Raw genomic sequence first — 56,856 nt, 5'->3', positions numbered from 1 at the left:
TCACCGCGCCGGGGCCCGTGCTGCCGATCGCGCAGGCACTGGTGGTGGAGATGGGCGGGGAGCCGGTGGTGATCCGCGAGGCCGACCGGCTGACCTATCACGCGGCGCTGGCGCACGCCTCGAACCACCTGAACACGATCACCGGGCAGTCAGCCGAGATGCTGCACCGGATCGGGGTGGAGCGCGCCGAGACCGTGCTGCGCCCGCTGATGCAGGCCTCGTTGGACAACGCGTTGGCCTCGGGGGAGGGCGCGCTGACCGGGCCGGTGGCTCGCGGAGATGTCGGCACGCTCCGGCATCACGTGCAGCTGCTGGCGACCTCGGAGCTGCCCGCCGACATCCGCACCGCGTATATGGCCATGGCGCGCGCGACCACCCAGCGTGCCCTGGATCGCAGCATGATCACCGCCGCGAAGGCCGCCGAGCTGCTCGACGTCCTCGACGCCTGACCCGCGCTTCTCGCAGCCTCCGCCCCGCCCCGCTGCCCCTGACCGACGCGACGGGCGACAGGCGAGCGCCGCGCGCGGTCCTAGACTGTCCCGGTGACTCCACCGCAGGTACTGACCACTGTCTCCAGCTTCCGCGCCGCGCTCGCCGAGGCCGTCGCCGCGCACGTCCGCGAACGCGGGGCCGCCCCCGCGGTGGGGCTGGTCCCCACGATGGGGGCGCTGCACTCCGGACACGCCGCTCTGGTCGACGCCGCCCGGGCTGCCTCAGACATCGTGATCGCCTCGATCTTCGTGAACCCGCTGCAGTTCGACGACGACGCCGACTACCTCCACTATCCGCGCACGCCAGAGCGCGACGTCGCCCTGCTGGGTGCCCACGGGGTCGATCTGATCTTCACCCCGGACCTCGCGCAGATGTACCCCGGCGACTCGCACGCCCCGCTGGTCCGGGTCAGCGCCGGGCAGCTCGGAACCCGCTGGGAGGGGGCCGCGCGCCCAGGACACTTCGACGGGGTGGTCACCGTGGTCGCGAAGCTCTTCAACATCATGAGTCCCCCGGCGCCCGCGAGGCTCGAGGCCTGGTTCGGCGCCAAGGACGCCGAGCAGGTCGCGATCATCACCCGGATGACGGCAGACCTGAACATCGACGTGGACATCCGCACCGTTCCGATCGTGCGGGATGAGCACGGCTTGGCCCTCTCCAGCAGGAACCAGCGCCTGGATGAGACCGACTACTCCGCGGCGCTGGCCATTCCCGCCGCGCTCTTCGCGCTGAGCGAGGACGCCGCCTCCGAGCGCCGGCTGGGAGTGGCCGATCAGGTGGAGGAGCTGAGATCTGCCGAGGGTGTGGAGCTGGACTACCTGGTCGTCGTCGACCCGGACTCCCTGGAGGAGCTCCAGCCCGGCGACGCGCTGCTCGACGAGCACGGGGTGCTGCGCGGGCGTGCGCTGGCGCTGATCGCCGCCCGGGTCGGACCGGTGCGGCTGATCGACAACGTGATCCTGAGTCCGGGCAGGTCACAGCCCCGGGAGTAGGCTGGAACCATGACCGATACCGCGAGCAGCAGCCCGAACGCACCCGCCTCCTTCCCGTACATCGATCATGACGTGCGCCCGCAGGACGACCTGCAGCGCCACGTCAACGGTGAATGGCTCAAGACCGCCGAGATCCCCGCGGACATGGACGCCTACGGGTCCTTCCATGAGCTGCGCGACAAGGCCGAGGCTGATGTCCGGGAGATCCTGGAGCAGGCCGCGGCCGGAGAGATCAAGGCGGAGCAGCTCGACGCCGCCGCGGAGGCCATCCCGGCCCGGATCGGTGCCTTCTACACCTCCTTCATGGATGTCGAGGCCGCTCAGCGGCGCGGGCTGAGTCCGATCGAGCCGATGCTGGAGCAGCTGGAGTCCGTGCGGAGCGTGGAGGATCTGGTTCGGCTCTCCGCCGCCTGGCAGCGCCAGGGCGTGGACGGGCTCCTCGTCGCCGGGTCCATGCGCGACGCCGGAGATCCCACCCGGATGCTCTGGCACGTCATGCAGTCCGGACTCGGTCTGCCCGATGAGTCCTACTACCGCGACGAGAAGCTGGCCGAGATCCTCGCCGCGTACCAGGACCACCTGGTCCGGGTGCTTGAGCTCAGCGGAGTCGACGACGCCGCGGACGCCGCCGCCGCCGTCGTCGAACTCGAAGGTGTTATCGCCGCCGAGCACTGGGACAAGGTGACCCTGCGTGATGCGCAGAAGCGCTACAACCTGGTGACCGACGACGAGGCCGAGACCTTCATGCCGCTGCTGCGCGAGGCGTTCGCCGGCTGGGGGCTGCAGCCGCGGCACACCGAGCAGCTCGTGCTCGCCCAGCCCGACGTGCTCCCCGGGATGCAGGCGGCGCTGACTCAGCAGCCGCTGCGCACCTGGAAGCTCTGGCTGCGAGTCCAGCTGCTGCGCTGGGCGGCCCCGCTGCTCCACGAAGAGCTGGTGAACGAGAACTTCGACTTCTACTCCAAGCGGCTCTCCGGAGCCCAGCAGCTCAAGGAGCGCTGGAAGCGCGGGGTCGCCCTGACCAACGCCCACCTGGGTGAGGACGTGGCGCAGATCTACGTGGCCCGGCACTATCCGCCTCAGGCGCGGGCCGCGATGGACGAGCTGATCAACGCGCTGATCGAGGCCTACCGCCAGTCCATCAGCGAGTTGAGCTGGATGGGGGAGGAGACCAAGGGCCGCGCGCTGGAGAAGCTCGACGCGTTCAAGCCGATGGTCGGCTTCCCTGAGCGCTGGATCGACTATTCCCGCGTCGACGTGGACCCGACCGATGTGGTGGCAAACGTCCGCCGTGCCGCGGCGTTCGAATGGGAGCGCGACATCACCAAGCTCGACGAGGGACCGGACCCCGACGAGTGGCACATGCACCCCCAGACGGTCAATGCCTACTACTCGCCGCTGGAGAACGTGATCTGCTTCCCGGCCGCGATCCTGCAGCTCCCGTTCTTCTCCGCCGAGCGGGACATGGCGCAGAACTTCGGCGCCATCGGGGCCGTCATCGGCCATGAGCTCGGACACGGCTTCGACGACCAGGGGTCCCGCTACGGCGCCGACGGCTCGCTGAGCAACTGGTGGACCGAGGCTGACCGCAGCGCCTTCGAGGAGCGCACCACGAAGCTGGTGGAGCAGTACAGCGCACTCACCCCCTCCCAGGCGCCGGAGCACAAGGTCAACGGCGAGCTGACCCTGGGTGAGAACATCGGTGATCTCGGCGGGCTCGGCATCGCGCACAAGGCCTACCGGGTGTGGCTGCAGGCACAGGGCGCTGAGGCCGCCGACGTCGAGGGCTACAGTGCTGACCAGCGGTTCTTCTTCGCCTGGGCGCAGGCCTGGCGGAACCTCACCCGCCCCGAGCGGGCGGTCACGCTGATCAGCATCGATCCGCACGCACCGGCCGAGTTCCGCGCCACCCAGGTGGTCAAGAACCTCGACGCCTTCCACTCCGCCTTCGAGACCCAGCCCGGGGACGGGATGTACCTGTCGCCGCGGGAGCGCGTCACCATCTGGTGACTGCGGGGCCCAGGCTGCCTGAGGGCTGCCTCGGCCCGGTCGGAGCGACGGGGCGACGGGACTGCCGCCGCGATTCAGGCAGGGCGCACGGCACGTAGAATGGCCGACTGTGACTGCCCAGAATTCCGCCGCCTCCGGCGCCAATGACCTTGACACCCACGACCAGCGCGCCGTGCGCCTGGACAAGCGTGAGCGCCTGCTCGCCGCCGGGGTCCAGCCCTATCCGGTGAACGTCGAGCGCTCCGCCTCGCTGAGCGAGGTCCGGGAGCGCTTCCCGGACCTGGAGCCCGGGGCCTCCACCGGCGAGACGGTGGCGGTGACCGGTCGCGTGATGTTCGTGCGCAACACCGGCAAGCTGTGCTTCGCCACGCTGCAGGAGGGCGGCCCCGACGGCAGCGGAGTCCGGCTGCAGGCGATGATCTCCCTGGCCGAGGTGGGGGAGGCCGCGCTCGCCGACTGGAAGTCGCTCGTGGATCTCGGTGACCATGTCCGGGTCAGCGGTGAAGTCATCGCTTCGCGCCGCGGGGAGCTCTCCATCATGGCGAGCTCCTTCGAGATCGCCTCCAAGGCCGTGCGGCCGCTGCCGGTGCTCCACGCGGAGCTCAACGAGGAGACCCGGGTGCGTCAGCGCTACGCGGATCTGATCGTGCGGGACGAGGCGCGGCAGATGGTCTTCCGTCGTGCCGCGATCACCCGCTCCCTCCGCGAGACCCTGCACGGACGCGGCTACGTGGAGGTGGAGACCCCCATGTTGCAGCTGATCCACGGCGGCGCCCAGGCGCGGCCTTTCCAGACCCATCTCAACGCCTTTGATCAGGGCATGACGCTGCGCATCGCCACCGAGCTCTACCTCAAGCGCGCCGTGGTGGGCGGCATCGATCGGGTCTTCGAGATCGGCCGGGTCTTCCGCAATGAAGGTGTGGACTCCACGCATTCCCCGGAGTTCACCACGCTGGAGTCCTATGAGGCATGGGCGGACATGTACGTCATGGCCGAGCGGATGCGCGAGATGATTCTGAATGCAGCAGATGCCGCCGGGGCGAGCCGTCAGATCCCGACGGATCAGGGCGTCATCGACCTCGACGGCGAGTGGGCCTGGGTCTCGGTCTACCCGGGCCTCTCCGAGGCCGTGGGGCAGGAGATCACTCCTGAGACTCCCGCCGAGACGCTGCGCGCCGTCGCGGCCGCACGCGAGGTCTCCGTGGACCCGGCCTGGGACGCGCAGAAGCTGGTGATCGAGCTCTTCGCCGAGATCGTCGAGCCCACGCTGATCCAGCCCACCTTCGTCTGTGACTACCCGCCTGCGGCACAGCCGCTGGCCCGCGCCCACCGAGACAAGCCCGGCGTCATCGAGGCCTGGGACCTGATCATCGGGGGCATGGAGCGCGGGACCGCCTTCTCCGAGCTGGTGGACCCCGTGCTGCAGCGGGAACGCCTGGTGGAACAGGCCCGGATGGCGGCCGCCGGTGACGACGAGGCCATGCAGCACGACGAGGACTTCCTGCGGGCCCTGGAATATGGTGCACCACCGATGGGGGGCATCGGTCTGGGCGTCGACCGCCTGGTGATGCTCTTCACCGGCACCGGTATTCGCGAGACGATCCTCTTCCCGCTGCTGAAACCTGAAGCGCAGGCGTGAACGTCATGCCGCGCAAAGACGTAGCATGATTAGCAATGGCAGCGACAGTTTTTTAACCTGAATGTAAGCAAGGAATTCCATGGAAAATTTCTGGACGTACTTCGAAGTTCTTGCCCCCTCCATCGGCGTCGGGCTGGTCTTCTGGCTGGCTATCCGCGCCATCTTCCGGGCTGATCGGAATGAGCGCGCCGCCGAGATTCAGGTGCGCGAAGAGGCCTCTCAGCAGGGAGTTCAGCGCGATGAGCCGACTTCTGGCCCGCACAGCTGAACACCTGATCTGCTGCCGGATCCATGATTCTCATGGCGCCGTCATGGCCGTCTCCAGCCGAGAAACTGGTTCCATATGAGAATCATCTTCCGGCTCCGAAAAAGTAACAATCTCTCCAGCTTGACCGTGAATTGTATTTCTTGAAATACTTGGCTTCACATAGATCGTTCTTGATCTATCGCAGCGAGAAATGCGCCGAGCGAGATGAGACCCATTGCGTCTCGGCGTGTGAGTGAGCAGTGAGGTGTATGAGATGGCCCAGAAGGTAGAAGTGGTTCTCGTCGATGATCTTGACGGCAGCGAAGCAAAGGAGACGGTCACATTTGGGCTGGACTCCCGCTTTTATGAGATTGACCTCAGCGAAGAGCACGCCAAGGAGCTTCGCGAGACGCTGAAGAAGTACATCCGCAAGGGTCGGGCCATCGCCCCGCCCTCGCCGCAGAATGAAGCCCGTCAGATTCGTGACTGGGCCGTGAAGAACGGATATCAGGTCTCCAGCCGAGGTCGCTTGCACCGCGACATCGTAGAGGCCTACCGAAACGCCAAGAAGCGCTGATTCTGCGCACCCGTTGCGGTGCTGCGAAGACGACCGACCGAGGTTGGCCTCAAGCCCGGACGCAGCATGATGCTGCGGCCGGGCTTCGCTCGTGCCCGGCGCAGCGACCCTTCCGGGGAGCCGTCGGAGCAGGCAGAACTTTTCCCTATGGCGAACAGCGGCGACTAGACCGCGCGATGCCCGTAGCCTTGAGGCAGAGCACCAACGCTAGGAGTGTCTGTGGCTATGTTCGAGAGATTTACTGATCGCGCCAGGCGCGTGGTTGTGCTTGCCCAAGAAGAGGCACGCATGCTGAACCACAACTACATCGGCACCGAGCACATTCTGCTCGGCCTGATCCACGAAGGTGAGGGTGTCGCGGCCAAGGCCCTTGAGTCGCTGGACATCTCACTGACCGGCGTGCGCGAAAAGGTGCAGGAGAAGATCGGACCCGGCCAGAACGCGCCGAGCGGTCACATCCCCTTCACCCCGCGCGCCAAGAAGGTCCTGGAGCTCTCGCTGCGCGAGGCGCTCCAGCTGGGCCACAACTACATCGGCACCGAGCACATCCTGCTGGGCCTGATCCGTGAGGGCGAGGGTGTCGCAGCCCAGGTGCTCGTGGAGCTGAACGCCGACCTGAACAAGGTCCGCCAGCAGGTCATCCAGCTGCTCTCCGGCTACTCCGGGGGCAACCAGGAGAAGGCAGGCGCCGGCGTCGGACAGGGCGGCGCCAACGAGGGCACCCCGGCCGGATCCGTGGTGCTCGACCAGTTCGGTCGCAACCTCACAGCCGCCGCCCGCGAAGCGCAGCTGGACCCGGTGGTCGGCCGTGACTACGAGCGTGAGCGCGTGATGCAGGTGCTCTCCCGCCGCACCAAGAACAACCCGGTGCTGATCGGTGAGCCCGGCGTCGGCAAGACCGCCGTCGTCGAAGGCCTGGCCCAGGCCATCGTCAACGGCGATGTGCCGGAGCTGCTGAAGGACAAGCAGCTCTACACCCTGGACCTCGGGTCCCTGGTGGCCGGCTCGCGCTACCGAGGCGACTTCGAGGAGCGCCTGAAGAAGGTGCTCAAGGAGATCCGCACCCGCGGTGACATCATCTTGTTCATCGACGAGATCCACACTCTGGTCGGTGCAGGCGCCGCCGAAGGTGCGATCGACGCCGCGAACATCCTGAAGCCGCTTCTCGCCCGCGGTGAGCTGCAGACCATCGGCGCGACCACGCTCGATGAGTACCGCAAGCACATCGAGAAGGACGCCGCGCTGGAACGGCGCTTCCAGCCGATCCAGGTCGAGGAGCCCTCCGTGGAGGTCACCGTGCAGATCCTGCGCGGACTGCGCGACCGCTACGAGGCCCACCACAAGGTCTCCATCACCGAGGAGGCGCTTGAAGCCGCCGCCTCGCTGGCGAACCGGTACATCAACGACCGCTTCCTCCCGGACAAGGCCATCGACCTGATCGATGAGGCCGGCGCCCGGCTGCGGATCCAGAAGATGACCGCGCCGCCGGAGCTCAAGGAGTTCGACGGCAAGATCGAAGACGTCCGGCGGGAGAAGGAATCCGCCATCGACGCCCAGGACTTCGAGGGTGCTGCCAGCCTGCGTGACAAGGAGCAGAAGCTCGTCGAAGAGCGCCAGGCCAAGGAAGACGCCTGGAAGTCGGGCCAGATCGACGAGATCGCAGAGGTCGACGCCGATCTGATCGCCGAGGTCCTCGCGTTCTCAACCGGCATCCCGGTCTTCAAGCTCACCGAGCAGGAGTCCGATCGCCTCCGCCGCATGGAGGAGGAGCTGCACAAGCGGGTCATCGGTCAGGACGAGGCGGTGAAGTCGCTCTCCCGGGCGATCCGCCGCACCCGCGCCGGGCTCAAGGACCCCAACCGGCCCTCGGGCTCGTTCATCTTCGCCGGGCCCACCGGCGTCGGCAAGACCGAGCTGGCCAAGTCCCTGGCCGAGTTCCTCTTCGGCGACGAAGACGCCCTCATCACCTTGGACATGTCCGAGTTCTCCGAGAAGCACACGGTCTCCCGGCTCTTCGGCGCCCCTCCAGGCTATGTGGGCTACGAGGAGGGCGGTCAGCTCACCGAGAAGGTGCGTCGCCGTCCGTTCTCCGTGGTCCTCTTCGATGAGGTCGAGAAGGCCCACGCGGACCTGTTCAACTCGTTGCTGCAGATCCTCGAGGACGGTCGACTGACCGACTCCCAGGGCCGCGCCGTGGACTTCAAGAACACGGTGATCATCATGACCACCAACCTCGGCACCCGGGACATCTCCAAGAACGTGATGACCGGCTTCACCTCCAGTGGGGACACCTCGACCAACTACGAGCGGATGAAGGCCACGGTCAGCCAGGAGCTGCGCCAGCACTTCCGGCCCGAGTTCCTCAACCGTGTCGATGACACGATCGTGTTCCCGCAGCTCAAGCAGGAGGAGATCGTCCAGATCGTGGACCTCTTCGTGAACAGGCTGCGCTCACGGCTCGCCGAGCAGGCCATGACCCTTGAGGTCACCCAGCCCGCTCGGGTGTTCCTCGCCGAGACCGGCTACGATCCGGCGATGGGTGCCCGGCCGCTGCGCCGCACCATCCAGACCCTGATCGAGGACGAGCTCTCCGAGCGGATCCTCTACGGCGAGATCCCCCACGGCGCCGGCATCGAGATCGGCGTCGAGGGTGAAGGCAAGGAGCGCAAGCTCACCTTCGAGTGGCACGAGCCGCAGGATCAGATCGAGGCGTCAGAAGAGCCCGCCGCCATCGAGAGCTGATCCCTCGGGTCGGCCAGCGCTGACCCAGACATGAGTGAAGCGCCGTCGGAATCATCCGGCGGCGCTTCACTCATGTCTGGGTCCCTGCAACGCTGAAGCTCTCGGGCCTTCCGGGGCTGTCAGCCCCCGGGCGGGCCGATGATCAGCAGCACCACGAAGAGCATGACGACCCCGGCGCTCAGCACCCCGCCGACGAGTCCGGGCCGGTTCAGCAGCACCCGCAGTGCGCGGTCATGCCGGCTTCTGTCCCGCGGATCTTCGGTGAGCGCCGTGCGCCAGGGCCCCTCGAGCCGGCCGCTGCGCTTGAGCCAGAGATCCACCGGAATCGTCGCATAGGGGATCACCGCGCTGATCACCGCCACCGAGGTGGGGCCGGCGCTCCAGCGCTGATTCTTCGCCACAATCACTGCGGTCGCGGCATAGGCCAGGAACACGAAGCCGTGGATGCCGCCGCCGATGCTCACCGCGATGTCCAGGCCGTTGGTCGCGCGCAGGATCATCCCGCCGATCAGCAGGGTCCAGGAGACGGCTTCGGCGAAGGCCAGCACGCGGAAGAACATCTTGGGGGAGCGGAACACAGGTCTCCTGAGTCGAAAGGGGGATGGGGGCTCCGAGCATCGTACGGGTTGTGACCGGGGTGCGCCGAAATGTGTCTGTGCCCGGCGGTAACGTAGGGACCATGGCAACTCGCACCGCGTCACGGAGTACGGGGAAGTCCCGGTCCAAGGGATCCCCGGCGTTTGAATGCACTGGATGTGGCTGGCAGACCGTCAAGTGGGTCGGCCGCTGCCCGGAGTGCCAGGCCTGGGGCTCGGTGGAGGAGAAGGGCCAGGTCACTGCCAGAACGACGGCGGCGAGCCAGCTTGCTCAGCCGGCCCGGGTGATCCACGAGGTGGATGCCTCCGAGGCGGAGTTCCGTCCCACCTCCATCGGGGAGCTGGACCGGGTGCTCGGCGGAGGGCTCGTCCCGGGCGCGGTGATCCTGATGGCCGGCGAGCCCGGCGTCGGCAAGTCCACGCTGCTGCTGCAGGTGGCCTCCGCGGTGGCCCGCGCCCACCCCGATTCCCCGGTGCTCTACCTGACCGGTGAGGAATCCGCAGCCCAGGTGAAGAAGCGCGCCGAACGCATCGACGCGATCTCCGACGGCCTCTACCTCGCCGCCGAATCCGATCTGGGCCAGGCGCTGGGCCAGGTGGAGAAGCTCTCACCCCAGCTGACGATCATGGACTCGGTGCAGACCTTCTCCTCGGCCGAGGTCGACGGCGCCCCCGGCGGCGTCACCCAGATCCGCGAGGTCACCGCCTCGATGATCGAGTCGGCCAAGCGCAAGAACATGACCACCATCCTGGTGGGGCATGTGACCAAGGACGGAAGCATCGCCGGGCCGCGGATGCTCGAGCACCTGGTGGATGTGGTCTGTCAGTTCGAAGGGGAGCGACATTCCCGGCTGCGGCTGCTGCGCGCGGTGAAGAACCGCTACGGTCCCACCGATGATGTGGGCTGTTTCGATCTCAATGAGGACGGCCTGACCTCGCTGGCTGACCCCAGCGGGCTCTTCGTCTCAGCGATGACCGAACGCGTCCCCGGCACCTGCATCACCATCACCCTGGAAGGTCGCAGGCCGCTCACCGCAGAGGTCCAGGCCCTGGTGGCCGAGTCTCAGGCGGCCCAGCCCCGCCGTGCGGTCTCCGGCCTGGACTCTCCCCGGGTCTCGATGCTGCTCGCAGTGCTCCAGCGTCGCGCCAAGCTCACCGCGCTGATGAAGTCCGAGGCGTATGTGGCCACAGTGGGCGGGGTCAGGATCACTGAACCCGCGGCTGATCTCTCCATCGCTCTGGCGGTGGCCTCCGCGGCGCTGGAGAAGCCGCTGCCGAACCGGTTCGTGGCCTTCGGGGAGGTGGGCCTGGCTGGGGAGGTGCGCCCGGTGCCGGGTCTGCGTCAGCGACTGGAGGAGGCCCAGCGGCTGGGCTTCACCCATGCGATCGTCCCGCGCAGATCCACCGGCACGGAGAAGGACGCCACCCCGGAGGGGATGCGGGTCCGCGAGGTCGGCTCACTGGCCGAGGCGCTGAACCTGGTGCTCGACGGCGGCCAGTCAGGCTGAGCCTGCAGAATCTCTGGCGGCAGTTCCGGCAAGGACAGGCGCGGAGGCGCCCAGCCCACCGGGAAGGCTGATCTGCCCTTCATCGGCGGCGGCGAGCCCGTCGCGCAGCAGCGAGTCCAGGCACCGGCTCCGCTGTTCCTCCGCGGCCTCGGGCAGCGCCAGTCCGGCGAGAAGCTCCGTGCGCTCCACGGTCTGGCCCGTGCGCAGCACAGCCATGATCGCGCCACGCACCTGACGGTCTGTGCCCGCCCAGGCCTGGCCGCGGGTCTGCTGCTCCGCGGTGGGCGGTGGCGATCCTGCGGCACGCCAGGCACACAGGTCAGCCACCGGGCAGGACTGGCACTGTGGCGCGCGTGCGGTGCAGATCAGCGCCCCGAGCTCCATGGCCGAGGCGTTCCAGGCGCAGGCGGTGGCGCCGCCGTCGTGCTCGGTGGTGGGCATCAGCTCCTGGGCGAGCCGGCGCTGCGCGGAGGTGTAGGTCTTGCCCGGCAGGGCGTGTCCGGTGAAGGCTCGGGCGTGGACTCGTCGGATATTGGTGTCCACCACAACTTCGGGCTCCTGAAAGGCGAAGCAGGCCACGGCGGCGGCGGTGTACTCGCCCACTCCCGGCAGTGCGCGCAGCTCCGTCGCAGCGCTGGGCACCTTCCCGCCGTGGCGTTCGACCATGGCCGCCGCGGCGGCCTGCAGTCGCAGTGCGCGGCGTGGGTAGCCGAGCCGGTCCCAGGCGGTGAGGATCTCCGCGGTCGGCGCCGCAGCGAGGTCAGCCGGGCGAGGCCAGCGCTTCATCCAGAGCTCCCAGCGAGGGAGCACCCGGACCACCGGGGTCTGCTGCAGCATGATCTCGCTGACCAGCACGCCCCAGGGGGTGCAGCCGGGCTCACGCCAGGGAAGCGGGCGGGCTTTGTCCTCGAACCACTCGATCACACGGTCATGGACCAGCGTGGGCTCGGGCGTGAAGCCCACGTCGGGACGGACGGAGCCGTCCCGAGCGGCAGCAGGCGGGCTCGCGGGAGTGGCGCTGGCGGGAGACTCGGCGGCGGGTGTCATCGCCATGAGTCTAGAGAATCTCGGCCTCCGCCGTGCTCAGCTGGTGGAACCGGCCGAGCTCAGCCCTTCACGTTCAGGCTGCCGAGAAGCTGGCGCACGCGGGTGCGGATGTCATCGCGGATCACCCGGACCTTCTCGAGGCTCTGCCCTGCCGGGTCATCGAGCTTCCAGTCCTCGTAGCGCTTGCCCGGGTAGAACGGGCACTCGTCCCCGCAGCCCATGGTGATGACCACGTCGGACTGCTTCACCGAATCATCGGTGAGCTTCTCAGGTGTGTTCTCCGAGATGTCGATCCCGAGCTCCGCCATGGCTTCCACCGCGATGGGGTTCAGCGACTCCTTCGGCGCCGTGCCGCCGGAGAATACCTCTACGGCATCACCGGCGATCTCGCGAAGGAATCCGGCGGCCATCTGCGAGCGCCCAGCGTTGTGGACGCAGACGAAGAGGACGGTGGGCCTGGGGGTGCTCATGGTGTTCCTTCCGAGAAGCTGTGAGAACAGTGGGGGTCAGAGACTGTGTGGGGCAGCTGCAGCGATCGGGCTCTCCTGCTTGGCGGGGATGTTCGATCCGATGAAGAACCGGCGCGCCCACAGCGCCACGTAGACCAGCGCGACCAGCACCGGGACCTCGATCAGCGGGCCGACGACTCCTGCCAGGGCCTGACCGCTGGTGGCGCCGAAGGTGGCGATGGAGACCGCGATGGCGAGTTCGAAGTTGTTGCCGGCCGCGGTGAAGGACAGCGTGGTGGTGCGCTCGTAGCCCATCCGCAGCATCCAACCGATGACCATCGAGGCGGCGAAGATGACCACGAAGTAGACCAGCAGCGGGACGGCGATCCGGACCACGTCCATCGGACTGCTGAGCACCTGTTCGCCCTGCAGCGCGAAGAGCACCACGATCGTGAAGAGCAGGCCGTAGAGCGCCCAAGGGCCGATCCTCGGCAGGACCTTGGCCTCGTACCATTCGCGACCCCGGGCTCGTTCGCCCAGGGTGCGGGTGAGGTACCCGGCGAGCAGCGGGATGCCCAGGAAGACCAGCACCGAGACCGTGATCGCAACGATGGAGAACTCGGCCGAGGTGGTCTCCAACCCGAGCCAGCCCGGCAGGACCTGCAGGTAGAACCAGCCCAGCACGCCGAACATGAAGACCTGGAACACAGAGTTGATGGCCACCAGCACCGCAGCAGCCTCACGATCACCGCAGGCCAGATCGTTCCAGATCAGCACCATGGCGATGCAGCGGGCGAGACCGACGATGATCAGCCCGGTGCGGTACTCCGGCAGATCGGCGAGGAAGACCCAGGCCAGGACGAACATGAAGGCCGGTGCGAGGATCCAGTTGATCAGCAGCGAAGTGACGACCAGCTTCTTGTCCGAGAGCACCCGGCCGGTCTCGTTGTAGCGGACCTTCGCCAGCACCGGGTACATCATGATCAGGAGTCCGATGGCTATCGGCAGCGAGACGCCTGCCACCTCCATGGACTCCATCGCCACACCCACCTGGGGGACGACGGCGCCCAGCGCCAGTCCCAGCCCCATGGCCGCGATGATCCACACGGGGAGGAAGCGATCGAGCACCGAGAGCTTGGCCACCACGGCCGAGGGGTCCGGGACGGGTGGGGCAGACTGGCTCACAAACACTCCTGGGAAGATCGACAAACTTCGATGCCCCGAGTATCGTCAGAAACATCGATGCATGTCAATCCATGTGACGTTCGCCATGGGGGCAGGCTGGGACGATAGAGCTCGGAGCACTGCTCCCAAGACCGATGACGAACCCTCGAGGAGAAGCGATGATCACTCAGATCGACTGCACGCCCCCGCAGGCGCCCCTGGCGGAGAGCGTCACGCTGGACCCAGAGGGCGCCGCCGAGCTCGCCGTCGGATTCAAGGCGCTCGCGGACCCGAATCGCATCACGCTGCTCACCCTGATCGCCGCCGAGGAGACCGGGGAGGCCTGCGTCTGCGACCTCACCGAGCCGCTCGGCCTCGGCCAGCCCACCGTCTCCCACCACCTGAAGGTGCTGGTCGATGCCGGATTGCTCATTCGTGAGAAGCGCGGCACCTGGTCCTACTACTCGGTGGTGCCCGGCGCCCTGCAGGACCTCTTCAACTCCATGACCGAAAGGACCGCACACTGATGCGCGAGACGACCACCCCGGAGAACTCCACGAGACCCTCGGATCAGCCGGTGCGCGGCGCAGAGGAGGAGGTCGCCCCGGTGGCGCACTCCACTGAGCGCGCCGAGAAGCCAGCGGTGCTCTTCGTGTGCGTGAAGAACGGCGGCAAATCTCAGATGGCCGCCGGGCTGATGCGCCAGGACCTCGCTGCGGCGGGACTCGAGGGCGCCGTCGTCGTCTCCTCGGCCGGCACGCGGCCGGGTTCGAAGGTCAATGCGCTCTCGACAGAGGTGCTTGCGGAGATCGGGGCCGACATCGCCGGAGAGACTCCCACCCAGCTGACCCCGGAGGCGATGCGTGAGGCTGGGCACGTCGTGATCATCGGTGCCGAAGCTGAAGTGGAGCCATTGGAGGGTGTTGAGATCGAACGCTGGGAGGTCGATGAGCCCAGCAGCCGCGGGATCGAAGGGCGGGAGCGCATGGAGCTGGTCCGCGATGACATCCACCTGCGCGTGCGCGAGCTCAGGGAACGCCTGCTCGGCTGAGAAACAGCGCCAGTCTCCTCCGCTAACCTGGGGCCATGGGTTCCCAGCGAAGGCGGCAGTCTGCCGAGGTGTACAGGCGCCGACGCATCCTGGTCGGGGTGCTCGCCGTGGTGCTGCTGGTCCTTGCAGGATGGCTCACCGGCCTCGCCATGGGCGGGGGCCAGGACACGGATGAGGCCGATCCGCAGGAGGCCGCTGAGGGTGCCGCTGCGCAGGACGAGGCAGGTTCAGATCCAGGGTCCCAGAATGACTCGCCGCCAGGGTCCGAGGACTCCGCCGACGCCGACGGCCAGGACCCCGAGGCGGAGGCGCCTCAGGACCAGCCTCCCGAGGATGGCAGCTGCCGCACCGGCGATCTCGAGGTTCGGGCATCCACCGGTTCAGAGTCCTACGGACCTGGCTACGCCCCCAGGCTGGTCATGGAGGTGGAGAACACCGCCGACTACGCCTGTGAGGCTGACCTGGGTACGGCGGAGCAGGAGTTCCTGGTCGAGCACGCCGGAGCCACCGTCTTCTCCACCGCCGAATGCTCCGTCTCCCGAGAGTCGCTTCCGGTGCAGCTGAAGCCGGGCCAGGTGGAGCAGGCGCATTTCACGTGGCCACGCTCAGACTCAGCCGAGGACTGCGCAGAGCCGATCGCGCTGAATCCCGGCAGCTATCAGCTGACCGTGAGCCTCAGCGGCATCCGTTCGGAGCCGCATGACTTCACCCTGAACGAGGGCTGATCGACTCAAGTGCAGTCCGCGATGCGCAGCCCGCCTGGCTCTGCGTCCGCGCTTAGACTGTGCCGATGGGTTCCTTCATCATCAGGCCGGCGCGCACCGCCGATGTCGCCGCGATCATGGGCATGGCGGAGCCCCTGGTGGATCAGCGCGTGCTGGTGCACAAGGAGGCCGTCGCCTACTACGAGGCGATCCAGGAGTTCGTCGTCGCCGAAGCCCAGGACGGTGCCCTGATCGGGTTCGGCGCCCTGCACGTGATGTGGAAGGACCTCGCCGAAGTGCGCACCCTGGCCACCGATTCCCGCTGTCGGGGTCACGGAGTGGGTTCAGGACTGCTGAAAGAGCTCACGGCTCGTGCCCACGCCCTCGGTGTCAGCAGGGTGTTCTGCCTGACCTTCGAGGTGGAGTTCTTCACCCGGCATGGCTTCGGGATCATGGATGACCAGGCGGCGGTGGATCCGGAGGTCTACACCGAGCTGCTGCGTTCACCTGATGAAGGTGTCGCGGAGTTCCTGGACCTCGCCCGGGTCAAGCCCAACACCTTGGGCAACACCAGGATGATCCTGCAGCTCTAGATGTATTGAGTCACGACGTCGATGACACCTGGTTGGCAGGACTCGTTCCGATGTTGGCGCGGATGCGATCAGCGCTGCGACCGGGTCAGGATCTCCACGAGAAGGTCTCGCTCGCCAGGGGCCGCGCCGAGGGGGCCCACGTTGACGAAGGTCATGGCTCCGACTGTGGACGAGAAGGGTTGCAGCCGCTTCACCTGCCATGAACGTCGCATCAACCGCCGCCGTACCGGGTCTGGGAGACGCAGACCCTCTCGCCACTGATCCACCGTCGGTTAGGGTGCTTGTGACGAAGGCGGCACATCATGGACCGAGCATGGGTGACATGGACGGCAGCTGCGGTGCTGCTCCTGGGGGCAGGCTCTGTCGGCTGCGGGCGGCCGTACCTGCACGCGGTGGATGACGGGGTGTACGGCGCGCTGCTCCCTACGACGGAGCAGTGGGCCGAGGAGGGGTCTGAGGGGATCCCGGGAGGCTACGCCGCTCTCAGCGCCGACGGCGCGGAGCGTGTCGTGCTGCGGATCGAGGACGACACTGTCACGTTCGAGCTGGACGGGGAGAGCGCGGTGACCCGACAGGTGGTGCAACGCCGCGACATCCAGGACAGCGAGGGATCGGGCCCGTTCAAGGCCGACTCCCAGGCCCTGGCCCTGGGGGATGAGCCTCTGGTCCTGGGCTCGCTGACGATCAGCGACCCGGTGATCTGGTACGCCGGAGGCTACGACAGCACCGAGGTGGTCGCGATCAAGTCGTGGGACCCCGAAGAGCGGGGGCCGATCGTGCAGTGCGCGGCCGCGGACGAGCAGTGCCTGGCGCTTCCGGTCGGCGAGAGCCTGGTCGGAGATCCGATCGGTGACTACACGGACATGACCCGGCCCGGCGCTGCGGAGAACCCGGTGACCGGCATTCGGGTGACCGCCACGGACATCGTGTACACGCTCGACACCGGACAGGAGGTGCGCAGCAGCCGTGCGGAGGAGACCCTCATCCAGGCATGTGCTCTCTGGAAGTCGGCGGTGTGGCCAGTCCCAGCCGAGATCGGTCTCTCCTTCGACGAACCTGTGCTCGTGGAGACCAGCTGCCCCTTGCCCTCCGGGGAGGCGCCCAGACTCACCGTGATGGAACGCGCCTCGCTCCCCGTGCTCGCGCCGTTGGAGCCTCATCGGGCCGGGCAGTGGTGCCAGCCGGGGCCAGACTGCCTGTGGTTCGTCGACGAGGAAGGCGGCCCTGGCTGAGCGCGACAGCCTCACCCCGGCGACCAGGCCATGTCTGAGCGTGCACATTCATCCGCGTGTGGCACTAGCCGGCCTGAGTCACGACGTAGGTGACACCTGGTTGGCGGGGCCTCAAAGCTCGGGCAGCTGCTCGGTGGCGTCTTCGTGGCTGGCCCCTGTCGCCTGAAGCATGTCCACCACCAGCGTGCGCAGCAGCAGCACCACCGTCTCACCCTCGAGCGTCCCGATGCCCAGCGATTTCGGGTGCAGCCGCTGGGCCAGAGCGGACAGTGCCTCCTGGGCGGTGTTCATCCGGCGCGTGTAGGCCGAGCCAGGTTCAGACACTGCCTGGGAGAGCAGCAGCGAGCCGTCGGCGAACTCGTCCAGCACCGCCGAGAGGTTCGCCACCGCTTCGTCACTGAGTGTGGCGTGGTCCACGGTGCTGATGATCCGGCGTGCCACCACCCGCATGCTGCGCACCGAGAGGTCCACGTGGTCCGCGACCTCGGCCATGTGTCGGACGTAGTGGCGGTGCTTGCGGTAGGCGGGGGAGAAGACCGTCAGCTCCTTGGCTGAACGCACCGCATCGCGCAGCTCATCGATCTGCGGCTGCAGGCCGCGGCAGCGGATCAGCGAGTGCCAGGCCTGGCGCGAGTCTGAGTTCCGCACCGCCTCGGCGACGTCGCGCAGCGAGGCGGTCATCGCGTCCACCACGCTCTTGAGCTCAGCGATCGGCTCGCGGCGCGGATCCTTCGGGGTCAGCAGCGTGATCGCCAGCGCCACCGCACCGCCGACGATGGCGTCCAGGCTGCGCGTGAACGGGCCGAGTGCGGCTGCCTCGGGGGGCGGGATCAGCACCACCAGGAGGGCCTGGAGGCCCATCTGCATGGCCAGCACCGGTCCTGAGTCGAGGAATCGGGCCAACATGATGGAGAGGAAGAGGACCAGCGTGGCGGTGCCCAGGTTCGAGCCGAGCTGGTGCAGCAGCAGATCACCGATGAGGATGCCCAAGGTGCAGCCCACGCTGACCTCGAGGACCTTGCGCATCCGTGGTTCTTTGGTGAAGCCCAGCGCGATCATCGCAGCGATGGCCGCGAAGAGCGGATCGTCGTGGCCCAGGACCCGTTCAGCAATCGTGTAGGCACCCACGCCGGCCACGGTCATCTGCAGCGCAGGAATCACCGAGCGTCGCATCCTGCGGGCACCGACCTTGACTCGGCGCTGCGTGAAGCGGCGCGCACGGGCCAGCAGTGGGGGAGTAGAGCGCTCGGTCGTCACCTCATGAGTGTAGGCCGCGACCAGTCCCGGGGATACGAGGGGCCTCACATCCGCCAGGCCTCCGGTGTGGTGCACGACACACCGGTGAGGCGCGCCAGTTCACCGAGCGTTCATCTTAAGTGGGCACCTTGGCCACCTGTTGAGCGGCCCACTGTCACTTGCCCCTCCTAATGTGATTCGAGGTTCGCCGGAGGCATCCGCGGAGAACCTCATAAGGCTTGAAAAACGGCGCTTCCTCGCGCTTGATGAATCACTCAGAGAGGCATACCCGTGAAGATGAGAACTTTTGGTCGTTCAACGGCCATCCTGTCCATTGCAACCCTGGCACTGGTCGGATGTGGCGACGGCGGAGAAGAGGGCGAAGCTGAGACTGGCACCGAAGAGGGCGGCAACGGGGCCTCAGGCCAGGTCACCATCGACGGCTCGTCGACCGTGGCGCCGCTCGGTGAGGCTGCAGCTGAGATGTTCATGGAGGAGAACCCCGACGTCCAGGTGACGGTCGGCACCTCCGGCACCGGTGGCGGCTTCGAGAGCTTCTGCCGCGGCGAGACCGACATCTCCGAGGCCTCCCGCTCGATCTCCGATGAAGAGATCGCGGCATGTGATGAAGCGGGAATCGCGTACGAGGAGATCGGTGTCGCGAACGATGCGATCTCGCTCATCGTCAACGAGGAGAACGACTTCCTGCAGTGTGCCTCTGTTGAGGAGCTCTCCGAGGTCTGGAACCAGGACTCGGAAGCGACCAACTGGTCTGACATCGATCCTTCCTACCCGGATGAGCCTATCGAGCTCTACGGCCCCGGCACCGACTCCGGCACCTTCGACTACTTCACCGAGGCGATCAACGGTGAAGAGGGCAACATCCGCGCCGACTACAACGACATCGGTGAGGACGACTTCGCCGCCATCACCGGCACCTCCGGCAACGAGTTCGCCATGGCCTTCGTCCCGCTCTCCTACACGATCGAGGCCGAGGCAGAGCCGATCCGCACCCTCGAGATCGAGAATGAAGACGGCGACTGCGTCGAGCCGGCCACCGAGACCGTCCAGGACGGCAGCTACAACCCACTGGGTCGCCAGCTGTTCATGTACCCATCGGACCTCGCCCTCGAGCGCACCGAGGTGCAGGACTTCCTGGCTTTCACGCTGGAGAACAACGAGGCCCTCGCCGAGGCTGCGAACTTCATCCCGCTGACCGAGGACCAGGCCACCGAGGCACAGGCAACTGTGGACGAGCTCGCCGGGAACTGATCTACCCCACAGCGGAGGCTCGGTGCCCTCTCCAGGGCGCCGAGCCTTCGTTCTTCACGTTTTTCACAGCAGAAGGAGCAAGGTGAGCACTACGACGCGAACCGACCGGCCCAGTGTGGTCCTGGTCGCGCAGTCCTCTCGCTGGGGCGAGAAGCTGATCCAATTCTGGCTTGGTTTCTGCGCGATCGCCTCGGTCATCATCACGGTCGGCATCGTTCTGGCCCTGTTCTCGCCGCTGCCTGAATTCTTCAGCCGGGTCGATTTCCGGGAGTTCTTCTCCACCGACACCTGGGCGCCGGCGCTGGCCACCCCCAGCTTCGGTGTCTGGAACATCGTCGTCGGCACCCTGAACGTCACCATGTACGCGCTCATCGTCGCGCTCCCGGCAGGGCTGGGCGCCGCGATCTACCTCAGCGAGTTCGCCGGTCGGCGTGCCCGGAAGGTATTGAAGCCGATCCTCGAGGTGCTCGAAGGCGTCCCCACCGTCGCCTACGGCATCTTCGCCTTCACCTTCGTCACGCCGCTGCTGCGTGACAACTGGCCCACCTGGCTGCCCGGCGATCTCGGAGATCCCCCAGGGATCTTCTCGGCCGGCGCCGCAGGCATCGTGCTGGGCATCATGATCATCCCGACCGTCGCTTCCATTGCAGAAGATTCAATGTCTGCAGTGCCGCGCTCGCTGCGCGAAGGCGCCTATGGACTTGGCAGTACACGCATGCAGGTCGCGACCAAGGTCGTCGTCCCGGCAGCCCTCTCCGGCATCGTCGCCGGGTTCGTCCTCGGTGTGTCTCGCGCCATCGGCGAGACGATGGTCGTGCTCCTGGCCGCAGGTGCCAGCCCCAACATGACTCTGATGCCCAACGAATCGGTCCTGCCGATGACAGCGTTCATCGGACGCACCGCCACGGGCGACATCTCCGCCGGCACCGATGTCTACTTCACGATCTTCGCAGTGGGTGCCCTGCTGTTCACCATGACCTTCGTGATGAACATGATCTCCATCGCCCTCGTCCGCCGATTCCGGGAGAAGTACGAATGATGAGCACGCGCGCCGAGAAGGCGTCAACTGCCGCCCGCGACACCACCCGCCGCATCGCGATGGGCAAGCGCAGTGGCATCTGGAAGGAAGAGCTGTTCAAGTACGTCCTGATCCTGTGCATCGTGATCGCCTTCGTCACTCTGCTGGCGCTCATCATCCATTCGGCATGGCTGGGTCGTTCACGTCTGGACCTCAACCTCATCACGCAGATGCCCTCCACTCTGGATCCAGAGACCTCCGGAATGCAGTCTGCGATCTGGGGCACCGTGATCCTCATGGTCGGTGTGCTGGTGACGGTGGTCCCGTTGGGCATCTCCGCAGCGGTCTACCTGGAGGAGTACGCGGACACCGAACGCTGGTGGAATCGGTTCATCGAGCTGAACATCCAGAACCTCGCTGCGGTCCCGTCCATCGTCTTCGGCATCCTGGGGCTGGCCTACGTGGTCCGTGAGGGCTTCGCCTTCGGGCCGGTGGCCTACGCCGGCTCACTCACTCTGGCGATGCTGGTCCTGCCCACGGTGATCCTCGCATCCCGCGAAGCGCTCAAGGCCGTGCCGGACTCGATCCGACAGGCGTCATACGGCATGGGCGCCACCAGATGGCAGACGGTCTGGCACCAGGTGCTGCCCGTCGCCGTCCCCGGCATGATCACCGGCACGATCCTTGCCATGTCTCGGGCCATCGGTGAGACGGCTCCGCTGCTGCTCGTCGGTGCCACGACCTTCGTGACCTTCAACCCAGACAGCGCCTTCAGCGGCGCGTACACCGCGATCCCGGTGCAGATCTTCCAGTGGGCCTCACGTCCGCAGCCGGAGTTCCGCGAACTCGCGGCCGCTGGTGTGATCCTGCTGATAGCCGTGCTGCTGATCATGAACTCCGCGGCGATCTGGCTGCGCAACCGCTACTCTCGCTACGACCTGTGAGTCACGCGCGCTCCTCCATCTTCACGACTTGCTCTGCACCACTGATCGACAAGGACCCATGACTATGACTTCACAGACCAGCACAGATGCTTTCAACGACACCCGCGGTCACGTTCCTCCGGTGATGGCGACCAGGGGGCTCAATGTCTACTACGGGGATTTCCACGCCGTGGACGACGTGAACCTCGACTTCAACCGCCGTGAGGTCACCGCGCTCATCGGTCCCTCGGGCTGCGGCAAGTCAACGGTGCTGCGCAGCCTGAACCGGATGAACGACCTGATTCCCTCGGCGCGGATCGAGGGTGAGGTCACCTATCACGGCCAGAACATCTACCAGCCGAAGATCGACCCGATCGAAGTGCGGCGCCGCATCGGCATGGTCTTCCAGAAGCCCAACCCCTTCCCGAAGTCCATCTTCGACAACGTCGCATACGGACCGCGGGTGACCAAGATGAAGGTCGATTCGATGAGTGACCTGGTGGAGCAGTCGCTTCGCCGCGCGGCTCTCTGGGATGAGGTCAAGGACAACCTGAAGGGCTCGGCATTCGGGCTCTCCGGCGGCCAGCAGCAGCGACTGTGCATCGCTCGTGCGATCGCCACGTCTCCCGACGTGATCCTGCTCGACGAGCCGTGCTCCGCACTCGATCCGATCGCCACCGCCGCGATCGAGGATCTGATGACAGACCTCAAACAGGAGTACACCCAGATCATCGTCACGCACAACATGCAACAGGCCGCCCGGATCTCTGACACGACCGCGTTCTTCACCGCTGGCCTCGATCAGGACAACGGAAAGCGTATCGGGCGCCTGGTGGAGTACAACGACACCTCCACCATCTTCAACAACCCGGCCGAGAAGTCCACCGAGGACTACGTCTCCGGACGCTTCGGCTGACCATTCTGCTGCTGGCTGGGCGCGTCCGATCAGGACGCGTCTAACCGAGCAGCAGACTCATCACCGTGGTGAGCAGCGCCGTCACTGTGGCGGCGACCAGTGGGGTCAGTACCCAGTAGAGGCAGATCCGGCGGAACTGACGCCAATGGACTGTGGCGAAGCGCTGATTCGATCCAGCCCCGATCACCGATGAAGCCGCGGTCAGTGACGTGGACAGCGGCAGCGCGAACCCCAGTGAACCGACGAAGAGCAGTCCCGAAGTGGTGGTTGTGGCCACCATGCCGCGCAGCGGGTCGATGTCCACCAGACGATGGCCCAGCGTGTGAGCGATTCGCCACCCTCCGGTCAGGCAGCCAGCACCGATCAGCAGCGCGAACGCGACATACGCGTAGGGCAACCAGGCCTCAGCCGCTTCGATCTGCGCTGCCGTTGAGGCGGTGATCAGCACGAAGGAGAACCGTTGACCCTGCTGCAGCCCGGTGCCCAGGGATGTGACGCCGACGCTCACCGACTGCGCCATGCGGGAGGTGGAGTTGACGGCGTCGGGATCACCACCGCGAGCGAAGCGCACAGCCGCGAAGACCAGCAGGTAGGCCAGCCCGAACGCGACCAGCGGAGACAGCAGGAGCGTGAGCACGACCCCGACCCACGGCATGGCAAGAACTTCCGCGAAGTCGAGATCCGCGACGACCGCGGCAGCCAGGGTGCCCCCGAGGAATGCCGCCAGCAGAGCATGGGTGATTGATGTCGGCATTCCCCTGAGGTAGGTGAAGATATTCCACCCAAGCAGGGTCGACGCCGCGCAGAGCGTCACCGTCAGCAGCAGTACTGGATCCATCTCCGGGAATTCGAACCAGGTGAAGAGGTAGATCCCCAGCGGGAGAGTGAGCAGAACCCCCAGGGCGTTGAAACCCGCCGCCACACGTGTCGCCACCCGAGGTGTGAGCGCCCTGGTGCGCACCGGAATGGCGATGGCATTGGGAACATCATGGAGCCCGGCCACGTAGGCGTTGGGAACCAGCACCAGACAGATGAGTCCGAGCAGGATCATCTCCACGCGGGCGCCTCAGGACTCGCGCACGATGATGGAACCGGCAGTGACCGCCACCATCCGCTGGTCGTCTATCGCGGCCAGCAGCGCATCTGCGATCTGCGCCTGCTGCAGCGCGATGTTCGGTTGGAAGGCATTGTCGGTGCTGGTCATCCACACCCGGTGGGTCCGGTTTGCCTGCTTGGTCAGGCGCTGCATCTGAATCCAGTACTCCTCCAGCAGATCGAAGTCCTCCAACCGGGACATCGCGGCCACCGTGAGGTCCAGCTGGCGGCTCAGCGTCTCCAGCTGGTCGGCGCTCTGGCTGGGCAGGCTCAGATGTGGGCGGGCGAGGATCAGGTCACCTGCCGCGACCACGTGCTCCATGGTGCGGTTGAGCTGCTGGGAGAGGGCATAGATGTCATGACGCGGCAGAGGGGTCAGGAAGACGCTGCGGATATGAGTCATCAGATTGAAGTGCAGGTCCACCGCCCGACCCTCCAGGCCGAGCAGCTGGTCCCGCAGTGCGGCCCGGTCCTCGTTCGGACTGCCGAGCAGCTGCGAGATCAGCTGCACACCGGAGCGCACTTCCCGGGCGATGCTGGCCAGCAGGTCGGTGGCCTCAGGCTTTCGCTGGCCTCTGCGTACGATCATGCGGTGTGTTTCCCCAGGTGAACGAGTGTCGACGTGTCGGCCACGAGTGTATAGCCCGAACATGAACTCGGCCGTGATGGCCTGGGAGGAGCGCCGGATGAGGGCACGTGCAGAGGAGCTGGCCGAATCGGCGTGGAAGATTAAGGTGTGCCGGGCTGGGAACGCCTCACGGCGCGGGGCCGCTCGAAGCGGCTCAATAATGGAGCCCGGGGGTTACCGCAGCCCGGCACACCTCAAGTGTGCTCCTTGTTCGGGCACTCGGTCAACTACGCGTCGGGGCAGGTTCGAAATCCACCCCCCGATGAGGTATGCCCAGGCCTACGCTGAGCGCTGACCTGGGCATACCTGTCTCCAGTGGAGGGCTATGGTGGGCCCTGCGGGACTCGAACCCGCGACCAGCGGATTAAAAGTCCGATGCTCTACCAACTGAGCTAAAGGCCCCTGTGAAGCCTCTGAAGACGTGCCCTATGGTATCGCCGCCGGGGCCTGCGGCATAATGACGGACACTATGCAGGTCGGCAGTTGAGCGGCCCGCAGACCGAAGCGAATCTCTTCAAGGAGGACGCGATGACCAGCAAGCCCCGCCACCGTCGGCCGAGCTACACCGAGCCGGCAGCCTTTGATCAGCGAGAGGGCGGCGCGGATCCTGCCATCATTTCCCAGGCCGCCCACGACACCGCGCACGCGCTGGTCTTCCACGGTCGCGACTCCGATGATCCCGAGGTGACGGAGCGGTTCATACGGCTGGCCGAGACCGAAGGCATCGAGGCCATTGCCGAGCTCTGGGCCGACTCTCCGGCACACTCGCTGGCCGGCGGTCTCTGGAGGATCTACGCGATCCGAGCCGCTGTGAACAAAGATCCACAACGGATGAGTGAGTACTACCAGCTGGGCAAGACCGACTCGGCGCCCCACGCGATCGCGGGCGTCGCCGAGCCGCCCACCGCCCAGGAGATGGACCGACTGGCAGATCTGGTGCTCGCGGGGATGTACCGCGGAGACATCGATTCGGCCTTCGACCGGGCGGGGGCATTCTGTCGGGTCATAGCCCGCGGACAGGCGCTGTGGGCGGGAGGCTCCGAAGAGCACAGCCCGGAATCGGCCCGCCGGCTCACCGAGCGTGCCGACCAGCTGCTGCGCACCGCGGAGGAGCTTGAGAGCGCCGCACGGGGCTGCCGGGCCGGAACCCTCGACTGAGCAGCCGCTACGCGCTGTACTTCGGGGATGCGGGCACCCACGGAACTCCTCTGGTCGACATGACTGCCGATGAGCTGGAGGTCATCTGGGAGTAGGGTCCCCTTCCGCGGGCTTACACTCTCCTCGTGCACCAGAACACTGCGAATCTCCCCACGGCGCTGCCCACCGGTGAATCCGTCCTGCAGGGCCTGCCCTGGCGGTGGAACACCCAGGGCCGGATCTTCCTCATCGGTGGACTCGGCTTCATGTTCGACGCCTGGGACGTCTCGCTCAACGGCATCCTGATCCCGCTTCTGTCCGAGGAGTGGAACCTGACACCCTCGGACGCCGCCTGGATCGGCACGGCGAACCTGATCGGCATGGCCGTGGGTGCGGTCATGTGGGGCACGATCGCCGACCGGATCGGGCGCAAGAAGGCCTTCGCCTGGACGCTGCTGATCTTCTCGCTGTTCACCGTGGCCGGTGCCATGACCGGAAGCCTGGAATGGTTCGTGCTCTTCCGCTTCCTCGCCGGCGTCGGCCTCGGCGGCTGCATCCCGGTGGACTACGCCCTGGTGGGCGAATTCACCCCGGCCAAGCAGCGCGGACGGGTGCTCACCGCCATGGACGGCTGGTGGCCCATCGGAGCGGCGCTCGCCGGCTTCGTCTCGGCCTGGCTGGTCGGGACATGGGGCGACTGGAGGCTGCCGCTGCTGGCCATGATCCTGCCCGCGCTGCTGGTCTTCGCGGTGCGGCTCTACGTGCCTGAGTCTCCGATGTATCTGATGCGCCAGGGGCAGATGGAGGAGGCGCGCAAGGTCATCGACTCGATGGTGACCCGCACCGGGGCGCCGGTCCAGGAGTACACGATGGAGACCACCCAGGCTCCCGCGAAGCTCAGCTTCCGTGCGGTCGGAGAGCAGCTGAAGCTCGTCTGGGCGCACGGCTGGCGGGTCACCACCGTCTCCTGGGTGCTCTTCCTCGCGATCATGACCGTCTACTACATCGCGATTCAATGGATGCCCACCCTTCTGATCGACGCCGGGTACGAACAAGATCAAGCGTTCATCCGCACCGCGGGAATGGCCGCCGTCGGACTCGTCGGGGTGGTGATCTCCACGGTGCTCGTGGAGATCACCGGACGCCGGGTGCTGTTGGCGATCTCCGCTCCGGTGGCCACCGCGATGCTGGTGGTGCTCGGGCTGACCATGCACCTGCCCACCGCCGTGCTGATCCTGCTGCTGGGCTTCGGCATGGTGATCCAGATCGCGATCCCGGTGCTCTACACCTACGTCTCTGAGCTCTACCCCACGGAACTGCGCGGATCGGGCTTCGGCTGGGCATCGACCATCTCGCGGATCGGCGCCGGGCTGGGCCCGCTGCTCTTCATCGCCTGGATGGAGCCGACCTTCGGCCTGGCCGGAGCCTTCGGGATCTGCCTGATCGGGGTGGTTCTGGCGGTGCTGCTGATGCTCAAGCTTGCTCCGGACACCACGGCCAAAGAGCTTGCCTGAGCCGAGTTCTGCTGCATCAGGCCGGTGAACATCACCGAAACATCCGAGCAATGTTTGAGCGGGAAATGTGCCGTACTATTGCCTGCATCACTCGTTTCTCGGCACCCGTATGGGTGCCGTTCTTGCACCATGAGGAGAACCCCATGAAGAGGTCCTTCAAGACCAGCGGTGCCATCGCCGCGACGGCCGCCGCAGCACTGATCCTGTCCTCCTGTGGAGAGGCCCCTGAGGAGGAGGGCGACGGCGCCGCCTCCGAAGAGGTCGACTACAAGGCGTGCCTGGTCTCCGATGAGGGTGGCTGGGATGACCGCTCCTTCAACCAGTCTGCGTTCGAGGGCCTGGAGATGGCGATCGACGAGCTCGGCGTCGACTCCGCCGATGCGCAGTCCACCGCCGAGTCCGAGTACGGCCCCAACGTCGACACGATGGTCCAGCAGAACTGCGACGTCGTCTTCGGCGTCGGCTTCCTGCTTGAAGAGGGCCTGCGTGAAGCCGCCGAGGCCAACCCCGAGACCGACTTCGCGCTGATCGACTCCTACTTCAACTTCGAAGAGGGTGAAGAGCCGGAGAACGCGAAGCCGCTGGTGTTCAACACCGGTGAAGCCGCCTACCTGGCCGGCTACGTCGCCGCCGCGATGTCTGAGACCGGAGTGGTCGGCACCTGGGGCGGCATCCAGATCCCCTCGGTGACCGTCTTCATGGACGGCTACGCCGACGGCGTGGAGCGTTACAACGAGGACAACGACGACGACGTCGAGGTGGTCGGCTGGGACAAGGACGGCCAGAACGGCAGCTTCTCCGGCGACTTCAGCGACCAGACCCAGGGCCGTGAGGTCACCGAGCAGCTGCTGAGCCAGGACGCCGACGTCATCATGCCCGTGGCCGGCAACGCCGGCGTCGGTGCAGGTCCCGCCCTGGAGGCAGCCGAGGCCAAGATGATCTGGGTCGACTCCGACGGCTACGAGTCCACCGACTACGGAGACATCGTGCTGACCTCGGTGATGAAGGAGATCGGTGCCGCCGTCTACGCCACCATCGATGAAGGTGTCCAGGACGGCTTCACCAACGAGTCCTACGTGGGCACCCTTGAGAACGAGGGTGTCGGACTCGCACCGTTCCACGACTTCGAGGACGAGGTGCCCTCCGAGGTGGCAGAGGCCATCGAGCAGCTGCGCCAGGAGATCATCGATGGCGAGACCGTCGTCGAGTCCGAGAACGCCCCGTCCTGACCCGCGAATAACTGATTGGCGACACCGCAGCGATGAAGCTTGAGCTCAGAGGAGTCACGAAGCGGTTCGGCTCCTTCACCGCCAATGACCGGATCTCCCTCACCGTGGAGCCGGGCGAGATCCACGCCCTGCTCGGGGAGAACGGAGCTGGCAAGTCCACTCTGATGAACACCATCTACGGGCTCTACAGCCCCGACGAGGGTGAGATTCTGCTGGATGACCAGGTGGTCAGCTTCAACGGGCCCGGTGACGCCGTGGATGCCGGGATCGGCATGGTGCACCAGCACTTCATGCTGATCCCGGTGTTCACCGTGACCGAGTCGGTCGCGCTGGGCTACGAGCCCACCCGCGCCGCCGGCATCATGGACATGACTCAGGCCCGCGCGAAGGTCCTGGAGATCTCTGCGCGCTTCGGCTTCGACGTGGACCCCGATGCGCGCATCGAGGACCTCCCGGTCGGGGCTCAGCAGCGCGTGGAGATCATCAAGGCGCTGTCCCGCGACGCGAAGGTGCTCATCCTCGACGAGCCCACCGCGGTGCTGACCCCGCAGGAGACCGACGAGCTGATCACCATCATGGGACAGCTGCGCGACTCGGGCACCTCCATCGTCTTCATCACCCACAAGCTGCGTGAAGTCCGCGCCGTGGCCGATCGCATCACCGTGATTCGGCGCGGCGCCGTGGTGGGGGAGACCTCCCCGCAGTCCACCGAGACCGAGCTCGCCGGGCTGATGGTCGGCCGCGAGGTCAACCTGACCACCGCCAAGGAACCGGCGGATCCCGGTGAGGTCTGCTTCGAGGTGCGCGGACTGACCGTGCTCAACAGCGCGGACAAGGTGGTCGTCGACCACGTCGACTTCCAGATGCGCCGGGGCGAGATCCTGGTCATCGCCGGGGTCGACGGCAACGGGCAGAGCGAGCTCGCCCAGACCGTCTTGGGGCTCCGGACCCCGGTGGCGGGCAGCATCCTGCTCGATGACAAGGATCTGGCTCCGCTCAGCGTCAAGCAGCGCCTGGCGGCCGGACTGGGCTTCGTCCCGGAGGACCGCAGCACCGACGGCGTCATCGGCGCCTTCACCATCACCGAGAACTATGTGCTGGACATGTATGACCGGCCCCCCTACGCCGGGGGCCCCGGAAACGTCGCGCTGCGTCTGCCGGTGATGCGCGAGGCCGCGCAGACCCAGGCGGAGCGCTTCGATGTGCGCATGGGCGGCGTGGATGACCCGATCTCTACGCTCTCTGGGGGCAATCAGCAGAAGGTCGTGCTGGCCCGTGAGATGAGCCGAGACCTGCGGCTGTTCGTGGCCAGCCAGCCCACCCGCGGCCTCGATGTCGGCTCCATCGAGTTCGTGCACCGCACGATCATCGAGGAGCGCGACAAGGGCACGCCTTGCCTGATCGTCTCCACAGAGCTTGACGAGGCGCTGAACCTTGCCGATCGGATCGCGGTCATGTACCGCGGCAGGATCGTAGGGATCGTGCCGGCCAGCACCAGCCGCGATGTGCTCGGACTGATGATGGCCGGGGTGCCCGCCGATGAGGCGCAGGCCCAGGCAGCCACCCACCACACCGTGCTGGCCGAGGCCGACGAGCAGGCCGAAGCAGAGGAGAACAAGTGAGCGCATCAGGGTCGCAGCAGGGAATGACCCCTGCCCCGAAGCCCGAGCAGCAGAGCCCTTGGGCCGAGGCCGAGGGCCGGCTCTCGCGTGTGCTGCGCGAGCTGGGCCAGACCTCCTGGCTGGTGACCGTGCTGGCAGTCGTCGTCGCCCTCGTGGTCGGCGCGGTGCTGATCCTCGCCGCCAACCGCGACGTCCAGGCCAGCCTGAGCTATTTCTTCGCCCAGCCCACCGGCTTCCTGGAGACCTCCTTCCAGGTGCTGCGGGAGGCCTATTCATCGCTGTTCCGCGGGGCGGTCTTCGACTGGCAGGCGCCCTCGGCGGCGCGTTCGATCCGACCGCTGACCGAGACGATGGTCTACTCGGTGCCGCTGATCCTGGCCGGGCTCGGCATCGCCATCGGCTTCCGCTCCGGGATGCTGAACATCGGCGGCCAGGGACAGATCATCCTGGGCGCCACCTCCGCCGGGTTCCTCGGCTATGCGCTCTCGATGCCGGTGGGACTGCACGCGCTGCTCGCGCTCGCCGGAGGCATCCTCGGCGGCGCCATCTGGGGTGGGATCGCCGGAGTGCTCAAGGCGCGCACCGGGGCCAACGAGGTGATCGTGACGATCATGCTCAACAACATCGCCATCTATCTGCTCGCCTGGTTGCTGCAGCAGCAGTGGTACAAGCAGACCGGCTCCAACCAGCCGCTCTCGAGCTCGGTCGATGAATCCGCGCAGCTCTTCTCGCTGCTCGGATCCGGGTTCCGACTCCACGCCGGGTTCCTCATCGCCATCCTGGCCACCCTCGGTGTGTGGTGGCTGCTGGAGCGCTCCACGCTCGGCTTCGAGTTCCGCGCCATCGGGGAGAACCCGGAGGCAGCGCGGACTGCCGGGATCAACGTGCCCAAGGCCACCGCGCTGGTGCTCGTGATCGCCGGTGGTCTCGCCGGCCTCGGCGGCGCCGCCCACGTGCTGGGCACCGAGTATCGACTCGCCGGCGGTGTGGCCGGCACCTTGGGCTTCGACGCCATCACAGTGGCGCTGCTCGGACGCTCCAAGCCCCTGGGCACCTTCCTGGCGGGGCTGCTGCTGGGCGGGCTGCGCGCCGGCGGCGTGCTGATGCAGGCTCAGACCGGCACCCCGATCGACATCGTGCTGGTCCTGCAGGCCGTGATCGTGCTGATGATCGCGGCCCCGCCGCTGGTGCGCGCGATCTTCTTCCTGCCCCACGCCGATGGGCGCCCGCGGATCCGCACCCGACGCTCCCGGCGCACGGCGAAGGGTGCGGCCCCCACCGGCTCCACGACGGAGCGGGAGCTGCAGACCTCCGGCGCACCGAGCGCCGGTTCGCGGAGCACCGGACCATCGGGCACCCAGGCGTCGGGCACCGGGCCGAATGACACGCAGCCACCGAGCACCACGACACAGGAGCCTGGCAAGTGAGCGAACAGACCGTGAGCACCGCTGCCGTCCAGGCGGACCCGCTGAAGCGGGCGTCCACCGGGGTTCGTCCGATCTCCTGGAAGTACCCGATCACCTACGCCGTGCTGGCAGCGTTGAGCGTGCTCTTCGCGCTGACCGTTCCGGAGGGCGCGCGGACTCACTTCCGACTCTCCTCGGGCGGGGACTTCTTTCAGATCCCGATCGTGGAGCTGCCCTCGCGCCCAGCAGGTTGGATCTCGGCGGTGGTGCTTGTCGTGCTGGCTTGCTTCGCCTTCTGGCAGGCGTCTCGCCGCGCGCAGGCCCGGCTGTGGCTGCCGCTGCTCTTCGGCGTGCTCTTCGTGTTCGCGTTCCTGGTCTGGGCCGGCGCCGACCGCGGCGCCGTCATCCCGCTGGTCACCATGCTCACCGGAGCGTTGGCACTGTCGGTGCCGCTGATCTTCGGCGCCATGTGCGGACTGGTGGGTGAGCGCTCAGGCGTCATCAACATCGCCATCGAGGCGCAGCTGCTGGCCGGAGCGTTCCTCGCCGCCGTCGCCGCCTCGGTGTTCACCAGCGCCTACATGGGGCTGGTCTTCGCCCCGATCGCCGGTGCGCTGGTCGGTGCGCTGCTGGTGTTCTTCTCGGTGAAGTACCAGGTGAATCAGATCATCGTCGGCGTGGTGCTCAACGTGCTGATCATCGGGCTGACCGGATTCCTCTTCTCCACGGCGCTGACCCAGAACCCAGAGCTGTGGAACGCCCGCCAGCAGCTGCCGCGACTGCCGATCCCGGGACTCTCGCAGATCCCGATCATCGGCCCGGTGCTGTTCAACCAGACCATCCTGGTCTACCTGATGTACCTGATCGTGGGGCTCCTGAACATCTTCCTCTTCCGGTCCCGCTGGGGCCTGCGCACCCGCGCGGTGGGGGAGCACCCCAAGGCCGCAGACACCGTGGGCATCAAGGTCAACCGGATGCGGGTCTACAACGTGATCCTGGCCGGGGCGATCGCCGGACTCGGCGGTGCCTTCTTCACCATCGGACAGGGGCTCGCCTTCGGCAAGGAGATGTCGGCAGGCGCCGGCTTCATCGCGCTGGCTGCGATGATCCTCGGTCGCTGGCACCCCATCGGGGCGCTGCTGGCAGCCCTGTTGTTCGGGTTCTCCACCTCACTGGGCAACGTGCTGGCCACCATCGGCACTCCGGTGCCCTCCGAGGCGCTGCTGATGCTGCCCTATGTGATCACCATCTTCGCGGTGGCAGGCTTCGTGGGCAGGGTCCGGCCTCCTGCGGCCAACGGCACCCCATACGTGAAGTAGGCAAGGCGCCGATAGGGCGTCTTTACCGCAGACGACCTTCCCTATAGGCTCTTACCAGCTCAAGCAGCGGGCTCTCGGTTCACTACTTGAGGGTTGCCTATGGAGCACATTTCACGTTCGACCGCACGGCTCACCGGCCGCCACGCCACTCTTCGCTCGCGGGGGGCGCGCGAGCTCCGCGTCAGCGACCTCATGTCCCGCGTCGAGTCGGTCGTCTCGGTGACCGCGCCGCTGAGCGACGCCGCGGCGCTGGTGCGTGGTCTGGACGCGGCCGCACTGGTCGTCGGACTCTCCCACCAGCCGCTGGGCCTGATCACCGAAGCCGCCCTGGCCGAAGTGGCCTTGGAGCATTCTGCGCAGTGGGAGAAGAAGCGCTGCGCCGCGCTGATCCGGGTCGCCCCCGGCCCACTCAGCCCGGAGGACCCGATCGAGGAAGTGCTGGCCCGGTACCGCCTCTCCGGAGCGCAGCCGCTGCTGGTGCTCGACGGAGACCATGCGGTGGGGATCATCTACCCAGACCCGGTCTTCAGCTGGTGCCTGACCCAGCCCTCCTCAGTGTTCGACGCACTCGGCCTCGGCCGTGCCCCACACTGATCCTCGACCCACACTGATTCTCGACCCACACCGACCATCGACCCACACCGACCCTGGGAAGAAGGCAACCAGTCAGATCCCGCTTGGTCGCCGCTGTGGATTACTGTGGCCACTGGATCCGTTGAGATCTAGCACACAGTCCCAGCACACACCAGAATGAGGCGCCATGAGAATCGCAGTCACCGGATCCACAGGCAAGCTCGGCACCGTCGTGGCGCGGGAGCTGCGATCCGCGGGTCATGAGGTCATCGGCCTCGATGTCGAAGGCACCCGCGGCCCGGGCTTCGTGAAGCTGGATCTGACCGACTACGGCCAGGTCATCGACGCGCTCGACGGGGTCGCGGATCAGCATGACGGCGTGGACGCTCTGGTGCACCTGGCCGCTGTCCCGGCGCCCGGAATCCGCACCGACGTCGCGACCTTCCACAACAACGTGACGGCCACCTTCAACGTCTTCTGGGCCGCAGCCCGGCTCGGGATCGACCGGATCGTCTGCGCCTCGAGCGAGACCGTGCTGGGACTGCCCTTCGACACCCCTCCGCCCTACATCCCGGTGGACGAGCAGTACCCCGCACGGCCCGAGTCCACCTACTCTCTGGTCAAGCACCTCGAGGAGCAGATGGCGGTCGAACTGGTCCGCTGGAACCCGCAGCTCTCGATCACCGCGCTGCGCTTCTCCAATGTGATGAACCCCGAAGACTACGCAGACTTCCCGGCCTTCGACTCCGACGCGAGGCTGCGCAAGTGGAACCTCTGGGGTTACATCGACGCGCGCGACGGCGCCCAGGCCGTCCAGCGAGCCCTCGAGGTCGCCGGCCCGGGGTTCGAGCGTTACATCATCGCCGCCGCGGACACGGTGATGTCCCGGCCCAACGCGGAACTCGTCGCAGAGGTCTTCCCGGAGGTCGCGCTGCGCGGTGAGCTCGGCGTCAATGACACGCTGCTCTCCATCGAGAAGGCCCGCCGGGAGCTCGGCTACGAGCCGAGGCACTCCTGGCGCGATGCCACAGACCCCGCCTCGGGCTGACCCTCAGGCTGACCGCGGGCCCTGCGCCTGCCCAGCGTCAGCTCCGAACCAACCCTCAGCTTCGAACCCAGCGTCGGCTCGGAACCGCAGGCCACAGACGAGCGGCCCCCGCTCCAGTGATGGAGCGAGGGCCGCTTGTCTGTGTGGGTCTGCCGCAGCAGGCCGATTCAGGAACGCACATTCGCCTTTCGGGTCTGCGGGTACCGGATATCTTCGACCATCTCCTGCACGTGCTCACTCGGCGGCGCCGTGAGTTTGGAGACCACCACGATCACGATGAAGTTGATCGCGGCACCGATGGCACCGATGCCCTCGGGAGAGACGTTGAAGAGGTGATCGTTCGCGCCGGTTCCGAAGACCTCCAGCGTGTAGATCATGTAGGTTCCGGTGAACGCCAGACCGGTCAGCATGCCTGCGGTGGCACCCGGACCGTTGGCCTTCTTCCAGAAGATCCCGAGGATCAGGATCGGGAAGAAGGTCGCCGCTGCGAGGCCGAAGGCGAACGCGACCACCTGGGCCACGAATGCCGGCGGGTTGATGCCGGCCCAGATGGCGAACAGGATCGCAACGCCCATGGCGATGCGTCCGACCATCATCTGCTCCTTCTCGGAAGCACCGGTCTTCTTGAAGACCCGGAAGTACAGGTCGTGCGAAGCGGCGGAGGAGATGACCAGCAGCAGACCTGCCGCGGTGGACATGGCTGCCGCCATGCCGCCGGCGGCCATCAGGCCGACGATCGGAGCGGGAAGCCCGCCGATCTCCGGTGAGGCCAGGACCAGGATGTCGTTGTTGACGATCAGGTCCGCCCCGGATGTCGCCAGGTTGGACACGGTTCCGATCGTCTCGACGTCCTCGTTCACAGTCACCAGACCCGTCGGAGCCCAGGTGTTGATCCAGTTAGGCAGGCTGTCAGGACCCTGGCCCTGCACACCCTGAAGCAGGTTCAGCTTGGTGAAGGCACCCACGGCAGGAGCCGTGAGGTAGAGCAGCGAGATGAAGAACAGGGCCCAGAAGGCCGAGTAGCGAGCACCGCGGACCGTCTTGGTCGTGTAGAAGCGGATGATCACATGCGGCAGACCTGCGGTGCCCAGCATCAGCGAGAGCGTGACCAGGAAGACGTCGATCTGGCCGCCTGCGCGGCCGGAGAACGCCTCGGTGAACTCGTTGAGCCCGAACTCCACGCTGAGCGAGTCCAGCTCCGCGAGGATCTGCCCGTAGGAGATCTGCGGAACCGGGATGCCCGTGGTCTGGTAGGCCACGGCGAAGGCCGGGATCAGGTAGGCGATGATCAGCACGGTGTACTGCGCGACCTGGGTGTAGGTGATCCCCTTCATGCCGCCGAGCACTGCGTAGATGAAGATGACGACGGCGACCAGCACCACGCCCCATTCGACGCTCAGTCCGAGGAAGCGGCTGAAGACGATGCCGCCGCCGGCCATCTGGCCGACCACGTAGGTGAAGGAGACGACGATCGCGGCGATGGCCGCGACGATGCGCACCGACTCCGAATACCGGTCGCCCACAAACTCGGGCACCGTGAACTTGCCCCATTTACGGAGGTAGGGAGCCAGCAGCAGTGCAAGCAGGACATAGCCGCCGGTCCAGCCCATCAGGTAGACGGAGCCGTCGGAGCCCAGGAAGGCGATCAGGCCGGCCATGCCGATGAAGCTGGCGGCACTCATCCAGTCCGCCGCGACCGCGGCGCCGTTGGCGAGGGTCGGGACGCCCTGAGAGGCGACGTAGAACTCCTTGGTCTCCTTCACCCGAGAGCGCCACGCGATGATGATGTAGATGCCGAAGGTCAGGATGATGAAGAAGAAGGTCCAGAACTGAGTCTCGTTCACTTGTAACCACCTTCTTCGTTGCGCTCGGCCACGCCGAACTCGTCATCGATCTTGTCCATCCACAGCGCGTAGACCAGGATCAGGATCACGAAGACGTAGATCGATCCCTGCTGGGCGAACCAGAGGCCGAGTGGGAAGCCGAGGATCACGATGTTGTTGAGCGGCTCGATCAGCAGAATGCCGAAGCCGAATGAGACGGTGAACCAGATGACCAGCAGGGTGATCATCAGTCGGAGGTTCTTCTTCCAGTAGCGCTTGCGCCAACTGGTGTCCTCCGCCTCTGGCGGACCGCCGGAGGTTCCCTCATGTGCCACATCGGACATGGGAGACTCCCTTCTTCCTAGTGCGAGTAGTGCGGGGCGATTCACCCACGCGGATGCGCAGGGACTGGTCTAAGAAAGTCAAAATGTGGCACAAATCACAAGCCCGGGGACCTCCAGCGGTGCATCTGTGTTTGCCAGCGGCGCGAATCCCGCGCTGAGCGGGTCAGTCAAGCAGAATCACCGTTCACCTGCCGGAATACGCCGCTCAACGCCCGGAAGCCGCCGTTGATCAGTTTCTCCGGCGCATGCTTCGTCTGTGGCGCCGATCACATCTAGGATGACGGCATGACCACGACAGCGGACAAAGGGATCTACGGCGGCATCACCGCGCGGCTGAAGGCTGGCAGCGCCACGGGCTGGGGCGTCTTCCACCCCGGCAGCAAGGCCATGATCCTCGGCGGTCTCATGCTGATCGTCTCGGCCTTCCTTCCCTGGGTCTACCTGCCCTTCATGGCGCAGGTCACCGGGGAGACCTACGCTCTGCGCGGCACCGACGGCCCCGGAGTGATCACCCTGGCGGTGGGCTTCCTGGCCTTCGCCGGCGCGTTCGTGCCGCGCCGCAAGCTGGCGATCGCCCACGCCGGGATCCCAGGCCTGATCGTCACCGGCATCGTGCTGCTGCAGACCTGGAACATCCTCGCCTTCTCGGCCAGCTCCGGCGCCTGGGGCGGGCTCCTGCCCGGCATGGGTCTCGTGCTCGCCGGCGGTGGCGCGGTGGTCCTGCTCAAGTCCTCCTGGAACATGTACCGGACGTGGCTCCCCGCCTGAGGGGACATGGACCTGAGGAGGTGAAGCCGTCTTCTGCAGGCTCGACGCCGGAATCCCCTCACCCGGGTCCTCCCTCGGCCGGCGAACACCGCGCCGGTACCGACTTCCCCGCGGACTCTGACTTTCCCTCTGACAACGAGGTTCGTGACACCCCCGCCGAGGTCGATGCCGCCTTCCGCGCCCAGCGCGGGGTGGCGCTGGCCTACTTCGTCGTCTTCCTGGTGCTGGTGGCCGCCTTCCCGGTGCTGACCATGACGCTGCAGTGGTGGACCCAGGCGCGGGTCTTCGGAGACCTCAGCCCCGGCTTCGTCGCCGCGGCCGGCGGACTCTACCTGGTCTTCGCCATCATCGGCATCGCTGCGGCTCGGCTCAGTGCCTCGGTGGAGTCGCGCATGCTCGGGGGTCAGCACGGACTCGACGACGACTCCGCCGCAGGGGAGGAGCTCAAGTGACCTCGACCGCGGTGGTGACACTGGCCGCGGTGCTGATAATCGTGCTCGGAGTCTCCTTCATCAGCCGCCCTCGGGGCCCCTCCACCGTGGACTTCTATCTGGCGGGCCAGCGGGTCGGTGTGATGACCAATTCCTGGGCGATCTGCGGGGACTACCTCTCGGCCGCCTCCTTCCTCGGGGTCGCCGCTGCGGTGTATGTCTCGGGTCTGGACGGCGCCTGGTATGCGGTGGGCTTCGCCGCCGGCTTCGTGCCCGTGCTGCTGCTCATCGCGGCTCCGCTGCGCCGCTTCGGGGAGTTCTCGCTGGCCGACTTCCTCGGCCGCCGGATGGATTCGGATCCGGTCCGGCTGGCGTCGGTCGGTGTCGTCCAGCTCGTCATCCTCTGTTATCTGGTGCCGCAGTCGGTGGGTGGAGGCATCACCTGGGAGCTGCTGGTCGGGCAGGGCCTGTTGGGCCTCTCTCCCTACGCGACCGGAGTGCTGCTCTCCACTGCGGTGGTCGCCGTGGTCGTCGCCTTCGGGGGGATGCGCGGGACCACCTGGAACCAGGCCGTGCAGTTCCTGCTGCTCTTCGCCGCGCTGGTCTGGCTCGCCGTGGTGGTCACCGCGGACGGCTTCCGCTATGGGGAGGCCGTGCAGAGCCTGAGCGAGGCCCCGCTGGCGAACCCCACGCTCGGCGGCGCCGACGGGCAGGAGTGGACGCTGACCGAGGAGACCAACCACATGCACCCGGGGGAGCCGGCGCTCTTCGGTGAGCCCGGCGCCCGCTACGGGCCGCTGGGTCAGGTGGCGCTGGTGGTCACCCTGGGGCTCGGCACCGCCGGGCTGCCGCATGTGATGAACCGGTACTTCACCTCTCCCACCGGCAAGGCCGCCCGCACCACCACCGTCTGGGTGCTGGTGCTCATCGGCGCGTTCTACGCGATGGCGATCATGCTGGGCACCGCCGCACGGGACATCATCCCTGACGCCGTCGCGGGCAGGCCCTGGCTTCAGGAGCTCACCGTCGACGGAGTGCTGCACACCCCTGAGCACGCGCTGCCGGTGCTGGGCCGGATCTACGGCGAGCAGACCGGGCTGGGGCTGATCGCCGCCGCCGCCCTGATCGCCGCCATGTCCACGGTGGCCGGGCTGCTGCTGGCCTCGGCGGCCACCTGGGGCCACGACGTCTATGAGCGTCATATCAACCCCCGCGCCACGCAGCGCCAGGCAGTGTGGGCCGGGCGGATCACCACGCTGCTGGGCGCAGCGCTCGCGGCGGGACTGGCCATCGCGCTGCGCCCCGAGGCCTTCGCCCCGGCGATGCCCTCGCTGGTCGCGACCATGGTGACCTGGGCCTTCGCCGTGGCCGGCTCCGCACTGACGCCGGTGCTGGTGCTCGCGATCTGGTGGCACCGGACGACGGCGGCCGGTTCCCTGGCCGGGCTGCTCACCGGGGCGACCCTCTCGGTGAGCATGTTCATGACGGCCGGACTGATCGAGGCCGACTGGCTGCGCGAGCTTCTTGCCGCTCCGACCCTGGTGGTCGCGCCGATCACGGTGGCGGTGGTGGTGCTGGTCTCGCTGCGCACCAGGGCCCCCGACGGGGTCCAGGCGCACTGGGTGCGGATGCACGGCACCGCGGCGGATCGCCGCGCCGAACGTATGGCCCGACTGACCCGAGGAGGCGTGGATGCGCGGTAGCGCGATGCTGGCAGCGGGAGTGACGCTGATCTGGATGCTGGTCTATCTCGGCACCCAGGTGTTCGCCGACCCGGCCCTGCCGATGCTTCCCACTCTCGGGCTCGGGCTCGGGCTCACGGTCGGAGCGGTGCTGGGGTACCCGTCGGCGCTGCGCGGGGCCACCGGTCGGCGTCGCCAGCGTCCGGTCTCACCGCGGGAGGTCGAGGTCAGCCGTGGGGTGCGCAACCTCGCCGCAGCGGGACGCTCCATGCCGCTGCGCGCCGGACTCACCCCGGAGGCCGCCCGGCGGACCTGCGAGCTGCTGCGCCCGATGCTCTCCGGTGATGCCGTCTCGATCACCGACCGCGAGCAGATCCTCGCCTATGTGGGACCTGGCGCGGATCACCACCGCGAGGGGGCCCAGATGCAGACCTCCGCGGCCCCGCGCACCATCGCCAAGGGCCGGACCCAGGTGGTCCGCGACCGCGCCGGTGTGGGCTGCCGCAAGCCCGACTGTGAGTTGACCTCCGCGGTGATCGTGCCGCTGCGCGTGGGTGCCCGGGTGATCGGGACCCTCGGGGTGTACCAGGCCGAGGCCGACATCCCGCCGCGTCAGCTGGTCGAGGACATGGCCGCGATGCTCTCGCTGCACCTGGAGCTGGCCGAGCTCGACCGTGAGAAGCAGCTGGCCACCGATGCGCGACTCAACGCGCTGCGCGCCCAGATCAACCCACACTTTCTGTTCAACATCCTCAACACCATCGCCTCGAAGGCTCGCACCCGACCCGATGAGGCCCGCGAGCTGCTGCTGCGGCTCTCCGAGTTCTTCCGCTACGCGGTGCGCCAGGAGGGGCATTACGCCGAGTTCGCCCAGGAGTACTACTTCGTGCGCACCTACGTCTCGCTGGAGCAGGCGCGCTTCGGGGACCGGCTCAAGGTCCGCTATGACATCGACCCGCAGGTGCTCACCACCAGAGTGCCGGTGCTGATGATCCAGCCGCTGGTGGAGAACGCGGTCAAGCACGGCATCGCGGGCAAGCCCGCGGGCGGGACCGTGCATCTGCGGGCCAGAGTGGACCCGCTGGCGCGCACCACGAGCATCCGGGTCAGCGACGACGGCGTAGGGATGGCCCCCGAGGTGTTGGCGCAGATGGCCGACGGAGCCGGTCGCCTCGACGGGAGTGAGACCCTCACCGATGACCCGAAGCATGCCGGTGTCGGCCTGCAGAACATCACCGAACGGCTGAACTCGCTGTTCGGGGACCGCTATGACCTCTCCATCTCGACCCCGCGCTCCGGAGGCACCGTGGTGGAGCTGCAGATCCCGCTTCGGTGACCGCGATCACAGTGACCTGGATGTTCCCCCTATACTGAGTCAATGCACCCACGCGCTCTGATCGTGGACGACGAGGCTCCTGCCCGCGAGGAACTCCGGTTCCTGCTCGAGGAGGTCGGCGGCGTCCAAGTGGTGGGAGAAGCCACCAATGGTGAAGAGGCGCTCCTGCTGCTGAACTCTCTTGCCTACGACCTGGTCTTCCTCGACATCCGCATGCCCGGGCTCACCGGACTGGAGGTCGCGCAGCGGCTGCGCGGCGCGAGTGCTCCCGAGGGCGTGCGCCCGCCTCAGGTCATCTTCACCACCGCCTACCCCGATCACGCCGTGGAGGCCTTTGATCTCGCGGCCGCGGACTACCTGGTCAAGCCGTTCTCCGCCGACCGGCTCCAGCGAGCTGTACAACGCGCGCTCGCCGGGGCCGAGGCCGCCTCGTCACCGGCCGCGGCGGCCTCAGCTGCGGCAGTTCCGGAGCCCGCCCGGGCCGAGGCCGCCCTCCGACGAAATGCGCAGCAGCTGGTGCGGATCCCGGTGCAGAAGGACGGCCGGACGGTGCTCGTGGACGGTGATGCGATCGTCTACGCCGTGGCGGCGCGCGGCTACGCCTCGCTGAAGCTCACCGATGATCGCGTGCTGGTGTCGTTCTCGCTCAATGAGCTCGAGCGTCGCCTCCAGGGCCATTTCTTCCGGGTGCACCGCTCATATCTGGTCAATCTGCGCTACGTCCGGGAGCTGGTGCCAGACTTCCGCGGTGCACTGGTCCTGGTGCTCAATGATCGCCAGCGCAGCCGGGTAGAGGTCTCCCGACGGCACGCACCCGAGCTGCGCCGTCGACTCGGGGTGTGAGGCCCGGACCCTTCCGGGTGTCCGGTCGTCCCCAGGCGCGCTCAGGGGCGCGGGCGATCTTCGGGAAGATCCTGCGGCAATGGCCTCGTCGGCGCGGTGTGGGTCTGCGGGGGCTGCGCGTGGGGTGCGGCGCCTGCCTGGGTGCCTGGCTGCGCCGGCGCTTCGGGAGTCCGGTCAAGCCCCCGCGGGGTGTTCCCGGCAGCCGGCTGGCGGCTCTGCTGCCCCTTCGTCCTGGAGTCCTTCGCGGCGGTGACGGGATCGCGCGTGGCCTCGGGTCGCTTCGCGGCGGCCGACGGTGGCTGCTCCGTCGCCGGCTGGTGTCCCCACGCCTTGATGCAGCCGAGGACGACATAGGCGATGAGCAGAGCCACCGCGAGCAGCCCGTGCAGGATCATGGTCGCCGTGGCGCCGGTCGCGTCCTGATTGAGGAACGCCAGCACGAACATTCCGATGCTGTGCACGATGGTCAGCTCCATCAGGCCGGGGTAGGCCCGGGGGCGCCAGGCGACGAGGGCGAAGAGCCCCGCGAAGACGATCAGCCCGAAGGCATGCCACGCTTCCGAGAGAAACGTCTCGGAAGTGGTGAGCTGGAGCTGCGCCAACGACCAACCGGCGAATCCCGCGCAGCCGAGGGCTGAGACGATCAGCAGGGTGCGCCCAGTGGCTCGGCGTCGTGAAGCGGTGACCTCTGCGGCCATGATGAATCCTCTGATCGGTGCGGAGGAGCGGCGCCCGGCACGGTGCACTCCTATGACTTCAGCTTAGGCCCGTCTGCATCGGCTGACCAGTGAGTAGGCACTCTGACGAGGGGTCTGCGGAAATGGACCCTTGTCGACCGACCTCATGGAATGATCCTGACTGTTGCGTGGTTCACACAACACGAGGGCAGGGCTGCCCTCAGACATGTACGCAGGATGAGAGAGGTTGCCGATGGCTACTGTTCCCACGATCACACTCAATGATGGGACCGCGATCCCCCAGCTCGGCTTCGGGGTCTGGCAGGTTCCAGCCGACGACGCCGAGAAGGTGGTCGCCGAAGCGCTGAAGGTCGGATACCGGCACATCGACAACGCCGCCGTCTATGGAAACGAAGAGGGCGTGGGACGCGCCATCGCTGCCTCGGGCATTCCTCGCGAGGAGCTCTTCATCACCACCAAGGTCTGGGTGAACGACTTCAAGGCCGGAAACACCAAGCAGGCGCTGCGCACCTCGCTGCAGAAGCTCGGCCTGGACTACGTGGACCTCTACCTGATCCACTGGCCCTCACCAGCCGACGAGGCCTACCTGGACGCGTGGAAGGCGATGGAGGAGCTCCAGGCCGAGGGACTGACGCGCAGCATCGGTGTCTCGAACTTCCTGCCTGAACACCTCGAGCGTGTGGTCGAGGCCGGCACGGTGATTCCAGCGATCAACCAGGTGGAGATCCACCCTGCGCTGCAGCAGCGCAACATCCAGGACGCCAACGACCGGCACGGCATCAAGACCCAGGCCTGGAGCCCGCTCGCGCAGGGTGCCGTCTTCGAGGACGAGCCCGTGGTCGCCGCGGCCCAGGCGCACGAGGTGTCTCCCGCGCAGGTCGTGATCCGCTGGCACCTTCAGCGTGGACGCATCCTGTTCCCCAAGTCAGTCACCCCGGATCGGATCGCGTCGAACTTCGACGTCTTCGGCTTCGAGCTCACCGAGGAGGAGCTCTCAGCCATCGACGGGCTTGAGCGCGACGGTCGAACCGGCCCGAACCCGGGTGAGTTCAACCCCTCCTGATCCCGAGCAGGAGGTGTCTGATCCGGCCGGACACGGCTGGGCAGATGAGAAGGGCGGGCCCCAGTTCATTTGAACTGGGGCCCGCCCTTCTTTCACGTGATCAGATCGCGCAGTGCATCAGCGCTGCGTGTCATCACCCGTGGGCGTGTCAGGATCTGACTCGACCTCGCTGTTTCCGACGGCCTCGTCGTAGATCTGCTCGGACTCCCACTGCTGACCGGTGGCGGAATCCGCGAACTCCGGAGTCGCGAACACCTGATCGGCGATCGGATCGTTGAACGCGACGTCCTCGTCCCAGCCGATGGTGCCCGTCTGCGGGTTGACCACGGTGGAGTGGGGCGGGACGTCCTGGATCGCGAACACCATGTCGTCGGAGTCGAACGGCGTGGAGATGCTTGATTCCTTGGAGGTGGGCTTGTCCAGTCCGGCCAGAGTTGCTGAGGTGCCTCCGAGGAAGCCCTTCAGCGCAGCGCGCTGACCGGTGAGGATCGAACGCACGTTCCGGTGCACGCCTGGAGCCGAGTCCCCGCCGCCCGGAGCATTGCGCGCGGTGTCGACCAGCGCCGATTTGCTGGCCGTGGGCCGGATGCGGACGTATCGAGGCATCGTCTTCGTCTCGTAGTTGAACATCCGGACCTGAGCGATCACGGCCAGAACCATCACGATGGACATCGGAGCCGCCGCGCTGATCGCAGCGACCTGCAGCACGCGCAGGGAGGCATCTGCGGCCTCTCCGCCTCCGGCTGCCAGCAGCACGATGGCGGTGATCGCGATGAACACAGTCCAGAACACGCGGGTCAGCTTCGGTGTCTCGGTGCGTCCGCCATAGGAGAGCACATCGGTGACCAGTGAGCCGGAGTCTCCGGAGGTGACGAAGAAGATCGCGATCACCAGAATGGCCACCACCGCTGTGATCGACGCCAGGGGCAGCTGCTCGAGCAGGGTGAAGGTTGCACCGACGGTGTCGATGCTGCCGTCTTCGCCCACCATGACACCCTCGGTCACCTGGTACCAGATGCCGGAGGAGCCGAAGATGGTGAACCAGATCAGTCCGACCAGGGTCGGCGCGAGGAGCACGCCCATGACGAACTGACGGATGGTGCGTCCGCGGGAGATCCGCGCGATGAACATGCCGACGAAGGGCGCCCAGCTCATCCACCAGCCCCAGTAGTAGATGGTCCAGTCGGCGGACCAGCCGCCATCTTCACCGCCGGCGTAGCTGGCCCCGGTCTCGAACAACAGCTGCGGGAAGGCCATCAGGTACTCGCCGAGGTTGCCTACAAGAGACTGCAGCAGGAACAGAGTCGGACCCGCGATCAGGACGAACAGCGCCAGCAGCGCGGCGAGGACCATATTGAAGTTTGAGAGCCACTTCAGACCCTTGTTCACGCCGGTGATCACCGAGAAGGTGGCGATCGCCATGATGACCACGACGATCATGGTCAACAGAACGGTGTTCGCCGGATCCTCGATCCATCCCATGAAGCCGAGGCCGGCCGCGATCTGCTGAGTCCCGATCCCCAGTGAGGTCACGATGCCGAAGACGGTGCCGACGATCGCGACCACATCGATCACGTGCCCTACCCAGGACTCGATGAGCTTGCGGCCGAAGATCGGCTCCAGCAGCCACCGCACCGAGAGTGGGCGTCCGCGGCGGAAGGTCATATAGGCCATGCCGAGTCCGATGACCACGTAGATGGCCCATGCATGCAGGCCCCAGTGGAAGACGGACTGGCCCATCGCGGCGCCTATGGCGGCTGACTCGCCCGCCGCGACCATCTCGCCGCTGGCGTCCATGCCGACGGCTCCCGTGACGTCTGGCGGAGCGATGAAGTGCCACAGCGGCTCGGCCACGCCCCAGAAGACGAGTCCGATGCCCATGCCTGCGGCGAAGAGCATGGTGAACCAGGAGCCGAGCGAGAACTCAGGCTTCTCGTCGTCGCGACCCAGACGGATGTTGCCTACCTTGGAGGCTCCGGCCCAGAGGGCGAAGACCACGAAACCGGTGGCGACCAGGACATACCACCAGCCGATGGTGTTCACGATGGTGGCGTTCAGCGTCTCGAAAGCTTCAGCGCCATTGGCTTCGCCCCAGATGGTTGCGAAGATCAGGCCAGCGACGATGATGAGCACGGCGGGGATGAATACGGGCTTGTTCAGGCCGCGCCAGGCGTCAGCCGGCGACCAGTCCCGTAGTCGAGCTTCGGGTTGCGAAGCCATGTGGTCCTCCTCGGTGAAGTGAGAGTGTTCTCTAGTCATGTGCAAGACGATTCAGTGCGCAGCGATCAATTCGTTCCAGACACAGAAAACGACGACGTCGGCTCTCCGGTCGCTGCGGCGGGGTTGGTTCCCTGCGCCAACGCGACTGTCGGCAGAACTCTGCGTCGTCGCCAGAAGTGTCGTGCACTCTCGAATTTGAAGCGTATATCTTCTATTTACACACCCGTTGGTCTTATAATGCAACTGCTGGCGACCGGGGGAGAGTTTCATCACGGCCCGGCCCGGCGGCGGAGGTCGATCGCTCCTCATTTCCACTGTTACGCCTTGGTAACTGTTTCCACAAGTTGCGTTCTGGGCTTGGCACGGCCAGAGTGCCGCATTACGGTGTAACCCATGCCCAATGGCCAGCAACGATCTGAGCTGCGGGCCAGAGGATTCATGCGCAGCGGTTTCTCCAGCTGCCTCGTGGCCGGTCTGCTAGTGGCTGGATCTTCCGGTGCGCACGCCACGACCACCACCAGCGACAGCATCAGCAGCGAGACCGGGAGCGGCGCCGCCGAAGGCGCGACCACCGCTTCCTACTACCCCACCCCGGGGCAGCCCCTCGTGACGCCTGAGTCCCAGGAGTTGACCACGACCGTGGAGAAGGGCGCCGGGGACATCCGGGTGGCTACCCTTCACGCGCAGATCCGCGGGGCCTCCTCCGCGGAGGTCCTTGAAGAGCTCCACGGCGGGATGCATCCGCAGGCCCGGGTCCTGGCCGAGACCGTGCAGGTCAATGCCCCCGACGTGTTGGTGCTGACCGGGCTCAGCTACGACGAGCACCAGCAGATCGCCACGACGGTCAATGACGAGTACCTCTCCCGCGGCCAGAACGGCCAGACCGGCATCAAGTACTCCCATGTATATACGGCGCCGACCAACTCGGGCATCGACTCGGGCGCGGACCTGGACGGAGACGGACGGATCGGTGGCCCCGCCGACGCGCTGGGCTACGGCCGGTACGCGGGGGAGCGCGGCATGGCGGTCTTCTCCACCTACCCCATCGCTGAGGATGAGGTCCGCACCTTCCAGGAGTTCCTCTGGCAGGACATGCCGGAGAATTCCATGCCCGCGGACGAGTTCTCCGATCTTGAGAAGTCGGTGCTGCCTCTGCCCAGCACCAGCCTGTGGGACATTCCGGTCGAGGTTCCAGGCGAGGCGGATCACGTGCACGTCGTGGCCACCGATCTCAACGGCCCTCCCGGGCCCACGACGCCCGACGTCGCCCGCAGTGAGGACCAGCGCCGGATGGTCGCGGAGTTCGTCTCCGGAGCATCCTGGTACCTCTATGACGACGAGGGCGCCTATGGTGGCCTCGAGTCCGGCACGCCATTCGTGGTCGCGGGCAGCCTTGCCGACGCGCAGGAGCTTCAGACCTGGCCCAACCGCCAGGTCCCAGAGCTCGCCTCGCTGTTGGACGACGGCACCATCCAGGACCCGGGCCCCGAGGCGATCACCGACGAGCCGCTGCCGCAGCGCCGCGACGCTGCCGCAGATCCTCAGGCGACCCACGGACTGACCGGCGGCGATGCCGTGCGATCCTCGTACGTGCTCCCCGCTGCCGCCCTCGACGTCGACAGCTCCGGCGTCTTCTGGCCCGCGGAGGGCGAGTTCGGCTTCAACCTGGTGGACCCTGCCGACCCTGACTCGCCGGTCGGGCGACTCGTCTGGCTGGACATCGCCGGGAGCTGAATGGCTTCCCATCTGGTCGGGGTCACACCCTAGACTGAGGCCATGAAGAAGTCTTCGGGGAACGGGAAACTCATGGGTGCTGCAGCTTCCGGCTTCTTCGCCCAGCAGACGGTATCCATGGTCAAGGGTCACGCCTTTGACGATTCCGGCAAGCTGACCCCGCGTGCGGAGACCTGGCTGACCCGGGCGGTCACCGTGCAGCGGCCGCTGGTGCTGGCCAATCTGCGCAGGCTGCGCAAGGCGCACCCCAGCTTCTCCAATCACCAGCTGGCCGCCCAGCTGGACAAGGACTTCACCCGCGGAATGACCGGCGGAGGCGCCCTGATCGGCGCTACCGCGGCAGTGCCTGCAGTGGGCACCGTGACCTCACTCGGACTCTCCGCGGCGGCCACGGGAAGCTTCCTCGAGGCCTGCGCGCTCTACGCGCAGTCGATCGCTGAACTCTCAGGAATCAGCACCGCAGACCCCGAACGGGCGAAGCTGCTGGTGATGGGTGTGATGCTCGGCGATCAGGGCCGCCAGCTTTTGGGGGAGCTCTCCCAACAGGCGGGCGGCAAGGGTGCCGGCCCGTTCTCCTCCCTGGTCCCGATGAACAGCTCCGCCAACTCCTCCGGGGTGTCCGGACTGGTGGTCAACCAGATCAAGCGGCAGTTCATGCGCCGATTCTTCATCCGCTCGGGCACGACGATGATCGGCCGCGCTATTCCCTTCGGCATCGGGATGGTCGTCGGAGGCGCCGCGAACCATCGACTGGCCAGTCAGATCGTGAAGTCTGCCCACAAGACCTTCGGTGAGCTGCCCGAGCAGACGCCTGCGGCCCTGGTGGCGGACATGAAGCGAGCGCTGGAGCGCGAGCGGCTGCGCGCCGAGCGCAGGGAGCGCCGCGGACGCAAGCGCGAGATCCTCGCTGCGCGTGGATCCCAGAAGCGCCGCGGCGACAGATCCTCCGCCGACGCGCTCGAAACCACCCGCCCCATGGCAGACGCGCCCCGGCGCTGAACACCCAACCCCACACCGCGAGGTCATTCACTCCATGTTCACTGAAGCTTTCCCGAATGTGCCACCCGATCGACGCGCCCCGTTGTCCCTCTAGGCCCAGTCTGGAACTGTGACATTGGAACTCGCCCAGAACCAGGAGTCCGGCGGCGCGCTTCGGCCGGCTCCACCGGTCAGCCTGGACACCGCGCTGCTGCACGATCATTCTCCGGAGGATCCGCTGGATCTCGGTGCACCAACGGACTCCCGCGGTCGGCGGGCAAGGGTCTTCGCGCACCGGGGGGCTTCAGGACTGTTTCCCGAGCACACCCGTGCGGCCTACCGCCGGGCGATCCAGGAGGGTGCAGACGGCCTGGAGATCGACCTGCACCTGACCGCTGACGGTGAGCCGGTCTGCTTCCACGACGCCACGGTTGACCGCACCAGCAACGGCACCGGCTCGGTGGCGGAGCTCAGTCTGGCCCACATGCGCAGCCTCGACGTCACCAGTTGGAAGACGCCGAAGCTTCCCGGCGACTACGGCACCCAGCATCAGCAGCTGATGACCCTCGCCGACGTCCTGGAGCTGATGATCGACGCCGGTCGCGATCTCGACCTCGCCGTGGAGCTGAAGCACCCCTCGCCATATGGGGATCGGCTGGAGACCAAGGTGCTGCGCACCTTGCTGCGCTTCGGATGGGACCCAGAGACGTCGGCGATTCCCGCCGGTGAGTTCGGCCAACATGCAGTGACCGTGTCCTTCATGAGCTTCTACCCCGGATCCCTGCTCTACCTGGCGGACATGGTGGCCCCGGACAAGCTCTGCGCCCTGCTCAGCTCGGTCACCGAGGCGCAGGTGCAGAAACGGCTGGAGAAGATGCCGCTGGCGACGGCGGTCCGGCCCGTGGTGGCCGCCGTGATGCGCGGAACCCTTCGCGACTCCGAGACGCTGGTCTGGAACGGACGGGCCGGAATCGCTGGTCCCGGACTCGCCTACGTCAAAGACCATCGGGCCGAGGTCAAGGCCTGGGTGGCACGGGGCTCTCGGCTTCGCGTATGGACGGTCGATGCCCCGCAGGACGCGGCGCTGCTCATCGATCTCGGGGTTCAGGAGATCACCACGAACTACCCCGCACGACTGTTGCAGACGGTCGCCTCTGCCAGCTGAGCGCGCCGAGCCCCTGCGCCGAGCCCGGCGAACCCTCGGATCAGCGGCGTTCGGATGACGCGGCCACCCGCGGATGTCTCAGTCGACATGGAGCGATATCATGGGCCCAAGCTGACCGCCACGGCCTCCAGGAGCTCATCATGAACCCCGCACCGCACCGTGAACCCCCAGACAGCGCCTCCCTGCGCAGCGGTCGCGCGTCCCACCCGCCCGCGGCAGAAGAGACACCGCGCCCGGCCCGTTCGGCGCGGGGCAGGGTCTGCGGCGTCGTCGTCGGTGTGGACGGCTCGGAGCAGTCGCTGCGCGCCGCGCACTGGGCCGCGGCCGAGGCTCATCGCCGCCAGCTGCTGCTGACCGTGGTCACCGCGTATTCGATCCCGGCCTTCGCCGCCTCCTCGATGGACGGCGGCTACGCGCTGATGGATGACTCGGCGCTGCGTCAAGGCTCAGAGAAGGTCATCGAGCAGGCCGCGGAATTCCTGCGTGACTACCCCGGGGAGGTCCGCTACGAGGTCGAGTCGGGGGACCCGGCCGGAGTGCTGCTGGACTACTCCCACGACGCCGTGGTCCTGGTGGTCGGCAGCCGCGGCCGGGGCGGGTTCCTCGGGCGGCTGCTCGGGTCTGTCTCATCTGCGCTTCCGGCCCACGCCAAGTGTCCGACCGTCCTGGTGCCGCTGAAGTTCTCGTCCAAGGAGTCCAATGCCGTGACCACCGCCACCGGAGCCATCCCGCTCGTGGGTGGGCCGGCCCAGGGTGCGACGACGACTCATGCGACTCCGCCGGGCAGCGCCGCGCCCGCCTCGGTGATCGCCGAGGGTGCGCACCCGATCCGACCCAAGGACTCGCGTCCGGTGGCGGCAGGCGTGGACGGATCGGACTTCGGTCGCGTCGCCGCGCTGGTGGCCGCCCGTGAGGCCAGCGAACGGGGGACCAGCCTGCGCATCGTGTGCGCGCTGCCGCCGGTGGGCGCGACGCTGGTCTGGATCCCGACCAGCATCGACAACGACGCGGCGCTGCAGGAGCTGCGCGAGAAGCTCGAAGCGGGTCGACTCTGGCTGCACAGCCACTACCCGGAACTGCAGATCGAAGCCGAGGTGATCGACGGCACCGCCGTGGATGTCCTGGTCCAGGAGACTCGTGGCGCGCAGCTCACCGTCATCGGCACACGCGGCCGTGGTGGTTTCGCGGGGATGCTGCTGGGATCTACCTCCCAGGGCGTGCTGCACCACGCGGAGGGCCCGTTGATGGTGGTCCCGGACAACGAGGACACGCGGCTGGAGGACCGCCCTGAGTTCGGACCGATGCTCGGAGACTGACGCTCCCCGCTTGACCCAGACACAGAGAAATGAGGGCCCCCGGTGTCCGACGCCGGGGGCCCTCATCATCTTCATCTTCGATCCGTCTCGCCGCCCTACCGCGAGCGGGAGAACCAGTGAGAGGTCATTCAGTTGTGCGTGTGGTGGTTCAGATCATGCGGCGCACGACTGAGGGTGTCTGGTAGACCGAGCGGACCTGGAGTCCACGAGCGGGGTTCGAGGCATCGACCATCTGGCCGTTGCCGAGGTAGATGCCCACGTGGCCCGGTGCAGAGGCGCTGCCGAAGAACACCAGGTCCCCGCGGCGCATGTCACCCACGGAGACTGCCCGTCCCTCGTTGACCTGGCTGAACGTGGTGCGGCTCATGCTGACTCCGGCCTGTCCGAAGGCCTGCTGCACCAGGGAGGAGCAGTCAAAGGCATTCGGACCGTTGGCGCCCAGCACGTAGCTGACGTCGCCGCGGTTGGCCTGCGCGACGGCCCAGTTGATCGCAATCTCAACACCGTTGGAGTTGCTGCTGGCCGGGACCACGTTCGAGGACTGCGCCTGGCTCTGTGCCGGGTTCTGTGCCGGGGCAGGCGCGGGGGCCTGCGTGCGCTCCGGGGCAGGCGCGGGGGCCTGCGTGCGTTCCGGGACGGGCGCAGGGGCCCGGGTGGGCTCCGGCTCTGGTGCCGGCTCGGGCTCAGGTTCTGGTTCGACCTGGGCTGCGAGGTAGTCCACGTGCCAGCGCATCTTGTTCCACGAGGCATTTCCGTCCGCGTTGGTCAGTGCTCCGTTGCTCAACACTGCCCGGTAGTAGTCCTGAGCGCCTCCGCTGAAGGAGGCCTCAAGCTCAGCGCCCTCGCGCATCAGCGTCTGCATGCTCGTGCTGAGACTGCTGAACGACGCGATCGTGGGCTCCGGTGCAGGCGCAGTGGCCGGCGCAGGCCGTGGCTCCTCGGAAGGTGCGGCTTCCCCGGCCGCACCTTCCGAGGAAGTCTCTTCAGCGGCGGCCTCTTCGGCTGCTGCTGCTTCGGCCGCTGCCTGCGCGGCGGCGGCTTCTTCGGCTGCTGCTGCTTCGGCGGCTGCCTGCGCGGCGGCGGCTTCTTCAGCTGCTGCTGCCTCTTCGGCTGCTTCTTCAGCGGCGGCCTCTTCGGCTGCTGCTTCTTCAGCGGCTGCCTCTTCGGCTGCTGCTGCTTCGGCCGCTGCCTGCGCGGCTGCTGCCGTTTCGGCGGCCTCCGACTCTTCAGCTGCGGCCTCAGCTGCTGCCTCAGCTTCTTCCGCGGCGGCGGCCTCGGCTTCGGCCTCTGCTGCTGCCGCCTCTTCAGCTTCGGCGGCGGCTGCTGCCTCAGCCTCGGCGGCCTCCTCAGCGGCTTCATCGGTGATGCGAGCCTGCTCGGCGTCTGCGCGAAGCGCGGTGATCCGGTAGCTCAGCTGCTCGTGATCGACTTCGCCGTTCTCGTCGACGAACTCACTGTTGCCGAGGATCTGCTCGAAGAAGCTCTGCAGGTCACCTTCCCAGCCCTCAAGCTCCATCAGGTTCTCGAGGAGCTCCTGGAGCCGCTCACCGACCTGTTCGACGTCGGTGCGGGTGGTCTCGGTGGCGCGCTCGGCGTTCGCGCTGGCCTCAGCGGCGCTGGTGGAGTTCTGGCGAGCCTGTTCGGCAAGGCTCTCGGCCTCGGCGGCCTCCTGCTCTGCGGCGATGGCGTCTTGTTCAGCCTGCTCCTGAAGCCGTGTGTCAGTCGCGGCGTCGGCCAGGCTGTCCTCTTCGGTGAGCAGGACCTCTGCGACGGAAGTCTCAGGTTCCTGGTACGCCTCCACGGCAGCCGCCTGAGTCTCCTCAGCGGCCGTGCGCGCTTCATCGGCTGCAGCGGCAGCCTCATCGGCGTCGACCTGTGCCTGTACGGCGGCCTGGTGTTCTTCCTGCATTGCAGATTCCAGCTCCAGCGCACGTTGGCTGGCCTGGGAGATCCGGTCAGAGATCTCGTCGATCATCTGTTCGGTGGCCTGGGACGAGTCCCGGGCGGTGGAGATCTCTTTGGCGGATGGAACCGCGGGGAGTTCAGTCAAAGTGACTGAGTCGGCGGAGTTCTTATCATTCTGTTCGACGGCATTGGCGGCGCGATCGGCCACCAGATCGGGGAGAGTTGTCCCGACCAACGCTGTCGTCACGACGGCGGCAGTAATTGCGGCCACCGCAAGATTGCGACGGTATTTCACGGTAGATCCTCACTTAGTCCTCACTGGGGAAGCGCCGCAGCCCGTCTCACAGGGCAAGGTTCGAATCGCGGTTGCCTCAGCTCTTGGACTCACGTGACCAGGCGGACCCAGGGAAAGACAGTTTAAAAACCCTCAATCAAAAAGGTGATCGCCGTGCGGTGATAGCCGTGTGATCCAGAGGCCGAAGCGTAACGATGGGAAACGCGATTCGAGCCTTTTGGCGCTACGCCGGTAACGATAGTTGTGGATTTGTCATCTTGGCAACAGGTCGTGTCGTTCCTGTGATCAAGCTATGGAGGGCTACTTCCCTGTCATTCCGGGGATCTAGCGGCACAAAGCCTTAGTTGCAACCTTCAAGTAGGTTGAAGGTTGAGCCTCCCCGACATTGCAATAACACTGTGCTAATAGCGTTATAGGTGGCGGCCGATATCCTCGGCGCCGCTGTATTCAGCCCCAGCCGAGACGATGCAGAGTGTCATCGTCGATCCCGAAGAAGTGGGCCACCTCGTGGATCACCGTGATCGTGATCTGATCGAGCACTTCCTCGCGGCTGTGGCACATCTGCAGGATCGGCTCCTTATACAGCGTGATGTGATCCGGCATGGACCAGCCTTCCCCGCCGCGCTCAGTGAGTGGGGTCCCCTCGTAGAGCCCCAGCAGCACCGTCGAGGGATCCTCCCATGACTGTGGTTCGTATCGGTCCTCGACGAAGACCGCCACATTCTCGAGCTGGTCGGCCAGTTCTGCGGGAATGCTGTTCAGGGCTTCGGTGGAGGCGGCGTCAAATTCCTCGTCGCTCATGGGAAAGACCATGGCTTCATCCTAGAGAGACCCGCACCCAGAGGGGGTCTTCGCCGGCGGATTTGCTCTCCGGGGGTGCTGGACCTAAACTTTTACAGGTTCCCACTAGGGATCGGGCCCCCATCGTCTAGCGGCCTAGGACACCGCCCTTTCACGGCGGCGGCACGGGTTCGAATCCCGTTGGGGGTACTCCGGTGAAACGGGGACTGCGATGGCAAGTCGCGGATCATGGTCTTGTATCTCACGGAAGTGTGATTTGGATCGAAGGGGTGGGACTGGTAAGGTTTCACTTCGTGCCGAGCGGCACAAAGTAAGGCCCTGTAGCGCAGTTGGTTAGCGCGCCGCCCTGTCACGGCGGAGGTCGCGGGTTCAAGTCCCGTCAGGGTCGCTTCACTCTCTGTACAGAGAATCTGGGCGGAGAGCGAGTCGTCGTCGCAGTTGGCGATTTATGGCTCTGTAGCTCAGTTGGTAGAGCGTTCGACTGAAAATCGAAAGGTCACCGGATCGACGCCGGTCGGAGCCACCTTTACCCGGTATCGGGTGAGAAAACCCCTGGATCTCCAGGGGTTTTCTTGTGTCTGGGGTCAGGTGCGAACCTGCATCCAGTCGCGCATTCCGGAGATCCCGGATATTCAGGTCAGTCCAGCGAGCTGCTTCTCTACGACTCTGGCTGCATCCGTGGCCGCCTTCAGCGTCTATGCAGACGACACGGGTGATGGAAGGATTCCAGGGCCTGTGATTCCATCTCGCCCGCACAGTGGGATGCCCGAGTGCTCGGGAAGCCGTAGAAGAGGCGCAGCAGCTTGTACTTCACAGATGGGTGGAGCCTGGAAGCGTGCGCTTCCAGGCTCCACCCATCTGAAGTATTCATCGCTCTCTAGCGCTTCTTGGCGTTGCGATAGGCCTCAACGATGTCGCGGTGCAATCGGCCCCGCGTGGAGACCTGATAACCGTTGTTCACCGCCCACTCACGAATCTGCCGAGCCTCATTCTGCGGTGACGGAGGGGCAATGACCCGCCCCTTGCGGATGTACTGCTTCAGCGTCTCACGCAGCTCCTTCGTGTGCTCATCGCTGAGGTCGATCTCGTAATACCGAGCATCCAGACCAAAAGCCACGGTCTCTTTCGCTTCACTGCCGTCAAGATCATCGACGAGCACCACTTCAATCCTCTGAGCCATATTCAACACCTCACTGCTTAATCGAGGATGAGGCAGTACCTGCCTCGTCCATCGCATCGACTCCTGCAAGGAGAAGTCCTGCAGAAGGTATAGCTAATGATGGTTACTCCGGAAAGGTGCCCTGCGTTCAAGCTTGTCCCAAATAAAAATTTAATTCGAAAGAAGAGTAGATGTCCGGGCATGAGTGCCCGACAGGTTGGCTGAACCGTGGGTCTGGTCATATAAAGCAGAGACACATTTACCACCCTCGTCTTATGGGCGGCACGAGAATCATCACTGATCACGAGCTGGTCAGGGTCGGCGAAAGGTTTAGTGCGAGGGGCTGAAGCTTCCCGCTTGTTTGTGAGATTTATCACATTCGATGGACCCCGGATGGTTTATGGATACTCTGGTAGAGATTTAGTTCAAATTTGTATTAGCTATTCGTTGCTAGTCAGCCTCCTTGCACGGAGCCCGGCTCTGGCAACGGGAAGGCCCGTTCCGATGCCTGATCAACTGACCGTGAAAAGCAGCTTCTGTGCGAGTCTTCCCGTCGCCAGCACCAGAGCGCACAGCTGGCCCGACCGGAGGTCACTGGCCGGCTGGAGACGGTCAACGGCGGACTGGGAAGGAAAGCCAGTGGGCGTCGTGGGGCTCACCCGCACCGACGGGAAGCGCAGACTCTCGTCGTGGCCAGGTCCAAGGTTCCCTGTTTCTCCAGCGATCCGGGGTTCGAACGCACAGCAGTTTCACCGCTTCGGCACCTGTCCGGGCCGTGACGCCATGGGGTGCAGCGCTCAGAGAAATGAATCCCGCAGTCCTGAGGCACCAGAGGGAGCTTTCGATGCGTCACGAAGGTGAGGCGCCCTTCGACGTCTGTGCAACGTTCGCTGTCCACGGGTCTGCTCTTTTTGCGTTCGCACTCAACGCGCTGGGTGACCGGGCCGAGGCGGAAGACTGTGTTCAGGAGGTCTTCATCCGTGCCTGGCGGAACAGAGGGCAGTACAGCAGTGAACGGGGCTCGGTGAGAGCCTGGTTGTTCGCCATCGAACGGGACCTCGTCGCGGACGCGTTGCGAGCTCGCGCTCGGCACCCGGCGCGATCGGGTCCGGAGGGGATCGAGGGGGCGACCGAGCCGGGGACAGAGGATCTCCTCCTCGTGGAGCGGTTGGACCTCTATGCGTCTCTGGCTACGCTCACGTCCGAACACCGCGAGGTCATCGTTGCTGTTCAACTGCACGGCGTTGGATATCAAGAGCTTTCGGAACAGACAGGAGTTCCGGTCGCGACCTTGCGGACGCGCATGTACTACGGGCTGAGATCGCTGCGGACGGCACTGGAAGTCTGAGAATGCGATCGAGCGCAGTGCGGTCGGCAAGGTGCGAGCGGTCTCCGCGATGATGAACGCCTTCCTGGTATCGGCCTTCGCGGACCTGGCGTGCATATGCGCGAGCTCGACCGCGTCGGTGGCCCGGGTGACCGCCACAGGCGGGGCACCGATCGTTGCCGATTGATCCACCCACGATCAGCGCTGCGCCATGATCATCGGTCAGCGCAGCGCCACGGCACTGCTTCCGGGACACTGTCGGGAAGAAATTTCGGAATCACCTTGAACGCGCTCGCAGTTGGTGACGTATCACCCCTATGGACCCTCCACCATGCGGCACCGGGTCCTCTAAGTGGTGCCACAAAACCATGAGGCGCTGACGTCTCCAGCCGAAAAGGTGATTGATTGTTCTATACGAAGGCTCGCCGAGCACCCTCCCCACGGCGACCCGGGAACTTGCACTCAAGATTCACCCGTCGCACGTGCGACGGGAAGAACTGCCTGGACGCGGAGAAAGACGCCGAGCAGTACGCCCCGATCACCGCGCTCGGTTGGTCTCGGGCCCACCGAGGCGGGCATATGGTCAGGCTTCGTTGCCAGGAGGGTTATGGATTCCGATGAACTTCGGGTGACCTACCTTCCGAAGCTTGAAGCCAATGGTGCGGTGGGGGATTCCATCGCGCGCACTATCCGGGTCCTCAGCTCCCAGCGCAGACTGCAGACCCTGCTCGACGCCAGCAACGTCGTGGCCAGCGATCTGGACCTGGAACATGTTCTGCGGCGCATCGCCGAGGAGGCCAGGACCGTCGCGGACGCCGAGTACGCCGCACTGGGCGTCATCGCCGCTGATGGCTCCCTCGAGCGGTTCATCCACGTCGGGATGGCGCAGCACGTGGCCGAGAAGATCGGAGACCTGCCCGCCGGGCACGGGGTCCTGGGCGCGGTGAACCAGAGCAGCAACCCGATCCGACTCACCGACCTCACCACGG

General features: G+C 66.4%; 50 protein-coding genes, 4 tRNA genes and 1 pseudogene (1 of these 55 only partly in view). 40 read left to right on the top strand and 15 right to left on the bottom strand.

Features of this window, described 5'->3' with window-relative positions:
- The 7 genes from LTI14_RS09105 to LTI14_RS09075 form a co-directional block, all read left to right on the top strand.
- A protein-coding gene (locus LTI14_RS09105) for a Rossmann-like and DUF2520 domain-containing protein (RefSeq protein WP_241466347.1) crosses the window boundary here: on the top strand, nucleotides 1-449 show its end. The gene continues 478 nt to the left of window position 1, outside the view; the window shows 449 of its 927 coding nt (coding positions 479-927); its start codon lies beyond the left edge, outside the window; the stop codon is at nucleotides 447-449.
- Nucleotides 450-542: 93 nt separating this feature from the next.
- Entirely contained in the window at nucleotides 543-1,484 is a 942-nt protein-coding gene (panC, locus tag LTI14_RS09100; protein ID WP_241476321.1) for a pantoate--beta-alanine ligase, read from the top strand.
- Between the two features lie 9 nt (nucleotides 1,485-1,493).
- On the top strand, nucleotides 1,494-3,494 hold the full coding sequence (locus LTI14_RS09095) for a M13 family metallopeptidase (RefSeq protein WP_241476320.1): 2,001 nt from the start codon (nucleotides 1,494-1,496) through the stop codon (nucleotides 3,492-3,494).
- Nucleotides 3,495-3,603: 109 nt separating this feature from the next.
- Nucleotides 3,604-5,133 carry a lysine--tRNA ligase gene (gene lysS, locus LTI14_RS09090; protein WP_241466344.1) on the top strand — a complete coding sequence of 510 codons (1,530 nt, stop codon included), beginning with the start codon at nucleotides 3,604-3,606 and terminating at the stop codon, nucleotides 5,131-5,133.
- A 79-nt stretch (nucleotides 5,134-5,212) separates the two neighbouring features.
- The gene (locus LTI14_RS09085; protein ID WP_241466343.1) at nucleotides 5,213-5,401 is read left to right on the top strand and encodes a hypothetical protein; all 189 of its coding nucleotides are present in this window, start codon (nucleotides 5,213-5,215) and stop codon (nucleotides 5,399-5,401) included.
- A 253-nt stretch (nucleotides 5,402-5,654) separates the two neighbouring features.
- A complete protein-coding gene (locus LTI14_RS09080) occupies nucleotides 5,655-5,957 on the top strand; it encodes a histone-like nucleoid-structuring protein Lsr2 (protein ID WP_036474614.1) in 303 nt (100 codons plus the stop codon).
- A 225-nt stretch (nucleotides 5,958-6,182) separates the two neighbouring features.
- On the top strand, nucleotides 6,183-8,699 hold the full coding sequence (locus tag LTI14_RS09075; protein WP_241466342.1) for an ATP-dependent Clp protease ATP-binding subunit: 2,517 nt from the start codon (nucleotides 6,183-6,185) through the stop codon (nucleotides 8,697-8,699).
- A gap of 119 nt (nucleotides 8,700-8,818) precedes the next feature.
- Here the strand turns inward: LTI14_RS09075 and LTI14_RS09070 are convergent, their stop codons facing one another.
- Nucleotides 8,819-9,277 (bottom strand): DUF3817 domain-containing protein, encoded by a 459-nt coding sequence (locus tag LTI14_RS09070; RefSeq protein WP_241476319.1) that lies wholly within the window; start codon nucleotides 9,275-9,277, stop codon nucleotides 8,819-8,821.
- A 101-nt stretch (nucleotides 9,278-9,378) separates the two neighbouring features.
- Here LTI14_RS09070 and radA point away from each other — a divergent pair, with 101 nt between their 5' ends.
- On the top strand, nucleotides 9,379-10,803 hold the full coding sequence (radA, locus tag LTI14_RS09065; protein WP_241476318.1) for a DNA repair protein RadA: 1,425 nt from the start codon (nucleotides 9,379-9,381) through the stop codon (nucleotides 10,801-10,803).
- Here radA and LTI14_RS09060 read toward each other — a convergent pair.
- From LTI14_RS09060 to arsB, 3 genes are read right to left on the bottom strand one after another with little or no spacing between them, the layout of a single operon-like run.
- Nucleotides 10,795-11,850, bottom strand: a complete 1,056-nt coding sequence (locus LTI14_RS09060) for an A/G-specific adenine glycosylase (RefSeq protein ID WP_241476317.1) — start codon at nucleotides 11,848-11,850, stop codon at nucleotides 10,795-10,797. The two genes, radA and LTI14_RS09060, sit on opposite strands and share 9 nt — an antisense overlap.
- A gap of 59 nt (nucleotides 11,851-11,909) precedes the next feature.
- Nucleotides 11,910-12,320, bottom strand: a complete 411-nt coding sequence (locus LTI14_RS09055) for an arsenate reductase ArsC (protein WP_241476316.1) — start codon at nucleotides 12,318-12,320, stop codon at nucleotides 11,910-11,912.
- 36 nt (nucleotides 12,321-12,356) lie between these two features.
- Nucleotides 12,357-13,484 carry an ACR3 family arsenite efflux transporter gene (gene arsB / locus LTI14_RS09050; RefSeq protein WP_241466337.1) on the bottom strand — a complete coding sequence of 376 codons (1,128 nt, stop codon included), beginning with the start codon at nucleotides 13,482-13,484 and terminating at the stop codon, nucleotides 12,357-12,359.
- A 158-nt stretch (nucleotides 13,485-13,642) separates the two neighbouring features.
- Between arsB and LTI14_RS09045 the strand changes: the two genes are divergently transcribed.
- From LTI14_RS09045 to LTI14_RS09025, 5 genes are all read left to right on the top strand, one after another.
- Complete coding sequence (locus tag LTI14_RS09045) at nucleotides 13,643-13,990, top strand: ArsR/SmtB family transcription factor (protein WP_241466336.1); 348 nt, start codon at nucleotides 13,643-13,645, stop codon at nucleotides 13,988-13,990.
- A complete protein-coding gene (locus LTI14_RS09040) occupies nucleotides 13,990-14,514 on the top strand; it encodes an arsenate-mycothiol transferase ArsC (protein WP_274616080.1) in 525 nt (174 codons plus the stop codon). Before LTI14_RS09045 ends, LTI14_RS09040 begins: the two co-directional genes overlap by 1 nt.
- 35 nt (nucleotides 14,515-14,549) lie before the next feature.
- Nucleotides 14,550-15,239 (top strand): hypothetical protein, encoded by a 690-nt coding sequence (locus LTI14_RS09035; protein WP_241476315.1) that lies wholly within the window; start codon nucleotides 14,550-14,552, stop codon nucleotides 15,237-15,239.
- A 65-nt stretch (nucleotides 15,240-15,304) separates the two neighbouring features.
- Nucleotides 15,305-15,811: an amino-acid N-acetyltransferase gene (locus tag LTI14_RS09030; RefSeq protein ID WP_241466334.1), complete on the top strand. Its 507-nt coding sequence runs from the start codon at nucleotides 15,305-15,307 to the stop codon at nucleotides 15,809-15,811.
- A 302-nt stretch (nucleotides 15,812-16,113) separates the two neighbouring features.
- Nucleotides 16,114-17,043: a hypothetical protein gene (locus LTI14_RS09025; protein WP_241476314.1), complete on the top strand. Its 930-nt coding sequence runs from the start codon at nucleotides 16,114-16,116 to the stop codon at nucleotides 17,041-17,043.
- 111 nt (nucleotides 17,044-17,154) lie between these two features.
- Here LTI14_RS09025 and LTI14_RS09020 read toward each other — a convergent pair whose 3' ends face one another.
- A complete protein-coding gene (locus LTI14_RS09020; RefSeq protein WP_241466332.1) occupies nucleotides 17,155-18,300 on the bottom strand; it encodes an FUSC family protein in 1,146 nt (381 codons plus the stop codon).
- 276 nt (nucleotides 18,301-18,576) lie between these two features.
- Between LTI14_RS09020 and LTI14_RS09015 the strand changes: the two genes are divergently transcribed.
- From LTI14_RS09015 to pstB, 4 genes are all read left to right on the top strand, one after another.
- Entirely contained in the window at nucleotides 18,577-19,551 is a 975-nt protein-coding gene (locus LTI14_RS09015; RefSeq protein ID WP_241466331.1) for a phosphate ABC transporter substrate-binding protein PstS family protein, read from the top strand.
- 82 nt (nucleotides 19,552-19,633) lie between these two features.
- Nucleotides 19,634-20,590, top strand: a complete 957-nt coding sequence (pstC, locus tag LTI14_RS09010; protein WP_241466330.1) for a phosphate ABC transporter permease subunit PstC — start codon at nucleotides 19,634-19,636, stop codon at nucleotides 20,588-20,590.
- The gene (gene pstA / locus LTI14_RS09005; protein ID WP_241466329.1) at nucleotides 20,587-21,513 is read left to right on the top strand and encodes a phosphate ABC transporter permease PstA; all 927 of its coding nucleotides are present in this window, start codon (nucleotides 20,587-20,589) and stop codon (nucleotides 21,511-21,513) included. The genes pstC and pstA overlap by 4 nt, the downstream gene beginning before the upstream one ends.
- A 124-nt stretch (nucleotides 21,514-21,637) precedes the next feature.
- Entirely contained in the window at nucleotides 21,638-22,408 is a 771-nt protein-coding gene (gene pstB / locus LTI14_RS09000; protein ID WP_241466363.1) for a phosphate ABC transporter ATP-binding protein PstB, read from the top strand.
- Nucleotides 22,409-22,448: 40 nt separating this feature from the next.
- On the opposite strand, the gene LTI14_RS08995 is transcribed toward pstB, so the two are convergent.
- The 3 genes from LTI14_RS08995 to LTI14_RS08985 form a co-directional block, all read right to left on the bottom strand.
- Entirely contained in the window at nucleotides 22,449-23,459 is a 1,011-nt protein-coding gene (locus tag LTI14_RS08995) for an inorganic phosphate transporter (RefSeq protein ID WP_241476464.1), read from the bottom strand.
- Nucleotides 23,460-23,474: 15 nt separating this feature from the next.
- The gene (locus LTI14_RS08990) at nucleotides 23,475-24,092 is read right to left on the bottom strand and encodes a DUF47 domain-containing protein (RefSeq protein WP_241466328.1); all 618 of its coding nucleotides are present in this window, start codon (nucleotides 24,090-24,092) and stop codon (nucleotides 23,475-23,477) included.
- Between the two features lie 365 nt (nucleotides 24,093-24,457).
- A tRNA-Lys gene (locus LTI14_RS08985) sits at nucleotides 24,458-24,533 on the bottom strand.
- A gap of 126 nt (nucleotides 24,534-24,659) precedes the next feature.
- Between LTI14_RS08985 and LTI14_RS08980 the strand changes: the two genes are divergently transcribed.
- The 8 genes from LTI14_RS08980 (at nucleotide 24,660) to LTI14_RS08945 (ending at nucleotide 33,979) form a co-directional block, all read left to right on the top strand.
- On the top strand, nucleotides 24,660-25,289 hold the full coding sequence (locus LTI14_RS08980; protein WP_241476313.1) for a hypothetical protein: 630 nt from the start codon (nucleotides 24,660-24,662) through the stop codon (nucleotides 25,287-25,289).
- 125 nt (nucleotides 25,290-25,414) lie between these two features.
- Nucleotides 25,415-26,782 carry an MFS transporter gene (locus tag LTI14_RS08975; RefSeq protein WP_241466326.1) on the top strand — a complete coding sequence of 456 codons (1,368 nt, stop codon included), beginning with the start codon at nucleotides 25,415-25,417 and terminating at the stop codon, nucleotides 26,780-26,782.
- Between the two features lie 143 nt (nucleotides 26,783-26,925).
- Nucleotides 26,926-28,011, top strand: a complete 1,086-nt coding sequence (locus tag LTI14_RS08970; RefSeq protein WP_241476312.1) for a BMP family lipoprotein — start codon at nucleotides 26,926-26,928, stop codon at nucleotides 28,009-28,011.
- Nucleotides 28,012-28,043: 32 nt separating this feature from the next.
- Nucleotides 28,044-29,633 (top strand): ABC transporter ATP-binding protein, encoded by a 1,590-nt coding sequence (locus LTI14_RS08965; protein ID WP_241476311.1) that lies wholly within the window; start codon nucleotides 28,044-28,046, stop codon nucleotides 29,631-29,633.
- A gap of 23 nt (nucleotides 29,634-29,656) precedes the next feature.
- Entirely contained in the window at nucleotides 29,657-31,060 is a 1,404-nt protein-coding gene (locus LTI14_RS08960) for an ABC transporter permease (protein WP_274616116.1), read from the top strand.
- A complete protein-coding gene (locus LTI14_RS08955) occupies nucleotides 31,057-32,358 on the top strand; it encodes an ABC transporter permease (protein ID WP_446740385.1) in 1,302 nt (433 codons plus the stop codon). The genes LTI14_RS08960 and LTI14_RS08955 overlap by 4 nt, the downstream gene beginning before the upstream one ends.
- A gap of 99 nt (nucleotides 32,359-32,457) precedes the next feature.
- A complete protein-coding gene (locus LTI14_RS08950) occupies nucleotides 32,458-32,952 on the top strand; it encodes a CBS domain-containing protein (protein ID WP_241476309.1) in 495 nt (164 codons plus the stop codon).
- A 166-nt stretch (nucleotides 32,953-33,118) separates the two neighbouring features.
- Entirely contained in the window at nucleotides 33,119-33,979 is an 861-nt protein-coding gene (locus LTI14_RS08945) for an NAD-dependent epimerase/dehydratase family protein (protein ID WP_241476308.1), read from the top strand.
- Between the two features lie 167 nt (nucleotides 33,980-34,146).
- Here LTI14_RS08945 and LTI14_RS08940 read toward each other — a convergent pair whose 3' ends face one another.
- Both LTI14_RS08940 and LTI14_RS08935 read right to left on the bottom strand, forming a co-directional pair.
- Nucleotides 34,147-35,823: a sodium:solute symporter family protein gene (locus tag LTI14_RS08940; RefSeq protein WP_241476307.1), complete on the bottom strand. Its 1,677-nt coding sequence runs from the start codon at nucleotides 35,821-35,823 to the stop codon at nucleotides 34,147-34,149.
- On the bottom strand, nucleotides 35,820-36,146 hold the full coding sequence (locus LTI14_RS08935; protein WP_241466319.1) for a DUF4212 domain-containing protein: 327 nt from the start codon (nucleotides 36,144-36,146) through the stop codon (nucleotides 35,820-35,822). Before LTI14_RS08935 ends, LTI14_RS08940 begins: the two co-directional genes overlap by 4 nt.
- 285 nt (nucleotides 36,147-36,431) lie before the next feature.
- Here LTI14_RS08935 and LTI14_RS08930 point away from each other — a divergent pair, with 285 nt between their 5' ends.
- From LTI14_RS08930 to LTI14_RS08910, 5 genes are read left to right on the top strand one after another with little or no spacing between them, the layout of a single operon-like run.
- Entirely contained in the window at nucleotides 36,432-36,914 is a 483-nt protein-coding gene (locus LTI14_RS08930) for a hypothetical protein (RefSeq protein WP_241466318.1), read from the top strand.
- Nucleotides 36,915-36,934: 20 nt separating this feature from the next.
- On the top strand, nucleotides 36,935-37,366 hold the full coding sequence (locus tag LTI14_RS08925; protein WP_241476306.1) for a hypothetical protein: 432 nt from the start codon (nucleotides 36,935-36,937) through the stop codon (nucleotides 37,364-37,366).
- Nucleotides 37,363-39,048 carry a sodium/solute symporter gene (locus tag LTI14_RS08920; RefSeq protein WP_241470897.1) on the top strand — a complete coding sequence of 562 codons (1,686 nt, stop codon included), beginning with the start codon at nucleotides 37,363-37,365 and terminating at the stop codon, nucleotides 39,046-39,048. Before LTI14_RS08925 ends, LTI14_RS08920 begins: the two co-directional genes overlap by 4 nt.
- A complete protein-coding gene (locus tag LTI14_RS08915) occupies nucleotides 39,038-40,363 on the top strand; it encodes a histidine kinase (protein WP_241466315.1) in 1,326 nt (441 codons plus the stop codon). The genes LTI14_RS08920 and LTI14_RS08915 overlap by 11 nt, the downstream gene beginning before the upstream one ends.
- A gap of 42 nt (nucleotides 40,364-40,405) precedes the next feature.
- The gene (locus tag LTI14_RS08910; protein ID WP_241476305.1) at nucleotides 40,406-41,206 is read left to right on the top strand and encodes a LytR/AlgR family response regulator transcription factor; all 801 of its coding nucleotides are present in this window, start codon (nucleotides 40,406-40,408) and stop codon (nucleotides 41,204-41,206) included.
- A 41-nt stretch (nucleotides 41,207-41,247) separates the two neighbouring features.
- Here the strand turns inward: LTI14_RS08910 and LTI14_RS08905 are convergent, their stop codons facing one another.
- Complete coding sequence (locus tag LTI14_RS08905; RefSeq protein ID WP_241476304.1) at nucleotides 41,248-41,904, bottom strand: hypothetical protein; 657 nt, start codon at nucleotides 41,902-41,904, stop codon at nucleotides 41,248-41,250.
- Nucleotides 41,905-42,136: 232 nt separating this feature from the next.
- Between LTI14_RS08905 and LTI14_RS08900 the strand changes: the two genes are divergently transcribed.
- Complete coding sequence (locus tag LTI14_RS08900; RefSeq protein WP_241466312.1) at nucleotides 42,137-42,967, top strand: aldo/keto reductase; 831 nt, start codon at nucleotides 42,137-42,139, stop codon at nucleotides 42,965-42,967.
- A gap of 117 nt (nucleotides 42,968-43,084) precedes the next feature.
- Here LTI14_RS08900 and LTI14_RS08895 read toward each other — a convergent pair whose 3' ends face one another.
- Nucleotides 43,085-45,187, bottom strand: coding sequence for a BCCT family transporter (locus LTI14_RS08895; RefSeq protein ID WP_241476303.1), 2,103 nt, complete (start codon nucleotides 45,185-45,187; stop codon nucleotides 43,085-43,087).
- A gap of 438 nt (nucleotides 45,188-45,625) precedes the next feature.
- Here LTI14_RS08895 and LTI14_RS08890 point away from each other — a divergent pair, with 438 nt between their 5' ends.
- From LTI14_RS08890 to LTI14_RS08875, 4 genes are all read left to right on the top strand, one after another.
- A complete protein-coding gene (locus tag LTI14_RS08890) occupies nucleotides 45,626-46,921 on the top strand; it encodes an endonuclease/exonuclease/phosphatase family protein (protein ID WP_241476302.1) in 1,296 nt (431 codons plus the stop codon).
- 42 nt (nucleotides 46,922-46,963) lie between these two features.
- A complete protein-coding gene (locus LTI14_RS08885) occupies nucleotides 46,964-47,920 on the top strand; it encodes an EcsC family protein (RefSeq protein WP_241476301.1) in 957 nt (318 codons plus the stop codon).
- Nucleotides 47,921-48,029: 109 nt separating this feature from the next.
- A complete protein-coding gene (locus tag LTI14_RS08880) occupies nucleotides 48,030-49,064 on the top strand; it encodes a glycerophosphodiester phosphodiesterase (RefSeq protein WP_241470904.1) in 1,035 nt (344 codons plus the stop codon).
- A gap of 140 nt (nucleotides 49,065-49,204) precedes the next feature.
- Complete coding sequence (locus LTI14_RS08875; protein ID WP_241476300.1) at nucleotides 49,205-50,380, top strand: universal stress protein; 1,176 nt, start codon at nucleotides 49,205-49,207, stop codon at nucleotides 50,378-50,380.
- Between the two features lie 148 nt (nucleotides 50,381-50,528).
- On the opposite strand, the gene LTI14_RS13250 is transcribed toward LTI14_RS08875, so the two are convergent.
- Together LTI14_RS13250 and LTI14_RS08865 are read right to left on the bottom strand one after the other, a co-directional pair.
- Nucleotides 50,529-52,580, bottom strand: a complete 2,052-nt coding sequence (locus LTI14_RS13250) for a C40 family peptidase (RefSeq protein ID WP_342357746.1) — start codon at nucleotides 52,578-52,580, stop codon at nucleotides 50,529-50,531.
- A gap of 447 nt (nucleotides 52,581-53,027) precedes the next feature.
- Nucleotides 53,028-53,393, bottom strand: a complete 366-nt coding sequence (locus LTI14_RS08865; RefSeq protein ID WP_241466305.1) for a metallopeptidase family protein — start codon at nucleotides 53,391-53,393, stop codon at nucleotides 53,028-53,030.
- Nucleotides 53,394-53,497: 104 nt separating this feature from the next.
- Between LTI14_RS08865 and LTI14_RS08860 the strand changes: the two genes are divergently transcribed.
- The 3 genes from LTI14_RS08860 to LTI14_RS08850 all read left to right on the top strand — a co-directional run bounded on the left by LTI14_RS08860 (nucleotide 53,498) and on the right by LTI14_RS08850 (nucleotide 53,904).
- Nucleotides 53,498-53,570, top strand: a tRNA-Glu gene (locus LTI14_RS08860).
- Between the two features lie 125 nt (nucleotides 53,571-53,695).
- A tRNA-Asp gene (locus LTI14_RS08855) sits at nucleotides 53,696-53,769 on the top strand.
- A gap of 62 nt (nucleotides 53,770-53,831) precedes the next feature.
- Nucleotides 53,832-53,904 (top strand) — tRNA-Phe (locus tag LTI14_RS08850).
- Nucleotides 53,905-54,258: 354 nt separating this feature from the next.
- Here the strand turns inward: LTI14_RS08850 and LTI14_RS08845 are convergent.
- The gene (locus LTI14_RS08845; RefSeq protein ID WP_241466304.1) at nucleotides 54,259-54,561 is read right to left on the bottom strand and encodes a histone-like nucleoid-structuring protein Lsr2; all 303 of its coding nucleotides are present in this window, start codon (nucleotides 54,559-54,561) and stop codon (nucleotides 54,259-54,261) included.
- 823 nt (nucleotides 54,562-55,384) lie between these two features.
- Between LTI14_RS08845 and LTI14_RS08840 the strand changes: the two genes are divergently transcribed.
- The gene (locus LTI14_RS08840; RefSeq protein WP_241476299.1) at nucleotides 55,385-55,888 is read left to right on the top strand and encodes a sigma-70 family RNA polymerase sigma factor; all 504 of its coding nucleotides are present in this window, start codon (nucleotides 55,385-55,387) and stop codon (nucleotides 55,886-55,888) included.
- A 586-nt stretch (nucleotides 55,889-56,474) separates the two neighbouring features.
- Nucleotides 56,475-56,856, top strand: a pseudogene (locus LTI14_RS08835) (histidine kinase); the annotation flags it as partial.

This window comes from Nesterenkonia sp. YGD6 (assembly GCF_022565895.1).
GTDB lineage: Bacteria > Actinomycetota > Actinomycetes > Actinomycetales > Micrococcaceae > Nesterenkonia.
The sequence above is the reverse complement of the archived record's forward strand: the minus strand, read 5'-3'. Positions and strand labels throughout refer to the sequence as shown.

What these genes read in the sequence shown, in the direction of transcription:
- LTI14_RS08945 (WP_241476308.1), top strand. Translation starts at nt 33,119, where the DNA reads ATGAGAATCGCAGTCACCGGATCCACAGGCAAGCTCGGCACCGTCGTG.
- LTI14_RS09085 (WP_241466343.1), top strand. Translation starts at nt 5,213, where the DNA reads ATGGAAAATTTCTGGACGTACTTCGAAGTTCTTGCCCCCTCCATCGGC.
- LTI14_RS08960 (WP_274616116.1), top strand. Translation starts at nt 29,657, where the DNA reads ATGACCCCTGCCCCGAAGCCCGAGCAGCAGAGCCCTTGGGCCGAGGCC.
- LTI14_RS09055 (WP_241476316.1), bottom strand. Translation starts at nt 12,320, where the DNA reads ATGAGCACCCCCAGGCCCACCGTCCTCTTCGTCTGCGTCCACAACGCT.
- LTI14_RS08930 (WP_241466318.1), top strand. Translation starts at nt 36,432, where the DNA reads ATGACCACGACAGCGGACAAAGGGATCTACGGCGGCATCACCGCGCGG.
- LTI14_RS08895 (WP_241476303.1), bottom strand. Translation starts at nt 45,187, where the DNA reads ATGGCTTCGCAACCCGAAGCTCGACTACGGGACTGGTCGCCGGCTGAC.
- LTI14_RS09045 (WP_241466336.1), top strand. Translation starts at nt 13,643, where the DNA reads ATGATCACTCAGATCGACTGCACGCCCCCGCAGGCGCCCCTGGCGGAG.
- LTI14_RS09060 (WP_241476317.1), bottom strand. Translation starts at nt 11,850, where the DNA reads ATGACACCCGCCGCCGAGTCTCCCGCCAGCGCCACTCCCGCGAGCCCG.
- LTI14_RS08995 (WP_241476464.1), bottom strand. Translation starts at nt 23,459, where the DNA reads ATGATCCTGCTCGGACTCATCTGTCTGGTGCTGGTTCCCAACGCCTAC.
- LTI14_RS08875 (WP_241476300.1), top strand. Translation starts at nt 49,205, where the DNA reads ATGAACCCCGCACCGCACCGTGAACCCCCAGACAGCGCCTCCCTGCGC.
- LTI14_RS08915 (WP_241466315.1), top strand. Translation starts at nt 39,038, where the DNA reads ATGCGCGGTAGCGCGATGCTGGCAGCGGGAGTGACGCTGATCTGGATG.
- LTI14_RS08910 (WP_241476305.1), top strand. Translation starts at nt 40,406, where the DNA reads ATGCACCCACGCGCTCTGATCGTGGACGACGAGGCTCCTGCCCGCGAG.
- LTI14_RS09095 (WP_241476320.1), top strand. Translation starts at nt 1,494, where the DNA reads ATGACCGATACCGCGAGCAGCAGCCCGAACGCACCCGCCTCCTTCCCG.
- LTI14_RS08990 (WP_241466328.1), bottom strand. Translation starts at nt 24,092, where the DNA reads ATGATCGTACGCAGAGGCCAGCGAAAGCCTGAGGCCACCGACCTGCTG.
- LTI14_RS09015 (WP_241466331.1), top strand. Translation starts at nt 18,577, where the DNA reads ATGAGAACTTTTGGTCGTTCAACGGCCATCCTGTCCATTGCAACCCTG.
- LTI14_RS09080 (WP_036474614.1), top strand. Translation starts at nt 5,655, where the DNA reads ATGGCCCAGAAGGTAGAAGTGGTTCTCGTCGATGATCTTGACGGCAGC.
- LTI14_RS08935 (WP_241466319.1), bottom strand. Translation starts at nt 36,146, where the DNA reads ATGTCCGATGTGGCACATGAGGGAACCTCCGGCGGTCCGCCAGAGGCG.
- LTI14_RS08965 (WP_241476311.1), top strand. Translation starts at nt 28,044, where the DNA reads ATGAAGCTTGAGCTCAGAGGAGTCACGAAGCGGTTCGGCTCCTTCACC.
- pstB (WP_241466363.1), top strand. Translation starts at nt 21,638, where the DNA reads ATGGCGACCAGGGGGCTCAATGTCTACTACGGGGATTTCCACGCCGTG.
- LTI14_RS08950 (WP_241476309.1), top strand. Translation starts at nt 32,458, where the DNA reads ATGGAGCACATTTCACGTTCGACCGCACGGCTCACCGGCCGCCACGCC.
- LTI14_RS08905 (WP_241476304.1), bottom strand. Translation starts at nt 41,904, where the DNA reads ATGGCCGCAGAGGTCACCGCTTCACGACGCCGAGCCACTGGGCGCACC.
- LTI14_RS08845 (WP_241466304.1), bottom strand. Translation starts at nt 54,561, where the DNA reads ATGGCTCAGAGGATTGAAGTGGTGCTCGTCGATGATCTTGACGGCAGT.
- LTI14_RS08840 (WP_241476299.1), top strand. Translation starts at nt 55,385, where the DNA reads ATGCGTCACGAAGGTGAGGCGCCCTTCGACGTCTGTGCAACGTTCGCT.
- LTI14_RS08865 (WP_241466305.1), bottom strand. Translation starts at nt 53,393, where the DNA reads ATGGTCTTTCCCATGAGCGACGAGGAATTTGACGCCGCCTCCACCGAA.
- LTI14_RS09025 (WP_241476314.1), top strand. Translation starts at nt 16,114, where the DNA reads ATGGACCGAGCATGGGTGACATGGACGGCAGCTGCGGTGCTGCTCCTG.
- LTI14_RS08885 (WP_241476301.1), top strand. Translation starts at nt 46,964, where the DNA reads ATGAAGAAGTCTTCGGGGAACGGGAAACTCATGGGTGCTGCAGCTTCC.
- LTI14_RS08970 (WP_241476312.1), top strand. Translation starts at nt 26,926, where the DNA reads ATGAAGAGGTCCTTCAAGACCAGCGGTGCCATCGCCGCGACGGCCGCC.
- LTI14_RS09075 (WP_241466342.1), top strand. Translation starts at nt 6,183, where the DNA reads ATGTTCGAGAGATTTACTGATCGCGCCAGGCGCGTGGTTGTGCTTGCC.
- pstA (WP_241466329.1), top strand. Translation starts at nt 20,587, where the DNA reads ATGATGAGCACGCGCGCCGAGAAGGCGTCAACTGCCGCCCGCGACACC.
- LTI14_RS08980 (WP_241476313.1), top strand. Translation starts at nt 24,660, where the DNA reads ATGACCAGCAAGCCCCGCCACCGTCGGCCGAGCTACACCGAGCCGGCA.
- LTI14_RS08900 (WP_241466312.1), top strand. Translation starts at nt 42,137, where the DNA reads ATGGCTACTGTTCCCACGATCACACTCAATGATGGGACCGCGATCCCC.
- radA (WP_241476318.1), top strand. Translation starts at nt 9,379, where the DNA reads ATGGCAACTCGCACCGCGTCACGGAGTACGGGGAAGTCCCGGTCCAAG.
- LTI14_RS09030 (WP_241466334.1), top strand. Translation starts at nt 15,305, where the DNA reads ATGGGTTCCTTCATCATCAGGCCGGCGCGCACCGCCGATGTCGCCGCG.
- LTI14_RS09040 (WP_274616080.1), top strand. Translation starts at nt 13,990, where the DNA reads ATGCGCGAGACGACCACCCCGGAGAACTCCACGAGACCCTCGGATCAG.
- LTI14_RS09035 (WP_241476315.1), top strand. Translation starts at nt 14,550, where the DNA reads ATGGGTTCCCAGCGAAGGCGGCAGTCTGCCGAGGTGTACAGGCGCCGA.
- LTI14_RS08890 (WP_241476302.1), top strand. Translation starts at nt 45,626, where the DNA reads ATGCGCAGCGGTTTCTCCAGCTGCCTCGTGGCCGGTCTGCTAGTGGCT.